Below are 57,671 nucleotides of genomic sequence, written 5' to 3' on the forward strand. Positions count from 1 at the left end.
GCGCCGATAGTAGTTGGGGGATCGCTCCCTGCGAGGGTAGGACGTCGCCATGCATTCATAAATTTCCTGCAAAGGAAATTTTTTTGTATATATTATCTTTAGGTAATATATGCCGACTTAGCTCAGTTGGTAGAGCATCGGTATCGTAAACCGAGGGTCACAGGTTCAAATCCTGCAGTCGGCATATGATAAAAGACTATTAAATTAAAATTTAATAGTCTTTTTTTGTACGTTTAATTTACATAATATAATCCAATAAAAGTGTGTCTGCATGTTTTAGTCATCTAATAATGATTTATGTTATTATCAAAAATATTTTAATTTTAATATATAGGTCTAACCATACCTATATATAATAAAAACAATATAACTTTATCATCGAAATTATTTTGATAATTGGGATAAATCTATAATTTAATTTTCGATATAAAGTACTTTTACTATTTTCAATTAAAGCAATTCTAAAAAATAATTATATATAGTGTAGCCTATTTTGATGGATGATGATTAGATAAAAAATTAGTATATTTTTTTGACTGACCATACATGTTTAACCAAATGAAGGTTTAAAACGACGTCTGTAAAAAAGTTAATGATTGACTAAATGTTAGTTGTAATTGTGTCAATATTGTATAACTTATTTATGAAAAATCAGTTAGTGGTGCAGTCAAGAAGTTATTTTGTAATTGTTATCGTTATTATGTTTAATATATTAAGTTGATAATGGATTGTTGCTTCATAGCCTACATTGGGTGTCATTATCGACTTATTCAGATTTTGATTATATTGAAAATATTTTGATCCAGAATATGGTTTTTAAAAATGATAATAATTTAATCTAAACGATTTAAAATTAATCTTAGTAAAAATAAGAAATTATTTTGATTAAAAGTTCTGATATAGTTACGTTTTACAACTAATCAAGATAAATAAATTGAAAAAATATGAATGATATTAAAAAATAAATATTGACCAGATAAATTATTAAGATTATAATTTGACAATTCGTTAATTGAATTTTAATAATTTATTAATCGAATTTTAATCAATCGGTTGCATGGCTTAGAGAGATGGAGGAATTATTTTGGATAAACAAGCAAAACTGGATACCTCCTTTATGGGACAACCTAGAGGATTAGCAACACTGTTCTTAACTGAAACTTGGGAACGTTTTAGTTATTATGGAATGAGAGCAATCTTAATTTATTATATGATTCAAGCTGTCCAATATGGTGGCCTGGGATTTGATCAAACGACTGCTGCTTCGATTATGTCAATCTACGGTTCACTAGTTTATATGACTGGTGTAATTGGTGGTTGGTTAAGTGATCGAATTTGGGGTAGTCGTCGGACTGTTTTCATTGGTGGGGTATTGATCATGCTAGGTCATATTGCGCTTTCGATTCCAGGGGGGACACCTGCTTTATTTTCATCAATTGGATTAATCGTTATCGGAACTGGATTATTAAAGCCTAATATTTCAGCAATTATTGGTGGTTTGTATTCAGAAACTGATCGTCGGCGTGATGCCGGATTTAGTTTATTCGTGTTTGGAGCCAACTTTGGGGCTGCTGTAGCACCAATTGTAGTTCCATGGGCATCTGATGGATTTGGAATTAAACTATTTGGAAGTCATATTGATTATCACGCTGGATTTGCTCTTGCTGCAATTGGGATGTTCTTCGGTTTGCTGCAATATTACTTTGATGGTAAAAAATATCTGCCTTCTAATGGTCTTTATCCTAAAGATCCAATTGAACGTGAAAATTTGCGTCCAATTATTACTTGGTCACTTATTGTAGTCATTGCGATAGCAGCAGTTTTCGGATTGTTAGCCATCACGGGTAATTTAAATATTGAAAGTGTTATTTGGTTAATTACGATTGTTGCAATCGCAATTCCAGTGGTTTACTTTACCACTATGCTAAATAGTCGTAAGGTAAATAAAGTTGAAAAATCGCGTGTTTGGGCTTATATTCCGCTATTTATTGCTTCTGCAATGTTTTGGGCAATTGAAGAGTCAGGTTCAACTATTTTAGCCTTGTTCGCTGCTAATCGAACAGTGCTTCATTTAGGAGGATGGCATTTTCAACCCGCTAACTTTCAAATATTGAATCCATTATTCATTATGCTACTAACTCCTTTGTTTATTGTCATTTGGAGTCGTTGGAAGAACCAGCCAAGTGCCCCAGGTAAGTTTTCTGGTGGATTAATGATTGCTGGTTTATCATACGTATTTATTGCTTTGCCAGGTCTTCTTTATGGAACTGATGGTAAAGTTAGTCCGCTTTGGTTGGTTGGATCATGGTTTATCGTCGAAATCGCTGAAATGTTGATCTCGCCAATTGGGTTGTCTGTGACTACTAAGTTAGCGCCAAAGGCGTTTACTGCTCAAATGATTAGTATGTGGATGTTATCTGATTCTGTTGGACAAGCAGTTAACGCACAAATTGTTAAATTCTATACACCGGGAACAGAAGTTCAATACTTCCTAGCTGTTGGTGGAGCAAGTATCTTGTTAGGACTAATTTTGTTATTATTTACTAAGCCTATTCATAAATTAATGGCAGGAGTTGACTAATATATATAAAGTTAAAGCTGACTAATTTGTCAGCTTTTTTATTTGGATAATGGAAATACTAAATGAGCAAAATTTGAATGCCAAGTGATAATCATTTTGAGTTTCTTCGTATAGAATAGTAATGAAATATGTTTTACAAAACGAATTAGGACAACCAAAATTGTATTTTGTTTCCAAGACGTTTAAAAGAAGTAAGAGTTAATTAACGTTATTTAATAAATCTATTTGTGATTAAAATTTTATATAGTTGCGTTGTGCACGTAACTAAGAAGAAACTATTTCAAAATTATGAATTAAATTAGAAAAGAAACATTGACCAAGAGGACTTTTAAGATTATAATTTAATAATTCATTAATTGAATTTTAATAATACGATTATATAGTTTAGTGAGATGGAGGAATTATATTGGACAAAAAAGCAAAACTAGATAGCTCCTTTATGGGTCAACCCAGAGGATTATCAACATTGTTCTTCACAGAAACATGGGAACGTTTTAGTTACTACGGAATGAGAGCTATTTTAATTTTTTACATGATTCAAGCGATTAAAGATGGTGGTCTTGGACTTGATCAAACCACTGCAGCTTCAATCATGTCGATTTACGGTTCATTAGTTTACATGTCAGGTGTAATTGGTGGCTGGTTAAGTGATCGAATTTGGGGTAGTCGTCGAACGGTATTTATTGGTGGTGTATTGATCATGTTAGGTCATATCGCACTGTCAATTCCAGCCGGTTCACCTGCATTATTTGCATCAATTGGATTAATCGTTGCAGGTACTGGATTATTAAAACCTAACGTTTCAGAAATGGTTGGAGGTTTATATTCAGAGACCGATCGTCGTCGTGATGCAGGATTTAGTTTATTCGTTTTTGGAATCAACTTTGGTGCTGCAGTTGCACCAATTCTAGTTCCATGGGCATCTGATGGCTTTGGACTTAATCTATTTGGTAATCACATTAACTATCACGCTGGGTTTGCACTAGCTGCAATTGGGATGTTCTTCGGACTTATCCAATACTACTTTGATGGTAAGAAATATCTTCCTTCTGAAAGTTTATATCCTAAAGATCCTATTGAACGTGAAAACATGAAACCAATTATTACTTGGTCAGTTATTGCCGTAGTTGCTTTGGCTGCTGTCTTAGGATTGTTGGCCGCAATGGGTAACTTAAATATTGATAGTGTTATTTGGTTAATTACAATTATTGCAATTGCTATCCCAGTCATTTACTTTATCACTATGTTAAATAGTCGTAAGGTAAACAAAGTTGAAAAATCACGGGTCTGGGCTTATATTCCACTATTCCTTGCTGCTGTAATGTTTTGGGCAATTGAAGAATCTGGTTCAACTATTTTGGCCTTATTCGCTGCTAATCGAACGGTCCTTCATTTAGGTGCATGGCATTTCCAAGCTGCTAACTTCCAATTAATGAATCCATTATTCATTATGTTGCTAACACCAGTCTTTGTAATTATTTGGAGCCGTTGGAAGAACCAACCTAGTGCTCCAGGTAAGTTTACTGGTGGATTAATCATTGCTGGTCTATCATATGTATTCATTGCGTTACCAGGTCTCCTTTATGGAACCGATGGTAAAGTTAGTCCACTTTGGTTAGTTGGATCATGGTTTATTGTTGAAATCGCTGAAATGTTGATTTCACCAATTGGTTTGTCAGTGACTACTAAGCTAGCACCAAAGGCGTTTACTGCTCAAATGATGAGTATGTGGTTCCTTTCTAACTCAGCTGGACAAGCAATTAACGCACAAATTGTTAAATTTTATACACCAGGCACAGAAGTTCAATACTTCTTATCCGTTGGTGGAGCAAGTATCTTGTTAGGAATTATCTTGTTGTTCTTCGTTAAACGAATTCACAAATTAATGGCAGGAATTGATTAATTTATATATAATGAAAGCTGACTAATTAGTCAGCTTTTTTTATTTGGATAAGGAGAATATGTGATGAGTAAAATTGTGATGACGAGTGATAATCATTTTGATATTAATCGCATTGATATTGATGAAATGATGAAATTGCAAGCTCAATACTTAGTTGAGATGCATGCAGATTATTATTTAATTGCAGGTGACCTATTCAATGATTTTCAAAAATCAATGAAGTATGTGCATGATTTACAAGATACATTAGGAATGACGACTAAAGTACTGTTCATTGCTGGTAATCATGATATGTTACATGGAGTATCCTTTGATGAATTAGAAACATTGCAGGATGATGTTTATGTACATAACAAAAAAATAGAAGTTGCTGGCACTAACTGGGTAATTATTGGCAATAACGGCTGGTATGACTATTCTTATCGTGACGATGGAGTATCAATTGATGAGGTTGAGTTATGGAAACGGGCTTATTGGGTTGATCGCGCGATTGAGCAGCCAATGAATGACATGGAAAGAATGCAAATCGTATTATTACAGACCAAAGAACAGTTAGAATTAGCTCGTAGTAATAACCAGCAAGTTATTTACATGACTCATTTTTCACCAAAACAAGAATACCTAATTCAAAGACCAGATATTCGGATGTGGCAGATGGCAAACGCAATGATGGGAAGTTATCGATTAGGTGACTTATTAGAGCAATATGAAGCTAACACGGTGTTATTTGGCCATATGCATATTCACCCAAGTCCGATTAAATATCAAAAAACTACGTATTATAATCAATCAGTTGGTTACAAAAATAAGCATATTAATGAATGGATTACGGATTCATTTTTTGATCAATGGGTCGCAAGATTACAAGTGATTGAGAAAAATTAGTAATTTTACAAAAAGGCTTGAAATCAAGGAATAATTTTTGTATGATGTAATAGTTGCTTATTTACGAATTATTGAAAAATGTATACCGATTATTCTTGTAAAAGCAGGAATAGCAGGAGTTACGAGTTACAAAAAAAGCAACTTTTTGTGAAAAAGGCTTGTAATGTATGCTGATTTTCGGTATTATATAATAGTTGGTTATGAACATATGGAGGGGTAGCGAAGTTGGCTAAACGCGGCGGACTGTAAATCCGCTCCTTCGGGTTCGGAGGTTCGAATCCTCTCCCCTCCACTTTATTTTTGGGCTATAGCCAAGCGGTAAGGCAACGGGTTTTGATCCCGTTATGCGCTGGTTCGATCCCAGCTAGCCCAATATTTCACAATGATTAGCTGTCATACAACGTTATAAACGTTGATATGACAGCTTTTTTATTTTTATCAATTTCATAAAAGTTCATATAATTTCACATAAGTGGTAGTCAGCATGGTAGTCACTAATTTTAAATTTATAGGCTTGCAAATTTTTCAAATCGAGCACCAGCATTTTTAACTTCATCAGGACTAAGTGTGTGATATATGTCCTCAGTAGTTACAATGCTAGAGTGTCCTAAAATAGTTCCCGTTTCTTTTGCGCTTAATCCGCCCTGTTGAGCTATTCCTGTAAAAGTATGTCTTAAACCGTGTACATTGATATGTTTTAAATTATATTTCTTAACAACTGAATAAATCCAAGTTAATGGTTTTGAAGGTTGAAGAAAAGTGTTTTCGGCATTGCTAAATACTAATTGATCAATATTGATAGCATTTTTACCAAAAATCAATAATTCTTCTAATTGAATTTTTTTCCATTTTTTTAGTTCTTCAATTAGATGATCACCAATTGGAATTTGACGATCGCTTGAATCAGTTTTAGGACGATTAGTATATAGACGATTATTAATGCCTTGAGTGAGTGTTTTATTAACAGATAGTGTTTTATTCTTGAAATTTATATCTGTCCATTTTAAAGCTAAAGCTTCACCCTTACGCATACCAGTATTTGCAACTAAGAAGAAAAAAATAAACATTTTTGGATTATACATTTCACGTACACAATCAAAAAATTCTTTTAATTGTTCTAAAGTATAGTAATTATCTCTAGCAGTTTTTTTCTTTATGTTAGTATTTCTGGGGATAATTATACGGTCAATTGGATTATCTTGAATTATTTTAAGCTGAACAGCATATTTAAAAACACGAGATAACTCATTTTTAAATCGTTTATATCGAGTTAATCCGGATTCAAACCATTTATTAATTAGGCTTTGACAAATTTCGGGGGTAATATTAGTTATTTTTAATTTACCTAATAATGGTAAAACATGTAGTTCAAAAACTTCATGATTTTTAACATACGTACTCTCACGAACGGTTGTCTTATAGAGCAAGAACCACTCTTCATAAACGGTATTAAATGTTTTAGTGTTCTTAATTGCTGTTTTACCGGCTAATTCAAGCTTATTACCTGCTTGCCTAGCTTCTTTAGCAGTTTTAAACCCACGTCTTGTAGTTCTTAAACGACGATTAGTTAATGGATCAGTACCTAAATATGCTTGAACTTTGTAGTATTTGTTGCCATTCTTATATTTATAACTTTCTATTTTCATGATTTTCCTCCATCTAACTCTGACGGGACATGTCAGTTAATATGGAGTTATTATCAAAAATAGATATAGATTTGCAACAATCGCCACTATATGAAATTTCACCTCGCTTCATTTCGAAATTTTACATTAAAAAATAATATTATTCAAATCATATAAAACTAAATGATCTTAAAAAGTTGTCCCGATTCGGGACAACTTTTTTTGTCTCTGCTCGGGATAAAAAAACTTTGGCGAAAGTTGCGGTAAATCACAAATAAATTAAATTAGCATTATTCAAAAGAAAGGAGAGCAAAACAATGAAAATGAATTTAGAGGTTCCAAACGAATTTGAAGAACAGATCAAAGTACTTATGTATAAAACAGCATCAGAAGCGTTTGAATCAATTTTACGTAGAGAACGTTCATCTGAATGGATGACTAAAAAGGATGCAGCAGTCTACGCTGGAATTAGTTTTAATACAATAGCTAAGTTTATCAATGGTAATGGACTTAAAGTTTCCAATGTTGCAGGAGTACAAAGAATTAGTCGTAAAACATTAGATCAGTTTTTAATTGATCATGAAAAATAATAAGAATGGAGATTTAAAATGGCAAATAGAAGAATGTTGTGTAAGGATATCGTGGAATCAGATTTGTTTTACGAGTTAACGCTATTACAACAGGCACTGTACATGCATCTTTCTGTGTTAGCAGATGATGATGGATTTGTAGGTAATGCAAAAACGACTACTAAAATAATTGGTGGGGAGGAATCTGATTTATTGCGATTAGTGGAGTTATCATTTTTAATAAAATTCGATCGAATATATTTAATTTCGGATTGGTTAATAAATAATCAATTGAAAAATGATCGATATAAAGAATCTAGTTATGAAAATTTAAGAAATCAAATTGTTGTAGATGTTAACGGAAAGTATTCCCAGTTAAAAGATATAAACATGAACGAATATGAAATATTGCCGGATACTAATCCTAGACGAATATCTTATGTTTCCAAATTGGTTCCTCAGGATAGTAAAGATCAGTTTAATGAAGTTGAAGGTAGCTTAGTTGAGGGGAGGATAGGTGATGGTAGTAAAGATTTGGGTAGGTTAGTTAAAGGTAGCAGGGAAACACTAAAAAACGGTGAGTCTGTGAATACTGATATTAATTCTAAAAATAAAAATAGATTACCGATTACTACTTGGCGTCGCTTGAGTGAACTGAGTAAGAACGATGAAGCAGAGCTAAAATTATTAATGCATGTATGGACAGATAGAGTTGGTGAAACCGAAGCAGATAAAATTATTAGTCTAGCAATAGATAATGCTCATCAAAACCATAAACTAACCATACCAGTTGTAAAAAAATATTTAGAAAAATGGATGAATCAAGAAATAATAAGTGTTAAACAAATATAAGGAGAAATAACTATTATGAGTAAAACAAGATCAATTAGACTTTCAGAACATACAGAGGCACAGATTCAATTATTTCAGAAGATAATTGAAAATAATGGTAGGGATATTAACAATGGCAACATGTCTGTTAATTCGATTATTGGGTTTATTTTAGATGAATACTTTTCATTCTTTATGGAACCACTATATGGCAAAAAAACTAAATATAGAATACTCAGGAGCCAAGTAAATAATTTTATCGAAGGTAAAAATACAAATACAAAAATGCAATCAAAATTAAATGAAATTTTGAAAGTGGTTCAAAAAAATTACCTTCTCAATTTAGTTCATGCAAAAGAAACGACTAAGGCGATCCCTGAATTTTATAAAGAATTAAGTTCAATCGAAAAAGATAGTTGGGAACGTGATGTTGATAATTTCATAAAACAAATTATTGATGATGATCGAAACCGTAATATTTTATTAGCACAATCTAAACGAGGTAATTAAAAATAATGTGTAACACAAGCGTAGTTTTAGGGTGTATTACATTAGTGTTAATCACGTGTTATTTAGGTGTTAACCGAGAAAATTTATATATCTCTGGAAACGCCGATACTGTCGGCTGAACAATGAAATTGGTCATAGTTTCCCTTATGCTCTTTTCCCGAGGTATAAAAGACGTCTTTTAAAAATTGGAGGAATTAAAATGGATTTACATTTTTATGAACCTAAAAATATTAATGAAGCTATCTTATTTCAAGAACAGCTTCCAAAAATAAATAATGCACGATTTGTTTATGCTTTGGAATTTAATGATTTAGTTTATATTTCGATTGGCAAGAAGGTTGATAAAGTTATTGAACGACTAGAAAGTGACTTTAACGGATATGATTATGAGTTTGGGAGAATTTTATGGAGTAAAGAATTAGGATCGAATTGGATTAAAGTTAAAAAATTTATTGAAAAATTTTTTAAAGAAGAAAATAACGGTGGTCATTTTTATAAAATTACTTTACAAGATCTAATAAGTTTTTCAAAAGTTTGTTCGAGTAATGGAACATTTAGAACTGACTTAAAAAAAGATGAAATAGACTTACACAGTAATCTTGTGAATGAAAAACTATTTTGGATGGTTGAGTCAATTGTTTGGAGCGAAAAAATTAAAGGTAATCTTGTTAATGGAGTTTCAAATAAAAAATCTAAATATTTAATAACAAATTATCAAGTCCAATATTTTTTTGGATTAGACACTTATTCAAGTAAAGAAGTAATGAACTTAGTTGATAAATTTGGAATTAAAAGATTTCAAACAAAAAATGATGCTAGTTGGAAAATACAATATCGGGAACTAATGAAAATGTTTAGAGTTATCAAATTAATTGAAAGAACAATTAGAATTTATGCAGACGAACAAAAAAATTAAATAATAATAGATTGGATAAAAAAATGAGTAAACTGAATAATCAAATTCATCTTCGAGTGAGTAATGAAACTAAAAACGATTTAGATTTATTATCTTTAGAAAAAAATGAGTCCGTTACTTTTTTGATTAATTGCATACTGGTACGATACTTTGAAAATAAAAGTTATGATGCGATTGATAGTGCTTCAAAAATGGATATGAAAAGAATATTGGAAGTATTATCTCAACTTGTTGCTGGACATAATGCTGTAAATAAAAATTTAATTGAAATGGCACAGATGGAAGTTAGAACTAATAGAAGTGTTAGTAACCTAATTGAGCAAATTTGTTTGAATGGTGAAGAAGATATTTGAATTACTTGATAATTAGAATATAAAATAATGGCTATTACTATTTGAGTTGTGGTACTCTGTAATATTCCTAATAATTATGTTAGGACAAATTTGGGAGGATCGTTATGGAAGAAAATATAATTGTAAAGCACTTAGAGGAAAGTAAACGGGAAATAGACGAATTAGCTGTAATCTCAATTAATATTGTTGATATGATTTTTAGATTAAAGGGGAATCCTGAAACTTTTAACTCTGATCAATCTGATCTAATGTTTGGACTACAAACGTTAGTATCTAATCATTTAGAAATATTGGCATGGGATGCCACGATGGTTGCAGATGTCGAATATCAAGAAGGAGAAGAGAAAGAAAGCTCTTTTTTTGATTATATTGCTGAACTGAACGAACTATTAATTATGTCTAAATCCGTTATTGATATGGGAAATAGTCCACAAATATCTTTTTATGAAAGTCCAGTAGACTCTGAACGTGCTGAGATGATGTTTAATTTACAAATTGTCTTATCTGATCATATTCATAGTTTTGTAGATGAGGTAGATAGCTTATATCATGGGTTTTATGGAGCCGAATTAAATGAATCTAAACTTGATGGGACTGCAGTGTTTGATGCATCTTATAAATTCAAATAATATTAGTTACTAAATTAATTATTTTATATATATGGTAGTTAACGTCTTTATTTAGTTGTGCCATTGCAACTGTGTTATCAACTGAAATGGTTCGCATGTTGTTAGTGACAATAACACCTTTACGTTTTCCTGTGGTTCCTGAAGTGAACAGCAGAGTTGAAAGAGAGTCATTATCAGTAACCGGATCAATTAACGATTTAGTCTCTGGAAAGGTTTCATAATTTAGTAATGAATATAATATTCCTGATTTTTTTATACTTTGTGTTACAAAGTCTGAATCAATACACAAAAAGTCTATGTTATTAGTAACAGTTTGAAAGTCATTTTCAATACTTGTTTCATCAAGCGGCACCGCAATGTTGCCACTTGTAATAATGGCAAAATATGCAACTATCCATTGGTATGAATTTTTTCCGATAATTCCAATTTGTTTATGATTAAATTTATTTTCTTTAAGAACCCCCCCAAAATTTTTAATGTCATTAAGTAGTTCACCGTAGCTTTTTTGTAATAGTTTGCCATCATGTAATACTTGAATTGCAATTAATGATGAATCATGATTTTTGATTCTGGTTAATACATTCTCCATAGTTCCCTCCATATTTTATTCACGTAAATATTTATATAAAACATATTATGTGTTTAATATTTGATTAAACGACCATTATCATTCCAACCACCATACATTTTATTTTCTCTTGTATTTTCAATAAATTTATCCAAACGTTTTTGAAATAGTAGGGGTTGCTTCTTTTTAATTTGGATAGTATCAATACGGACTCTTTTATAAAGTTCTGGGAATTTTTTAAAATTTTGGTATACAATTTCATCGTTTTGAATGGCATTCATGATTTCTTCGTCAATAGTAAACGAGTCATATGATAAGTCTGGACAGCATTTTCGACCTTGATCCGTCATTAAACCAAGCTTTTCTAGTCGTCGTACGCGCTCCTTGTTCAATTCTGACCATTGACTCTTTTGGCGCCTTGGCGACATTCTCTGAGCTAACTGAGTTTCTGAAACTTTTTTTATGGTACTATCTATCCACCCAAAACACATGGCTTCCTCGACTGCATCTAAATAATCCATTGTTTTATTGATTGTCCCAGATTCTGTTGCCCTTGTCGTCAAAACCCAACACTGATTTTTTGTTTTAGAGTTTTCTTGAAGCCACTTTCTAAGTTGCTTCCGTGTTGTTAATTGTAAAATGAAATCTATTTCCATTTAGCTCAGCTCCAATACTAATATTATGGATTATTATAATTAATAATATTGATGTTGTAAATATTATTTTTAAATTTCGTCTACATAATTACTTTGTCATTGAAGGGTTTACAGAATTATGATAGAATTACAGCATATATTTATATTTAACATATTTTGGAGTGAATTTAAATGTTTCTTGGAGTTAAACTTCGCGATAAGCGACAGCAACAACGTCTTAACCAGTTACAATTAGCATCCGGTATCTGTACACAAGCAACAGTTAGTCGAATGGAAAGACAAAATATACCTCCGTCAATTGACGTCTTAATCAAATTATGTCAGCGTCTTGAATTAACACTTGACCAAGTCTTTTCTGAATTTTCAACCTCTGGTGCACCTACTAGCAACTTGTTCTTGGAACTTGATAGCTGTTTTATAGATAATGATTTTAAAGGTTTAAATAATCTGATAGAGGAGTTTGAAATAGAGCACCTTACAAGTCAATATGAGCGTGCTCATTTTTACTACCTAAGCGGTTACATTTCGTTATTAATGCATAAAAATAGTGAGGATGCACTATTTAAATTTAATTTTGTTCTTGAAATTTTAAATAACGACAAGAAATCAATTTTTGGACTATTATCTTATATTGGTATTGGACAAATATATTATCAAAAGCAGCAAATCGATAAGTCAAAACATTATTTCGAGCTTGTTTTAGGTGCAATCAAAAAAGTATACATTCAAAACGATACCCAATATTTTTGGTTTGCCAAGGCTATTTCGGACATGAGTGTTTTCTACTCTAATATTGGTGAATATAAGATAAGTAACGAGTTGATTGCTTTAGGTGTTAGTCCCAGTAAAGGGTACTATTCAACAATTTTTGCTGATAAGCTTTACTTTGTTTTATCTGTGAACCACAGTAAGGACTCTAGTATTGACTACAAGGAGATTTCACATACATTAACAACTGCAAGAGCCTTTGCAGAATATAATCGTAATGAAAAACTATTAGTACAAATTGATAATTTTATACACGAAAAAAACTTTAAGCTAATTGAAATATTACCTCAAAAAGCTTCTAATAATGATTACTAATATTCAAAGCGACTATTAAAAATTTTGTGATTAACTATTATATCTGATCTATGAGGTAATCCACACCAATAGTTTACTTCTTACTCATGGTTTCTTGTTGTGAATATAGTTTAGTGTTCTTGATGTTTTGTATTGTTGCTAGAGTTCCTTTCCCCTTGTACACAAAATGAACAAAATGTTTGATAATTCCGAACGTCGTACTTCTTAGATTACGATGGGTACAAGAATGTCTGCTGTTAGCAAAAGTTAAAAGCTTTTACTGATGGTAGATATTTTTTGTATAATGAAACAATAAATTGAGTACAAAAAAAGAACCCTGTTTCACTCATTTTCTTACCACCAAGCGTTCGAATAAAAGAATAGGTATTTATTTTGAATAATATCAAATAAATATTTTAAATAAAATAACGTATTGAAGTTTTGCAAATAATAAGGAAGAAGAGTATCAAAATTATAATTTTCAATTACTGACGATATTATTACTTTATACTTTAAGATATTAGTTGCTTTTATTATGTACATGTCCCGCCGAAAGATTTATATATGTGGTAGTTACGGTGGTAGTCATCAAGCTTGATTCACAAGCTCGTTGTTGATTTTATTGATATTAAGTGATGCTTGTGAATGTTCTTGGAATCCCAGCTAGCCCAATTTTTCACAATGATTAGCTGTCATACAACGTTATAAACGTTGATATGACAGCTTTTTTGTTTTTATAATATATATTCTAATTAAATTTTATATATGTTTTATTAGTTAAATGGAACTTGTTTGATTATCACTAGCAATATATGTGTTTACTGATTTAATACTAAGTGGAATATCACTACTTGAAATATTATTTTATTGCCAAAGTATCGTCTAAAAAAATACAAATATCACTAAAATCTAATTCACCACGGAAACGAGAAATTTCAATTCCATTTTTAAAAATAATTACTACTGGTGTTCCTAAAACTGAAAGTGATTCAGTTAAAAATTGATTTTCGTCTACATTAATATAGTATGAATCAAAATGCTTTGAGAATTTTGTTTGTATTGCTCGTGTTAGTAAAGGGTGTAACATTTTACAATGTACACATCGCTCAGCACCAAATAAGACTAGCTTAAATTGTGAACTATTATTATTTAAAATACTTGTTTTAAACTGTAGTTCACCAATTTCAATAAATGTTTTACGGTCAATATCAAATAAATGGAGATTATTTTTTTTGCTAGTTAATGATTTAGTTTCATCATCGGTAGCTACGCATAAAGCAACGTCTTTGTAATAAGGTAAGGTGCCGGCGACCTTAATAACTTTTTTTGCTCCTTTTTTACCGGCACCAGGTAAGCGAAAGGTTGAGTTGTCAATAGGCTTTATTTCTACTTCAACAGGTTTAGGTTCTTGAGGAATATATTTGTATTGATATCGAAAAGCTCTATAAATCATATTACCTTTTTTATCTGATTCATTATGGTTGAAATATGGTGAAATCCATTCCCATACTATTTCATAGTCAGTAGTTACTTCAAAAACATGACCATCTGATCCCTCGTTAATTAATGTATTTCCATTTGGTAACCGTTGTACATTTGACACATATGGGCTGTAAAATTTATTACTGTCAACAGGCATGCTAAAACCTAATTCTTTGGGTGTAACAGACCATACTAACTTCATAGTTACAGGATTAATTTCTAAAATGCGACTGTAGTCTCGTAATACATTTTTGACTCCATCTTTGCTTCCAGGATTAGGGGTACCATAACCGGCCCAACCGCCATTATCGAATAAAAGTAGATTTCCAGCTCCAGGTAGTCCTTGTGGAATCATATGGAGACTGTGTTGCCCGATGATTTGTCCAAGGTCTGAGGCGATTGGATCATTAATGTAGTCTGGTCCTAACCGCCAAACGATAGCACCAGATTCATGGTCAATAATGAATAAGATATTTGATTCACGGCTATCCATGATTATATTGTTAGGCTTAAATCTTTGATCACCAGAGTCATACCAATGATTAGGGCCGAGATAACTTGCACAATTAGTATGCATAAAATCACCGACACCACCATCTGAATCTCGCATATTTGGATTGCTAGATAGTGCATCTTTTGCGGTTGCGTTAAAGCCAAATTCTTTAAAATGTTCTGCAGCGCTCCATTGCCACAAAATATTTCCATTCCAATCGATTTCATAAATAACATCATCTAATAATTTTTTATCTGAAATTATAGGATTGTATATGGTTTGGTGCCCTAAAATTAATGTTTTACCTGAATTTATTTTAGGATTTTCATTTTCTGAATAATATACGCTTTGTCCTTCTCGTTGAAAATCGTGATGTTGGCGAGCCATCCAACGATGATCGTGACCAGGATCGTCAATTTTTTCAAAATGATCAAATTCCCATTCTAAGTTACCATCATAATCTATTTGCGCTAAATTAACGCTATCCTGCATTCCATTTTCTGGATACCGCATTCCAGAATTCCCAATAACATGTCCACCTGGTAACAATTTTGGTGGGAATCCTTGGAAATTCCAACGACGAATCTCATTTCCGTTCATATCGAATAATAAAATACCATCGTTAATAGTTGGTACTAAGGTATAGCCGCTCCAGGCTTTTTTTGGATTGTATCGTACAGTGCCAGTTGGAAATACTAAAGGTTCTCCCATAAATTAAAACTCCTTTTAAATTTATTTGATAATGTAACATTTTAATTAGAAACTTTATCTTCAATCAAGTTTGATTTGGGATTAGTTTCAAAACTACGCCCCCAACCAAATATAATCCAACATAGACATAATATTGTCATAATCCAACAATAGAGTGTACTGAAAAATATTGAGTTAGCGCTTGGGACGGATATTGAAGAAAACTCAGCATTAAGACTGCGAATTTGTCCAAGGATTCCCATTATAAAAATACTATTAATTGGTAAGATGCCAGTTATTGACATTGAAATTGCTACTAACATATAGGAACGTCTTTCTGGAGAAATTTTAGAAGTGTGGCCAATACGATTTGCAAGGTCACCATAAAGTAATATTCCTGGTAACAAAGCACCGCACTGGAAAATACTAACCATTCCCATTCCAAGACCTGTGACAATTTCGGCGCCGATGGGAGTTTGAATAAATTTTTTGCTAGTTAACCAATCAGAAAATAGTGTGATGACACCACTTTTTTGCATGATCTCGATTGATCCGCTGAGAAAGATAGTTGAAGTTGATATTGTCAACATACTACTTATACCATCAGCAAAAATTCCGGTAACAGTAGCGGATTTAGCATTTAAAGTAATAATATCTGAAAAACTAAATAAGCCACTGAATATTCCTACGAAAAGGCCAACAAAGATACCAGTAGTTAATGAAGCAATAATGTCACGGGTTTTAATACACATAATTGCGACAACAATCACGGGGATGAGCATCCACATTCCTGCTGGGTTAGCAAACTTATTTAAGATTGTTGATGACTGAGTGGTACTGTTTTTTGAAGCAAATAAAAATAAATAAATAATGGTCACAGCTGCTACGCAACAGACCCATTTAACTTGTTGTCGCAGCATTTTTACTAAGTCAGCTGATTTTCCGGTGATTGAGTGAGTTTCCATTTGTAAAACTGCAGTAGTTAATTGTGAATTGGGCGAAACTCCATCACCGAAGAATACACCTCCAATAATTGTGCCGACCATAATAGCTGGATTAACACCCAACAATACACCAGGGACATAAAATACTGTTGTTGCAGCAAACAATGCGGCAAATGGTACACCTGATCCTAATGAGAAAATTGCAGTTCCGCAAAATGCTAAAACAGCAAAACTGCCACCATGTAAATTTAAAGTAAGACCTAGCCAAACAAAACCTTCGCCAGTTTTACCGACGATTAATAATTTTGTGAAAATACCGATGATTAGAAAAACAAAAATTAGTTTAGCTATTCCAGGATTTGCTAGACCATTAATAGTAGTCTGCCAATACTGTTTTCGATTTTTACATAAAAAAGAGGTTAACATTAAGCCAAATAATGTTGGAACTGTAAAAGTACTAACAGAGTAAAAATTTAGTTCTAAAGTTATATAACCGATTGAACAAATAAAGAAAATAATCGGTAAAAGTCCAACAAGTGGACCACCATAAAATTTAAGATGTCCTTTATTATTCGTTATGATTAGCTCCTTTCTTGTGTTGGATATAAACACTGAATCTCAGTTAATATGTATGTGGATTAACTGATTAATTAGAGACTAATGAAATTATGTGAATTTTTTTTATAAAAAATTGGATTTAATTTTGATGAATCGATGCAAAAAATAAGTTTAGCTGAAGTTTATCATTATTAAATATAGATGGAATTTGGTTTTAAAAAAATGTCATTAAAATTACATTTTAATCATACATTTATCATAGTTAATTAAACGATTATTCATTTACCACCGATATGATTAGAAAAATTAAAAATTAATCGGAGGAATTAAAATGCAAGCATTTGACTTTCTAACCCAAAATAAGAATCATGAAATGGCACCTGAAGGAAAAACAATGATGCTGGATAAGGGACTGGGATTAAACGCAGTTGATGATTTACTAGAAACAGCTGGTGATTATATCAGTTTTGCCAAGCTTGGCTGGGGAACATCAGCAACAATGGATACCGAGTTAATTACTTTAAAAAATGAAAAATATCAAAATCATGATATTATTACGTATCCTGGTGGCACATTGTTGGAAGTTGCGGTTATGAAGAACATGTATAAACAATATTTACAAGAAGCTAAACAATTGGGCTTTAATGGAATCGAAGTCAGCGATGGATCAACGACTATTGGTGTAGCCGTTCGGGAGCAGTTGATTGTACAAGCTCGTGAGGCTGGCTTTTTTGTTATTTCGGAGGTTGGTAAGAAAAATTTAAATTTAGATCACGAGATGACAATTGATGAACGGTTATCGTTAATTAGTCGTGATCTAGACAGTGGTGCACAGTTCATCATAATTGAAGCACGTGAAGCTGGAAAAGATATTGGTATTTATAATCAAGCCGGTGGAATCATGAATGATGAGCTAGATGCACTTGCTGCCAATGGAATTGGGCATTTGATTTTTGAAGCACCACTTAAAAATCAACAAGTTAGTTTAATTTTAAAGTATGGATCACAGGTTAATTTAGGCAATATTGCCACAGATGAAGTCACTTCGTTAGAAACATTACGGGTAGGACTTCGTGGTGATACTGTTGGACAAGTATAAAAGGAGCGTCCATGAAACACATATTTATCGTTCGCCATGGTAAAACGGAATGGAATATAGACAAACGCTTACAAGGTTCCCATGCTGATAGTCCATTATTAACTGATAGAAGAATAGATTATCAACATTTAGCAAAATATCTCGATCAATATCAATTTTCGGCTGTTTATTCAAGCCCGTTAAACAGAGCAAAAGAAACGGCAGAGGTGGTTTTAAGTAAAATGGAATATCCTGTTTCGTCGATTCAAAATGATTCTAGGTTAACCGAGATTAGTTTTGGTCAGTGGGAAGGTCGAAGGCGTAGTCAATTAATTAGAGATTATCCAGCTCTGTTCGATAAGTTATCCAACCGAATTGATGACCCGGCATTAGAAACTTTAAAAATTGAAAATTTTCAAGAAGCTGGGCAACGTTTTGCTAATACAGTCAAACAACTGATTGCCATAGCTCCGGAGGACAGTAATATTTTAATTTTTTCACATGGAGGTATCAGCCAATTGGGAATTCAGACATTAACTAATAATCAACAAATAATGGGATTGAAAAATTTATCAACTTCAATTATTGGACAAAAAGGTAACCGTTTTTACTTGGATTCTTATAATCAAACTGGATATCTTCAAGTTGTTGATTTAGATGAAGGGAATGTTTCGATATAAGTTATTTCGTGTGGATTGTTTAAAGCTAGGAGTGATAAAAATGACCGATAAAATACTGATACCATCCATGGCAGACAAATTAACTAATCATTTTTTGTCGAGACAAGGGTACGATGTGATTACTGTGGATAATCCAGGAGCACCAGAAATATTAAGTTTAGCTCCTGATATAGATGCAATTATGATGATTAGTAAAAAAATACTAAATGATATTTATCAAGAGCTTCCTCGGTTAAAAATTTTGGCTCGTCGTGGAGTTGGCTACGACAATATAGATGCACATTATGCAGCTCAGCAGGGAGTATGGGTGACAAATACACCAGGAGCCAATGCTCATAGCGTTGCCGAAATGGCATTGATGAATATCTTAATGTTGGCTAGGCGATATCGTGAAGTAGATAAATTAACTAGAATTGATGATTGGTCGGGTGCCTATCAATTATTAGGGCATGATTTGACTGAAACAACTGTTGGAATTGTTGGGTTTGGCAATGTTGGACGTGAGTTATCAAAATTATTATCTATTTTGGGAGTTCGAGTTTTGATTTATGATCGTAATCCCAGACAAACAAAATATGGGACTTTCGTTGAATGGGATGAATTATTTCAAGAAGCTGACTTTGTGAGTTTACATTTAGCAGCAAATAAATATACTAAACATATCGTTGGAAATCATGAGTTTGCAATGATGAAATCAGATGCTTCATTAATTAATTTGTCTAGAGGGAGTATTGTTAATGAGGCTGAATTAATTCAAGCTTTGCAAGCACATGTAATTGGTGGTGCAGCCCTAGATGTGTTTGAAATAGAACCGTTGATGGCTAAAAGTACACTTTTGCAATTGCAAAATGTAATTATTACTCCACATATTGGAGCTAATACTATTGAGGCAAATCGGAAAATGGCAATGACCGCTGCACAAATGATTGATTCAGTTTTGTCTGGGCAGGTGCCAAAGTATGCAGTAAATCACCCCATTTTAGTTAATTAAGAATAAAATGATTTAATTATGAATATCAAAAAATACAAAAATGGCTTAGTGGGCGTGGGTTTACGTATTTCATTTGATTATTTTCCTAATATTATCGTCGGATCCATTATTTTAATGGTTAAAAACCATGGAATTTATTTATAGGATGTTTTAAACTTATAGTTGTGAAAAATTTTCTTGTTATAATAAAAATTCAATTGTTAATCGATATATAATAGCTTATTACATACAAATTGACTGTCATTAATGTGTATAACACTTAGATGATGGTTTTTGCTTGCTAACATTCTCTAAAGTTAAACTAGATTTTGTAAGCTAAGAAACAAAGTGTGCGTCTGACCTATTTGATTGCAAATTAATAGGCATTCCCAATTAGGGGATGCCTATTTTTTGTTATTGTATTCAATTAATGCACTTTTAAAGGCTTTAGAAGATGCAGAGTTAATTACTTTATGTTTGTTTAAATCGATATTGAAGAAATCTGATAATACCCAAAGTATGTTGAAGGGAATAGATTGAGCATCATTTTCATATCGAAATAACATACTAGTTGAAATATCAATACCATAGGTATCTTTGATTTGGTTGGATAATGCTTTAAGTGACAGTCCTGATGATAAACGGTGTTGTTTTAAATCTGACTGAAATGTGTTTTGGCAGTTCATTAATAACCCCTTATTTAGATAATTAATTAGTAAAAACATGCTAAAAACAGCAAGTTCCATCTAAATATAGCAGATTATAATTGCTTTTGATACTAAGATGTCGTATATTCCAATATAGGAATGGATATAAAGAAGGGTAGGTTTAAGTTATGGTAAATATGCTTTTGTTAGGTTATTTAAAAGTGAACAAAATAAGACAAATTGATGTTGCAAAGGCTATTGGCAAAAATATTAGTACAACTAATAGAAAGCTAAATGGGAGAAGTGAATTTACAGTATCAGAAATTAAATTAATTAATCAACAATTAGGTATTCCATATGAGGTTTTATTGGATTATAATCCTAATTAGGAATGTTTACCCAGTGAATAACTATTGGATACTATATATTGTAAAAAATAGTGGATAAAGTAAATTATGTATTAATTATGTTGGAAAGTTAGTTATTGTAATAGTAAAAAAGTAAGTAATTATGACATTATTAATAGTGATTGTGTGCTGTCATGCACGTTACAACCAATAAAAGTGATCAAAAATATTTTGTTGGGGGTCTTTTAAGGTTTTTGGTATTTTCAATAATTCGGGGGAAAGTTTAATGTATATTCATTTTTTTAAAAGGTTTTTTGACGTGATTTTTTCACTAGTTTCGTTGATAATATTATGTATACCTTTTATAATTATTGCTAGTTTAATTAAGTTAGAGTCAAAGGGACCAGTAATGTTTAAACAAAATCGGATTGGTATTAATGGTAATACTTTTAAAATATATAAATTTAGAAGTATGTACATGACAGCGCCACATGATGCAGCGACAAATAGTTTAGAACATGCTGACGAGATGATTACTATAATTGGTAGAATTTTACGTAAATCAAGTATTGATGAATTACCACAATTCATTAATGTTCTTAAGGGCGAAATGAGTATTATTGGACCACGACCAGTGATTTGTACTGAAAACGAATTGATTACATTGCGGCATAACAATGGGGCTGAAACGGTATTACCTGGGTTAACTGGATTAGCTCAAGTTCATGGAAGAGATCATGTACCTAATTTACAAAAAGCTCAGTATGATGGTATTTATGCAGCATCAGTTTCGTTTATGACAGATTTTAAGTTAGTTATTAGGACTATATGGTATGTATTTTTACATATAGGAATACATGAAGGCAAGCACAAAAATAAATCTGTTGTGGTGAATAGTGAATTAGAAGATGCTAATTTAGTTGACATGAAGAAATCAAAAGTGAATTGATAATTTAAATAATTAAAAATGCACACTTTTTAAGTGTACTATCATGTCTTGTTTTATAATATTATTTGTATTTTATGTCGATTATTACATCAATTTTATTTTTATGGTACGCAACTTTTGGTATGGATACTATATTTTGTTTTAAAAGTTGCATTTCTAAATTGGTTTAAGCACGCTAGCTTTAAATGGATATTACTAGTTACGTTAATTATTGCTACTTTCATTGAGATTTTGTGGGCTTATTTGGGTCGTCATGTAGCATAAAATAATTTTTGACAGTGCACTCAGCTAGAAATATTTGACAGTTAATGTGCCATTTATGTTAATGGGTGAAGCTATATTAGCGTTTGGATTATTAGGTGTACTATGGAAAAATGGTATTGGTTATCTGAGTAGGAAAGTTTACTGACAGCTTTTCTTTTTGTAACGTGGCATTTATCGTCATATGGGTACAATTTATTACAATGATTAGTTTTATTGAATAAAATATTTATTTTCGTTTAATAATTAACAATATGATTAGTTGTATCAAAAATATAAATGAAAAAAAGATATTCAAAACAATCAAAGATACTAATCTTATTTTTGGTGTTTCAATTAAACCAGAGCCATCAACTTTTCTGGTCATTATAATAAAGCTCAATATTCCAAAGATTATTAACCAAACAACGTTACTTAACCACCAAGTTTTTAACTTCATATACTGTAACTACTCCTTATATTTTTGATTGTGGTATGTATTCAGCAATTGACACATTAAAATTGTACTAACTATTAAAGCTGTAGTTTGAAAACTAAAGTCATTTAAAATTCTACTTTCAAATGCACAGCAAAAAAAGACTATCAAATTTAAGATGATTACTGAGATCTTTAATTTTAAATTAGAAAATTTAGTTAAAATAGAAGTCCCAATAATCAATAATATTAAGCAATCTATGATTAGTAGGGATTGTGGACTGGAAGCAACAATTAATCGACTAGTAATTAATATAATCAAGGATAATATAGGATAAATTAATTTATTTGTATGTTGATACTGATTGTTTTTTTTACCATTGATTAACTCATCAGTTGTGATGTCATAAATAGTTGCTAATTCATCGATCATTATAAGGTCAGGCAAATTTCTACCAGTTTCCCAGTTAGAGACTGCTGAACGAGAAATGCTCAATTTATTTGCTAGGTCTGCTTGTGTAAGTCCGTTTTTTTGTCGTTGTTGTTTTAAAAGTTTTGAAATAGTTAATGCAGCCATACATACCTCCAATTAAAAGTTAATATAGTTAGGTTGAGTTAGCAAGACAGGTATTCTGTCATTACTGGTATATCATATGATTAAGGGTATTTCAAAAGTTTATTGTTTATTACAAAATTTTGCATACATAAAAAAATCCATCATCTATTTATTTAGATGATGGATTTTATAGAATTAACTTAAAAATTATTTACCACTAAATTTTGCATGACGTTTCTCAAGGAAGGCTGCCATACCTTCTTTTTGATCTTCTGTAGCAAAGGTTTGTGCCCACATTTGGGTTTCAAATGAAATAGCAGTATTTAGTTCTAAATCGGCGCCTTTATCAATTACATATTTTGCCATTCTAACTGCTACTGGACCATTCTTTATGATTTTAGATGCAATTTCATTAACTTTGGTCATTAATTGATCTAGTTCCACAACTTCTTCAACAGCACCAATTTCTTTCGCTTCGGTGGCTGTTATTTGTGCGCCTGTAGTAATTATTTCTTTTGCTTTTCCACGACCAACTAAACGAGTGAGCCGTTGAGTACCACCAAATCCAGGGACAATACCAAGGCCAACTTCTGGTTGCCCAAACTTAGCAGTTGAAGCAGCAATTCTAATATCGCAAGAGTTTGCTAATTCAAAGCCACCACCTAAGCAATATCCATTAACTGCTGCAATAGTCATTTGTGGCAGTGATTCAATTGTTTGAAATGCATTATGTGCCAATTCAGATAACTCAGCTGCTTCAATAGGGTTCATTGCTGCCATTTGTGAAATGTCTGCTCCGGCAACGAAGGCTTTTTGACCAGATCCAGTGATGATTAGTACTTTAACATCTTTATTGGTTTTAATCTCTGATAATGCAGAACCAATTTCAGCTAGTGTTTCTGAATTTAGTGCATTAAGTGATTTGGGACGATTAATAGTTAATACTCCGATACCATCTTCAACTGTAAATAATAGATTGTTATATTCTTTCATGATTATTATCCTTTCGGGAGATAACAGTCATAAACACTTTCCAATTGCATGATATCATTTTCACAAAGTGATGTATAGAGACGAAATTTAAATTTATTTTTTTTAAATAGTTTTAAAATTTGTAGATGCTGTTAGGTTAGCGTTTGATAAGATACATAACTAATTGTTATGGAAAGTATGACTTTAATTGTAGGTTTACGAACTAATATTAATCATGATAGATTACGTTTGTAAAATTTTACAAAAATCTAAGGAGGAAAAAATAATGTCATTCGATCTGGGAACGAAATTAGCAGCGGAATTTTTTGGAACAATGATTTTGATTATCTTTGGTAATGGTGCAGTTGCAAATATGGCACTCGAAAAAACTACAGGGAGACATGATGGTGGCTGGCTATTTGTAGCGCTTGGATATGGTTTTGGGGTAATGATTCCAGCCTTCATGTTTGGTTCAATTTCTGGTAATCATTTGAATCCTGCAGTTACATTAGGATTTGCATGTGCCGGATTATTTCCTTGGAATCAGGTATTTGGTTACATTGTGGCTCAGTTTGCAGGTGCTATTGTGGGACAATTAATAATAGTTATATGTTATTGGCCATTTTATAAAAAAACACAAAATGAATCTGCGGTGTTAATGACATTTGCTACAGGTGATGGTGCAGATAGTTCGGTTAATGGATTTATAAATGAAACAATTGGAACGTTATTATTAGTTTTCGGAGCTATCGGTGCATATCATGGAATGTTTATTAAAGATAATATTGATTTAGCTAATATTGCAGTAGGTCTATTGATCATGACGTTAGTTATTTCAATGGGCGGTGCTACGGGACCAGCCTTAAATCCGGCTAGAGATTTAGGCCCCCGTTTAGTGCATGCAATATTGCCTATTCCCAATAAAGGGTCTTCAAATTGGCATTATAGTTGGGTGCCTATTGTAGCCCCTATTATTGGTGGGATTGCAGGGGCTATTTTGTTTGTAGCTTTCTTTCCAACAAAATAAAGTTTGTGAAATAAAGATAAAAAAGTATGTATAAACAGCGTCGTGTTAATTTCATAACATAAAGTTATTGTTAATATGAAATTTAAGTATTTGTAGAATCAAAAGAAAGCGATTACATTAAGGCCATGGATATCTGAGAAGTACTGAGCAAGCTTGTTTAATTTATTAGAACTATTTTTTTACTACAATTTGTGAATTATTTAATTAAGGTGGCGAGTCTATGGAAAAGTATCAGATAGTAACTGAAAATGATATTAAGATTGGGATGACCGGTGAATTTTGCAAAGAGGTAATCAAAGAGAATATTGAACAATTTGCAAAAATTACTGGCGATGAAAATCCAATGCATATGGATAATAATTTTGCTAAAACAACCCAATTTGGTAAGAGAATCGCACATGGAATGTTTTCTGCATCACTGATTTCGGCAGTGATTGGAATGAAGATTCCTGGCCCAGGGGCGATTTATCTTGGGCAAAGTCTTAATTTTAAAGCACCAGTGTATTTTGGCGATGTACTGGTTGCAAAAGCAACGGTAGTAAAGATAAGTCAAAAAGCTAACTTCAAAATTGTGACACTTGATACGGTAGTAACTAATCAGGATGGTGTAATCGTAACAGATGGTCAAGCTAAAGTTATTCCAGTAAAAAAATAAAAGAATGAGTGAGATGGAGTCATAAGCACTTTCCAGTTTGATTCCAAATAAAATAATTAAAGGGGCAAATTATAATGTTAGGAAAAATGATTAAAATCGATAAAAAATTTAAAGGGAACGTTGCTCGCAGTGTTAATCCTTATGGATGTCATCAAGAAGTTTTAAATCAGATTAAGTATGTGAAAGAAAATGGTCATTATGATGGTGCTAAAAAAGCTTTAATTATTGGAGGGTCATCTAGCTATGGACTTGCGAGTCGAATTACTCAAGCATTTGGATCAGGAGCAGACACAATTAGTGTAGCTTTTGAACGACCAATTAAAGATGAAACAATGCTTGGAACTGCAGGCTGGTGGAACAATATTTATTTTAAGCAGGAAGCTGAAAAAGCGGGCTTAATAGCTAAAAACTTTAATGGCGATTGTTTTACTGAAAAAATGAAAGAACAGGTTTCTGAATATATTAAGGATGAATTTGGTGGCAAAATCGATTTGCTAGTTTATTCAGTTGCGGCTCCAAAGAGAGCTAATCCAGAAAATACTGATGAAGTTTGGCGTTCACAAATGAAACCAATTGGTAAGGACGTTACTGGCTATAATGTTAATCTCGAACAAGATGCATTGGTTGAACAAACAATTGAAGCAGCAACTCCTGAAGAGGTTGCTGATACTGTCCATGTTATGGGTGGTGAAGATTGGGAATTGTGGGTTAAATTCCTTAAAGATCAAGGATTATTAGCCGATGGTTTTAAAACAATCTTATATTCATATATTGGTTCACCAGTTACTTATGATTTTTATCATGAAGGTACGTTGGGCAAAGCTAAAGATGCTGCTGAAGAATCATCACATAGAATAGGAAAAATTATCGAAGATATTAATGGTGAATCGCTAATCAGTGTATCAAAAGCAGTAACAACCAAGGCATCATCTGTAATTCCAATTTTCCCAGTGTATTGCATAGCCCTTTATAAAGTCATGCAAGAAAAAGGAACACATGAAACACCAATTATGCATAAAGATCGTTTATTCCGTGATATGGTTTATGGAAATAAACGTGAAATTGATGATCATGGTCGCCTTCGTCCGGATTCATGGGAACTTGATGAAGATACTCAACGTAAAACACTTGATTTGATGAATAAAATCACACCAGAAAATTTCAATACAGATTTAACTGGATATGAAACATTCAAAAAAGAATTCTTACAAATTAATGGATTTGAGGTTGAAGGTTCAAATAATGAAACGGTTGATTTTGATGAAATTAGCAAATTAGAGCCATAGGAGATGTTAACATGTCAGTCAAATTTATTGATAGTAAAACGGCTATTAATCAAATCCCAGATGGAGCTACGATTGCTCTAGAAGGATTCCTGGGATCTGATGTTCCCGAAGAAATTCTAGAAAACTTGCATAAAACTTTTCTGGAAACAGGTCATCCAAAGGCATTGACGTTTTATCACGCTTCCGGTATTGGTAATGGTAAAAGTCGCGGAACTAATAATTTAGCCGAGCCAATAATGGTTAAAAGAATTGTTGGCGGTCATTGGGCGCTTGCACCACAATTAGAACCACTTGTAGAGAATAATGAAATTGAAGCTTATTGTTTTCCACAAGGAGTTTTATCGCAGATATTTAGGGATTCTGCAGCACATAAACCAATTCATATATCGAGTGTAGGTTTAGGAACATTTATTGATCCAGACTTGCAAGGTGGAAAATTAAATGAAAGTGCTAAAGAAGACTTAGTTTCAAAAATTAAAATTAAAGGTAAAGATTATCTTGCTTATGAGGTTCCAAAGCCAAATATTGCATTGCTACGAGGGTCATTTGCAGACGAAGATGGAAATATTACTTTTGAAGACGAGCCGTTAACATTAGAATCGACGTCTATTGCAATGGCAGTTCATAACAATGGTGGAAAAGTAATCGTATCCGTTAAAAGAATTCTAAAAAGTGGATCAATGGATCCTAAAGCAATACGAATTCCAGGAGTACTCGTTGATGTAGTATGTGAAACAGATGATGAAACAATGACACAACAAAGTACAGCAACAGTTTATAACCCAGACTTTGTAAAACCATCGGTTATGAAATCTGAAGGAGCAATCAACGTACCTTTAGATTTTAAAAAAGTTATAGCTAGACGTGCGGCTATGTTTTTAGATCCGGAAGACAGAGTTGTTAATTATGGAATTGGTAAATATCCAGAAACGGTATCATTAGTATTGAAGGAAGAAAATGCTGCTAATAATATAACGACGACGGTTGAACCGGGTACTTTTGGTGGAGTTCCACTTGGTGGTGGTGATTTTGGATGTGCTATTTCACCACAAGCAACTATTGACCAACCGTATATGTTCGATTTCTATGATGGTGGCGGAATCGATATAACATTCCTTGGATTAGCTGAATTGGACCAGCAAGGAAATATAAATGTATCAAAATTTGGTCCTAAGATTGCTGGTGTTGGTGGGTTTGTTAATATCACTCAAAATACTAAAACAACAGTTTACACTGGAACGTTTACTGCAGGTGGCTTTTGTGCAGACGTCGAAAATGGTGAATTGCACATCACGCAAGAAGGTAAAAAAGATAAACTTGTTGATAATGTAGAGCAGATTACATTTAGTGGACATGTTGCATATGAAAATGGACAGAATGTTTATTACGTTACTGAACGTGCTGTATTTAAACTAGTAAATGGTGGAATTGAGCTTATCGAGATTGCACCCGGTGTAGATTTGACTAAAGATGTATTAGACCATATGTCATTTAAACCAATCATTAGCAAACAATTGAAGTATATGGATGAACGTATTTTTAATGATTGTAAGATGGGAAATGTGAATAATGAGGCTTCAGAATTAGTTAAAGTTCATGTGAATGTTTGAAAAAATTATTGAACCACTCTTGGGTATAATCGAGCACTTGGCTATGCTTGACGTTATCCAAGGTACATAAACTAATATTCCAAGGGAAAAATGGAGTTATTTGACGGTGTTCGATATTCTTGCCCGCAAAATTTTTACCAATAGGCGAAGCCATTAAAGTAACAACATCTAATTCTTGACACATATTAAGAAGTAAATCCCAAGCTCCAGATTGAAAGAAAAAATTGGGCTCTGCTTGTAATTTTCTTAGTCGTTGTTTCCACTGATAAGTCACCATAAAACTATCGTCTAGTGAAACAACTTTTTCTTTGACAATTTCTGTAAATGGAATAACGCCAGAAATATCATGAAAGCGATGATTTTTATTGAACCAAACAGAAACGGAATCTTTAACAATTGTAATTTCATTAATATCAGGATAGGTAGCTGGAGAAACAAGTACCGCAATGTCAATATCTTGAAGCATTAACATTTTTTGTAAGTCATAAGCACCAGTTTCAATAATATTTAGTTTAATTAATGGATTTTCCTGAATAAATCGTGGAATGGCTTCATTAAAAAGGGTGGAAATAATAACTGGTGGAATTCCAATGTTAATCGTGCCTTTTCGCTCTGATGAAGTTGTTTGAAAAGCATTAATCATTAAATTGAATTCGTGATCAATCTTTCGACCGGAGGCAATTAATTCCTGACCGGATTCTGTTAGTCCGGTTATACGGTTACGTTTTCTGGTGAAAATGTTATTATCTTCAACTCGTTCTAAATCATTAACAGACTTACTTAATGCCGGTTGTGAGATATGAAGCCGATTAGCAGCTTTTGTTAAATTGTAGTTGTTGTCGACAATGCACATTAAGTATTCAATATGTTTAATATCCATGATGACCTCCATTTTAATTAAGGATGTGTAATTGTGAGCAAATTAGAAAGTAGATATTTAAATGACTTAGTTGTTAAAGTTAGACAAGAATTGAGTCGTGATAATCCAGTTATTATAGGTATTTCAGGTAATATTGCTGTAGGTAAAACTACATTTGCTAAAAAAATAGTATCTGTTTTAGATAAAGAATTTAGTGATAAAAGTATTAATTTAGTGTGTACAGATTCATTCTTATATACGAACAAATATTTAAAAGAGAATTATATATTTAATCGTAAAGGTTTTCCGGAAAGTTATGATAGTGCATTGATTAATGATTTTATTAATTCAGTGACCAGCCATCAGCGAGTTAAAGTACCGGTGTATAGTCATAAAATTAATGATATTTCTGAAGTGAAAAATACTATAAATAAACCAGATATTATTGTTATTGAGGGATTAATTACTTTAAGAAAACCGTTGAATGATTTAATAAGTATTAGTATATTTTTAGAAGCCGATGAAGAAGATGTATTTGAATGGTATCAAAATAGATGCTATGACAGTATTAATTATGTATCAGCTAACTATGAAAACTTTAATAACAATATTTACAATATATGGGTTGAAGTAGATAAATTAAATTATCAAAAAAACATTGAACCTACAAGAAACTACGCAGATAATATTTTGATATTTAATGATGTACATGAGTTAGTCGATGTGAAAGATCAATTAGTTAATCAAGGAGGTATTAATCATGCAGTTTGTAACTAGTGATGGAGTTAAGTTGGAGTACGATGATGATGGTCACGGAATGCCAGTGGTAATTACAACTGGGTATGCAGGATTTAAAGAAATTTGGCATCAACAAGTCCGTGCTTTAATAAGCAATGGTTACAGAGTGATTAATTTAGATCGTCGTAATCATGGTCGATCTGAGCAAACCGATAAAGGACTGAGAATGAGTCGACAAGGTAAAGATATTCAAGAATTATTAGCGTACCTTAATATCAATAAATTTAATGCGATGGGAAATTCAATGGGAGCTGCAACTTTTTGGGCCTATGTTTCGTTATTTGGAGATGGATGTATTAATAAAATGATTTCAGTTGATCAATCACCTAAAATGATTACTGATAGTAGCTGGCCATATGGTTTGCTTGATTTAACTTGGAATAACTTCCCCAAAGCATCGGAAGAAATGTATGGTGTGAAGACTACTGTGAAGAATATTGATAATGAAACATATAAAATTTTGAAGAAGGATCAAAATGGTTATGAGTTTGATTATGAATTGAATAAATCGTTACTATATGATCATGCATTTCAAGATTGGCGTGATATTATTGAATCTATGCAGTGTCAGACACTATATATAGCTGGCGCACAAAGCCCATTTTGGTCAAGTGATCATGCCAAAGAGGCAGCAAGAATTAGCTCAAATGGTGAATATGCTGTTGTTCAAGATTCAGGCCATATTGTTATGGCGGAGCAAACAGAAAAATTTAATAAACTTATGTTAGATTTCTTTGATAAATAGTACTATTAATACTCTTGATAGCGCTTTCTATAGCGGCTATATAAGCAGATTGTACTATTTATTTATGATTGTCAACATCAGGTTATAAATAAAAATAGATAATGTTTGTCTTGAATTTAAATAATATAAATTTTAATTAATACCTGACTAATTTTAATAAAATACGTTTTTTAAAGAGCACTTATAATTTATGAGTGCTTTTTTAGTATTATCATCCCTGTTTTAGAATCATTCTAAACTGCACTATATCAAGGCTTTAACTGCTTTTTGACGTTGACATTCAGGGATATAAATGAGAGCATAATTAGTAACGATTTAGATTATTTTGTCTATTAAAACACCTAGGGAGAATCCGAATGACACAGCAGCAATCAAAAATTAAAGAGTTAGTTTCAATTGGAATTTATACAGCGGTTTACTTTTTAGTGGTCTGTTTTTCAACGGCACTTTTGAAATTAACAGTTCCAATTTTTAATTCAATTATGATTCCAGCGTTAAATGCATTATTAGCCGGAATTGTTTACCTATTAGTACTAGATAAAGTTAATCGTTTTGGGGCATTAACCACCATCGGATCAGTTACCGGTCTTTTCTTTTTGATTACTGGCCATTTCCCTTTAGCTTTTGTTCCTGGGGTAGTCTTTTCATTATTAGCTGATTTAATCCAATATAAAACTCAATTAAACCAAAAAGTTAAGTTATATCTTGGTTATACACTGTTTAGTTTTGGTCTGACAGGGCCATTATTACCATTATGGTTTATGAAACGCGCATATATTAATGAATTAGCCAGTCGCGGAAAGAGCCAAGCTTATATTGATCATGTTTTTTCAGCAATTACTAGCACAAGTTTTATCGTTTGTATTATTTCAATTCTGATTAGCAGTGTCATTGGCATGATGATTGGACTAAAGATTTATCGTAAATACTTTGCAGCACAGGAAGGTTCTATCAATGCCGACGAGGGTTAATTTTGATCCCAGAACTAAATTAATTATTGTATTATTGACGACATTAATTTTTATCTTAAATATTTCATTTATGATTGAAATTATTTTCGTCATTTTTTTGAGTTGTCTACTAATGCTAAATGGTAATCACAAACTGGGTGTAATATATTTAGTTATTTTTAGTTTATTAATATTATGTAATTTGACTATTTTTAGTGAAATTAATGATTCGTGGTCAATCTTGGGATCGTTTTTATTGATTGGTGGTCGACGAATTTTACCAACTTTGATGGCGGCAACTTTTGCGATGACCAATACGCATATTGGTGAATGGGTTGCGAGCTTACAAAAATTAAAGTTACCATTTAATTTGATTTTACCCTTAGTAATCGTCTTTCGATATTTTCCGACGTTGCTAAATAATACTAAAGCAATTTTTAAAGCGCTTAAATTTAGAGGATTAATTACCAATAAGTTTGAATTGATTTTGCATCCAATTAAAGGTCTGGAATATATTCTTGTGCCGATTTTAGTTTCAACCGATACCATTGCGACCGAATTGAGTTCCGTAGTTTTTATTCGGGGAATGGGTAATCAAATGCCACATACCAGCATTTATGCGAATCGGTTTCAATGGTTAGATTGGCTAGTAATCGTAGTAAGTGTGTTATTGATGATTGGAGGAATCGTAATTTGATTGACTTATATGAGGTAAATTATTTCCGTGACTCAAATAAAATTATCAATCAGGTAAATTTACATATTAACCGCGGTGAAGTTGTCGCTTTATGCGGCGAAAGTGGTAGTGGAAAGTCATCGCTATTAAATGTGATGAGTGGTTTAGCGCCGGGGATGATTGGCGGCAAACTAACTGGTACCCGAAAAATTATGGGTGAAATCGATGCTGATCAATTATTTCAAACGTTTGCTAACAAAATTGGCATGGTCTTTCAAAATCCCGATAGTCAGTTTATTAACCCGGATGTATATTCAGAATTAGCTTTTGCAATGGAAAATATGGGAATTGAACGAGACCAGATGTATCGACGGATTAATGAAATGGTGGAATCATTTAATTTTGAAGAATTATTGCAGCGCCCAATTACCAGTTTATCTGGTGGTCAAAAACAATTAGTTGCCTGTATGGCATCGATGATCCTTGATCCAGAATTATATTTATTAGACGAACCAACTAGTAATTTGGACGAGCAATCAATCCAGCTATTATCAAAGCGGTTAATGACATTAAAACAACGAAAAAAAACAATTGTCATCGCCGAACATCGGTTAGATTATTTGCGCGATTTAGTAGATCGATACATTATTATGGATCACGGACAGTTGCTGGCAGATATTCCATCAGCTGAATTTTGGCAACATTCAACAGAATATCAAGAACGATATCATTTAAGGAATTTATTTAAGCCACAAATTAATTTGTCAGTTGCACCAATTCAACAATCAGCAGAAAATCAAATTACTTTAAAGATTGATGAATTAAAATTTCAGTATCCACGGACTAAAATGGCTTTAAAAAGTTCGCAACTGGAGTTAAATAATCAAGATGTAATTGGAATTATTGGTGAAAATGGTGCCGGTAAATCAACTTTGCTGCAATTAATTGCTGGATTATTGAAACCTAAACAAGGATTATTTTGGTTAAATCAGCAAAAATTAACTGGTAAAGCTAAGCTCAAATATTCATTCGTTGTGATGCAAAACGTCCGGATGCAATTATTTTTTGAGAGCGTGGAAAAGGAACTTGGTAATGGTACTAACGAAATTAAAAATAATGAGTTAATTGAATTATTATCATTACAGAAATTATTTAAGCGTCGCCCACAAAGTCTATCCGGGGGGCAACAACAATTAGTCGCAATTGCGACGGCGTTATTATCTAATAAGCAATTCATTTTATTTGATGAACCAACAAGTGGCTTGGACTATGAAACGATGTTACATCTGAGTCAAATAATTAATAAAATTCGTCAGCGAAAAGTCTTAATTATTATTGTGTCGCATGATTTAGATTTTATCAATATGACTTGTAGCCGAGTGATTGAGATGTCGCATGGACAAATTAAAACGATGAATCGAGGACAAGCAAATGATTAAAAAATTATGGAAATTAGGTCATGCTGAGCGGTGGCGAAGCATGGTTTTAGTCTTTTGTCAGTGGACCAGTGCGATGTTGGTAGTGACAATTTTATGGTTAGCGGCCAATTATATCAGTACTAATCGCTGGTCACTGGGTTTATTAATGACAGTCGTAGTACAAATTATTGTGATGCTAGCTTATGGTATTTGGGGAGTAAATCGATTAAGTGATCGATGGGCAACCGCGGCTAGTGAAGAGCTACAACAGCGATTTATCGGTTATTATCTTAATGATCAGAGCGTTGATCAAGCACAAACGATGCAAATTATTCATCAAGATTTAGGAACTATTAAAGGATTAGCGGTTTTTTATGACACAATTATCCCTACGATTTTGCAATTAATTTTAACCGGCCTCGTAATGACGATAACAATTTTATTTGTTCATCCAATCACAGTTTTAATTCCGTGGTTAAGTATTGTCGCAATTGTAATTTTAATGGGAATGCTCCAAGGAATGGGACATAAGAAAAATAATTCGTATATCAAAAGCTTTAATCAAATGGGTCAACGCTTTTTGGATGATTTTAAGGGGATGAATACGTTGATTATGTATCATCGTCAACATCTGTATGCCAAAAAATTTGCGTCAGATTCAGAAAACTATCGTCAAAAAACAATGGGAATTTTAATCTATCAATTACAGACACTTACGATTATGGACTTTTGCCTATATGGTGCGTTAGGTTGGTTTGTATTAGCACAAGGGTTTGCAGTTAAAGCCGGTACGATGGAAATGCCAGCTGCCGTTTTGATTAGTGCAATCGTTTGTGTGTGGTTAATTGATTTCCGTAAATTTGGTTATTTTATTCATATCTTTATATCATTACTACCTAAAATTAATCGCCTGTTTAAACTGATTGATAGTGATGAAAGCAAGGAACAATTTAAGAATAATCAATCAGTTAATTTAAAGTTACAACGTATTGAACTGCAAGGCTCAATTTCTTTTGGTGATCATGAAATTTTAAATAATAGCTCATTAACTTTAACTAAAGGACAGTTAATTGGGTTGACCGGTCCTAGCGGTAGCGGTAAAAGTACAATTGCTAAATTATTGATGAAACAACTTGAAATGCCAACCAGCAATATTTTAGTTAACGGTGTACCGTTATCAAAAATAACACGTGAACAATGGTGGCAATCAATTGGTTATTTAGGTCCAGAAATGGTGCTGTTTGAAGGAACGATTGAAGCTAATTTATTGTTGGGGATGAAGTCTGAAATGGACTGGCGTCAAACTTTAAAGCAATTAAACTTATGTAATTTTGTTTATCAGTTACCTGATCAATTTCAAACCATGGTTGGTGAAAATGGATCATTAATTTCACCAGGCCAAAAGCAGCAATTGGCAGTTGCTCGGGCAATTTTAGCCGATAAACAGGCGTATGTTTTTGATGAAATAACTTCAAATATTGATGGTGAAAATGCGAAAACGATTTTAGCAGCTATTCATCAATTGGCTAATGATAAAATTGTGTTATTAATTACTCATCGATTGGAAGATATTAAACATTTGCAGCAAGTTTATTTATTGGATCAACAAACATTAGTGGCGGGATCATCGGAAGAATTAAGCGCACAGGTTCCAGCTTTTAAACGCTTAATAGATGAACAAACCCGTTTGATATCTGAGGTGAACGCCTAATGAGAATTTTAATGAGATTATTAAAACAAGCTGGTAAGTTAAATTTTATTTTGCTAGCTAGTGTTCTATCCGGGATTTTAGCAACGTTGTTTCAGGTTGGTATTATTAGTTTAAGCTTTAGTTCAATTATGACCCAATTGCACTATTTTCCGTGGTTAATATTATTAGGATTAGCGATTGTTAGTGGGCTTTGCCGATTTGGGGAACAATACTTAGGTCACTTAGTGGCGTTTAAAATTCTATCCAAATTTCGTAATTTAACTTATCAAAAAATCATGCAGTTAGCGCCAGCAAAATTAGATGGACAACATAGTAGTGATATTTTAAAATTATTAGTCCAAGATATTGAGAAAATTGAAATTTTTTATGCGCATACCCTGTCGCCCATTTTGATTGCGGTAATTGTGACGTTAGCGCAAGTGATATTTTTTTGGATGATTAATCCATTTTTAGGATTAGTTGCCTTAATTGCCTATGTAGTGATGGGTTGCTTATTGCCAGTCCTTAATGCGCGTACCATGAGTGCTTCAGCTCAGGAACTTAGTCAAAGCGAAACTAGAAATCAACGGTTATTGTCAGAAATGGTTAGTGGAAAGTTTGAATTGCAACAATATCAAGCGGTTGAAAGTAAAATTGCTGAAATTAATCATGAAACTCAAGAATATTGGCGATTTAATCAAGTTAAGAGTGCCAAACAAGAACGTCAGACTATTTTAATGCAGTTGACGTTAATCGTAAGTCTAATTATTTTTTTAGTAGTGGACTTAAAAACTGCTAGTTCATTTGTAGCTGTTTTGATTTTCCCATTTACATTTGGACGGGTACTAGCGTTAGCCTCGTTGCCAGGATCTTTAGCTGGCGGGATGTTAGCTGCCAAAAATCTATTTGCTTGGTTTGACGAGAAATCGGTAGTTAGTGATCAAGGGCAACTTGAATTGAACTCGATTGAAGAAATTAAATTAGATAACGTGAAATTTGCTTACCCTACTCGGTTGAATGATTTGATTTTAACTAATGCTAGTTTGCAGGTTAATCAAGGCGAACGGATTGGTTTAATTGGTAAAAGTGGTGAGGGAAAAAGTACAATTGTTAAACTAATCATGCGCTGGTATCAAGCACAGCAAGGTACAATTAGACTAAATTCCATTGAAAATGAGAAAATTGAACTATCCGAGCAACGTCATTTGATGAATTATGTGTCACAAAATGCACAAATTTTTGCAACGACAATTCGTGAAAATTTAGTCTTGCGTAATGTTAAAATTATGGATAACGAAATTTGGGAGGTTTTAAGGTGGGTTCATTTAGACACGTTAATTAAAAATCTTCCGGAACAGTTAGCAACCGAAATCAGTGCTAGTAAACCAATTCTTTCGGCAGGTGAATTACAAAGATTAGAATTAGCTCGGGCATTATTAAATAGAAGCTCATTATTAATTTTGGATGAGCCAACGAGTAATTTAGATGTTGTAAATGAAGCGATTATCTTAAACGCGGTTAAGCAACATTATGCTGGCACAGTGATAATTGTTACGCATCGAATGAGTACCTTGTCAATTTGTAATCGAGTATTACGTTTGAATCACGGTCAATTAGAACCAGCTTAATAAGCCAAAATAGATACCACGACAATTATTGGAAAATGTCGTAGTATCTATTTTTTTGTCAATTAAATATATGGCTGGTAATTAACTTTTAAACGAGTAGCAATGGTTTTGATTTCTTCAAGGGTTCGATCATCAATTTCAATCCCATTCTTAATATTATTTTGATAAGCTAAAGCTTCTTTATCACCGGCGATGTAAATGGTTTTTCCGGGAATTGTTGGTAGTGAACGAATATCTTGTAGGTAGTTTGAAAACTTATCGAAAATCGCCGTTTTATCACCAAAAATTTCAGGATCAATGGCGACAAAACTTTGACAAGGACCCACGGATAGGTCAGTGGGGGTGATTTCATTAGAAATATTGCCCATCGAAAGAATAGAGGTAAATACTTCTACGATAACTCCTAAACCAAAGCCTTTGTGACTACCAGTATCCTCGGTAACGCCACCTAATGGAGCTAAACCAACATTAGCATCTGGATCACGTAACAAATCAAGATTAGTATTGTCATTGTGATCGTAGATGGGGGTTTTACCATCTTTTGCGACCCACAATGCAGGGAGATCTTGTTCCAGTTTACGGTATACTTCTACTTTTCCTTGTGCAACTGTTGTCGTAGCGACGTCAAAAATAAAATTGTGTGGATTAGCCGGCATAGCAAAAGCAATAGGATTTGTACCGATAAAAGCTTTGGTGGCATGGGTTGGTAACATCGCGGGTCGTGAATTACATGATGACATACCCATTAAGCCTTGTTCAGCTGCCATGTTAGCATAGTAGCCAGCAATCCCATAATGACCTGAATTACGAGTAGTGATAATGCCAATGCCGTGAGCTTTCGCTTTTTTGATGGCTAGTTCCATACTGTAAATGCCATTTAATTGACCTAAGCCAAAGTGAGCATCAACAACGGCACTGACGTTAGTTTCTTTGACAATTTCAGGGGTACTGTTAACGCGAATTTTACCATTTTGAATAAAATTATCATACATTATTAGGCGTTGAACCCCATGTGATTCAATTCCGTGTAAGTCAGTATAAATCAACATCTCAGCGGCTTGGTGACTTTGCTCAGCTGAAAAACCATATGCAAGATAAATATTATCAATTAATTTGTTAATTTTATGACTATCATATCTTTTTATCATGTTATTTTAATCTCCCATGCCTAGTATTGTTGTAATGTAGTTCACATGCTAATTATTAAATTAAAAAAAGTCAATCTATTTTTAATTATATTTTAATTTAAAAATATAATTATAGCGATCGATAATTGATTTTAGGTAATTTAATACGAAAATTTGTGTTAACTTGGTACAATGAGATTATTAATCTAAAGGATGGTAACTAAATGGTTGATCTGTTAATTTTAGCTGAAAAGGCTAGTGCGGCCAAACATATGGCTAAAGCATTCGGTGGAATGACGGGAACAGTTGCTGATAAAACTTATAAAATTGTGCATGCCCATGGTCATTTAATGGAGTTCAAAGAACCTGAAAAAATGGTTACGACTGAAGAAGATAAACAACGATATAGTTCATGGTCCGATATGAAAACCATGCCATGGAACGAAGCTGATTTTTCATGGGCCAAGACGTATGCGAAATCATACAATTCATACACAAAGAAATCAAAATCAACACGAGAAGATATTACGGCAATCAAAGCCGAAGCTGCTAATGCTGAATCAATTCTACTAGCAACTGATAATGATCCATCTGGTGAAGGTGATTTGCTTGGTTGGGAGATTGTGAACGCGATTAAATGGAAAAAGAAAGTTTATCGAATTCGATTTGCTGATGAGACCCCCAAATCTTTGAATCAAGCACTGCAACAAATGGTAGAAATTACTGATCAATTTAAACAAGGTGAATATCTTAAATCAGATGCCCGCAGTAAGTGGGATTTCTTATCAATGCAGTTAACACGGATTTCAACGTATGCCGCCCGACAAGCTGGTTACCGAGTGAAAGTAATTAATCAGGGGCGCTTAAAGTCGGTAATTGTGTTAAAAATTTGGCAGCAACAACAGTTAATTGATCAATATATTAAAACCCCGTATTTTGAAGCGAAATTTAAGGATCCGGCTGGTCATATTTTTGCCAGAAATCTAAAGGATGATCAACAAAAACAAGCCGCTCGATTTACTGATGAAAAAAGTGGTCGTGAAGATATTGCTAAATACACCAAAAGTCCAGTCGCAAATATCAAACGAGTTCGTAAATTTCAAGCACCGGGATCAATGATTGATTTAGCTAAATTAGGTTCGATTTTAGCCAAACAAGGCTTTAATTCCAAGGAAGTTTTAGCTACTTATCAAAAAATGTATGAGGCGGAAATTGTCTCATATCCACGTACAGAAGATAAAAAGATTACTCAAGAACAATATAATGAGTTATTACCGGTAATTGATGCCATTGCAGCTGTTGTGGGGGCCAATCAACAATTACTGACACATCGTGTGTTGCGAAGTAAGCACCATGCTAACGAAGCAGCCCATGGGGCCAACCGCCCAGGAGTTAAAGTGCCAAATTCATTATCAGCTTTAACTAAGTATGGTCCCAGTGCGCAAGCAATTTACCGGACCTTAGCATTAAATTATTTAGCTATTTTGGGTGAAGATTATGAATTTGAACGAGTGACTGCGGAACTAGAAAAATATCCTGAATTTAAAACGGGCTTTAATGTGCCAGTTAAATTAAACTATAAGGCGATTTTTGATGATACTGAGGGCGATGATGAGCCAACTGAAGCCAAGAGTGATGAAGTTGGCCCAGAAGCAGAACCGTTTGTATATCAAGGGGCGAATCCTAAACCAACCAGACCAAGTGCTGATTGGATTGGTAAATTTTTGGAAAAACATAATATTGGAACTGGGGCCACCAGACTAGGAGTTCAAGCGCAGTTAACGAGTGGTAAAAATGCGTTTATTTTAGAAAAGCGTGGATTTTATACGTTAACTCAACCAGGGACAATTGCAGCTGTACTCGTGAGGGATAGTTGGATTGGTTCACCAAGTATTACGAAGCAATTATTTGATCATATGGATGCCGTGGGCAAACTGAACGAGGTACCTTCAGTGGTAGTTAATTCAGCCACCAAAGTCATTGAACACGATTTACCAATTATTTTGAAAAATAGTCAAGAATTAGCACAATTGGTTGGATCATCACAAAATGTTAAATCAGTTAAGAAGTTTAAAGCTAAGCCGAAAACTAAAGGCCAATATTTAGATGGTCAAGAAATTGAATTTAGTTCAACTTGGGGTGGTCATCAATTTACTGCCGATGAAATTCAAAAAATGCTACAAGGATCAATTATTTCATTTGATGCGACTAGCAAGTATGGTAAGGCTTATACGGCAACGGGAACATTAAAACAGCAAACCTATAAAGGTAAAAAGTTTTGGGGCTTTAAAGCCAATTTTGGAAAGTAGCTAATGAAGTATATCAGGATTTTACTGATATACTTTATTTTTTTGCTGTCGATTCCAAATGGAGAGGCCAACTAAATAACTAGTGAATTTATATTTACTAAGGATGCCACTCAAACCAAAAGTGAAAAGCCAAACGAATAGGTAGCCAATTGGTAATAAAAGTAATATGATCCACGCTGGTAAATTAATTAGATCTAGAATCCCGTAAAGCATCATTAGGGGGATGGTTTGGGTTAAGTACACGCCAAACGAATATTGAGCACCAAGATGAACGTATTTTTTTATAGTACGATTGGCACGGTTAACATACGAATGACCAAGCAACCAGGTAGTTGAAATGATGAAAATACTATAGATTAATAAATATGGTTGATGGATTAATTCACTACGGCTAAGACTCAAAGCTAAAATTTCTTGATTGTAATTAAATAGTCCCAGTGTCCCAACAGCCAAAATAATGGTAATTATATAAATCCATCGGTGCCATTGTAGCCAAATTTGGGTGAACTTTTGATAATTTGAGGCCGTAAAAGCACCAAAAATAAAGTAAAACTGATAAGTGAAAACATTCATGCCATATGAGCGGAAGAAAAATGGCCAATTACTGCGATCAATTCCAGGTAACCAATATTTTATCCAAAATAAAAAGGCTAATTGGAGGATGAAACTGATGGATAAAACTAGCCATTGTCGATTGATGGTTCTCCACCAACGAATAAATAATGGGAAGAGTAAATAGAATTGGATGATAACAAATAAAAAGTACATATAAAATTGGTTACCATGAATTAGAATTAATCTGAGGCCACTAAAATATTGAGACCAATTTAAGTGGTGATTTAAGTAAAATATTTTTGGCAAAAATAAGGCAGCATTCCAAAATAAATATGGAATGCCGACACGTCGAGCTCGGCGGTACCAAAATGACCAAGGTGAACCTGGATTTTGTTGATAGTGATGAACTAAAACTAATCCGGTGATAAACATAAAACCGAACCGAGTGAAATGAAGAGATAAATGTGACATTTCTAGGAGTGAACGGCTAAGGGTGCCATGCTGCATATTGTGAGCATATGCGGTAGTGACGTGATTAATTAGAACGCCGGAAATGAAAATTAATCGCATTAGATCAACTTCATATAAGTAAGATTTTGGGTTGTGATTATTCATTTAATTGCCTCGCTTTGTTTTGATGTTAGCAAGCAATTATGAATTTTATAGGGATAAATTTACGATTTTAATTAGAAAATGAATAACATCTTATGATTATCTTGTGATTGCAGAATTCTAGTGAATAATTTATAAAAATACGATGATTGTCTTGTCTGATTGAATGTTTAGGGTATAATATAAAGCGACTGATAAAAAGCTTTTGGGAGGAGTTACAGACATTATGATTAAAGATATCATTTTGCGTGATACCGAAATAATTAAGATTAAGATTTTGAAAATATTGATTAGTTTACCAAATCATGCAATTTCAAACAAAGAAGTTACTAAACAAACTGGGGTATCACAGTTTAGATTACAAAATTTAATCGAAGAATTAGATACTGAAATTAATCAACACATTACTGATGCTAATGTGTCGTTTGAATATGATAATAATTATCTGGTTGCACACAACTTGAATTTTTCCCACGTACGATTATTACGGCTAGAATATATTGTTAATTCAAATTCATTTAAAATTCTTCGATATAATCAATTTGAAAATAATCAGTTACCATTGCATGAGTTTTTGGGGACAAATGGAATTGGCCAACCGAATTATTATCATTTACGTAAAGAGTTAGAACCAGTACTAGAACGTAAGACGATTTTTGCGAATGTACCAACTTATATTGATAATTTTGAATATGTTAAACGGCGTAAATTGGCTAGTTTATTTTATTCATATTATGAAGATATTCGTGATCCGTTTCCAGAAGTATCAGACACGGTTGATCTGCTTATCGAGATGATTGATGGCTATATGCCAGTTGAATTATCGAAAGCTAATACGGCTAAGCTAAGAGTATGTATTTCGGTTCAATTAATGCGTATTAAAAATGAAAATTTTTTGAAAAATTATTCGGTACCAATGAGTTTGAAAATTGAAAAGCTAACACAAAAATTTGCCGAAGTTTATCAAGACTTTACAGATGATGCCAGAATTGATGTGCAAGCTGAATCAATTTTCTTGTTGAGTGTTTGCTATAGTCAAATTGTGGTTAAAGAACCAGAAAAATATCAAGATTTTGTTGATTTTAACAGTTATGTTCAAAAGAAGAATCAGTCGTTATATACATTTATTGATAAGCTATTGCGTGACAATGCCGTCAATCATCAAGTTGACGAATCGACAATTGAACAAAAAATTGATTATATTTTGCGTTTAAATGAATGGTTATTGATTTTTGATTTAGGTTTTACTGAAGGGGTCCCAGAGGAAGTCTATTATAGTTTGGTCTCAAAATACCCACAGCGTTCGTTAGTATCTGACGAGTATGTTGATAAATTAGCCGCGACTTTTAGTATGGAATTAAGTGAAGATTCACTTAATTATCTTAAATATCACTATTTAATTGGATTTATGGAAATTATTCCGGATGATTCGGTTGATAAAAACGTTAATATTGCCTTAGACTTTACTAATAGTTTTGCGTATTCAGATTATATTAAAATGGTTTTACGCCGTTATCCGTCAATTCATATTGATGAGAATTTAATGGAGCATACAGATATTTATATGAGTGATATGTACTCTACTTATGTTAATATTCCGCAAATTATTTGGCCAAACTTGCCTGAAAAATTAGAATTGCAAAAATTTGAAAAAATAATTCAAACAACGCAGTTTAATAAAATAAAAGCATATAACTAGACTTCAATGAGGCTCATCTTAAAAATAGATGAGCTTTTAATTTTGATTAATAAGTAAAAAACACTTTTTAATCGGTATAGACCATTAAATCGTGGTACAATAGCAATAATTAAGTTGAAAGGATGATATTTACATGAAAGTTGGATTTATTGGTGCCGGTGAAATGGCTAAAGCGATTATCAGTGGCCTATTGAAAGCAAACCAAGTCTCAGGATCAGATATCTATCTCCACAGTGCACATGCAGCAAGTTATGAACCATTTGCTAAATCAAAGGGATTAATTCCCGTTGATTCAAATAAAGAGGTTGCTAATAATGCAGACTATGTTGTCCTAGCAGTGAATCCTCAGTATGCTCCAGAAGTGTTACAAGAAATCAAAAAAGAATTGGCTGGAAAAGTGTTAATTTCAATCGTTGGTGGAATGAGTATTCAACGGCTTGAAGAATTAACGGATCAGACAATGCCAATTTTGCGAGTATTACCCAACGTGAATGTTGAAATTACTGCTGGAATGTCAGCGGTTCATGCTAACTCCCAATTAACCGAAGCTCAAACTAAAGAAGCAGTTGGTTTATTTGAAGCGATTGGGTCAGTCAGCTGGCAACCAGAAGATAAGTTTAGTGTCTTTAGTGCGCTGGCAGGAAGCGCCCCAGCATTTGTTGCTTACTTTATCGATGCAATGAGTCGAGCAGGAGTTAAGTACGGATTAAGTAAAGCGGTTGCGACTGAAATTGCATCCAAAGTCGTTGAAGGATCAGCCCAATTAGTTAGTGAATCTGGTGAAACGCCAATGGATATTGTCGATGCCGTTTCTTCGCCAGGTGGAAGTACGGTTCGTGGCTTATTAGCGATGGAAGAGGCCGGATTTATGACTTCAGTAATCAAATGTATTGATGCAACCATTGGTCAGGATAAAACAGTAGATTAAATTTAGGAGTGTAATTAATTATGAGTATCGTATTAAAGCATGCACAAATTTATACAGGATTAGAAGTCATCCATGATGGCTATATTCGATTTGATAAACAAATTGAAGCAATCGGTCCAATGAGCGATTATCGGGCCAAAGCTGGCGACCAAGTTGAATTTGTTAGTGGTAAGAAGATTGTGCCAGGATTTATTGATGTCCATACCCATGGTGGTTATGGACTTGATACCATGGATGGCAACGCTGATGAAATTGATACCATGGTTAACAAGATGATTCATGAAGGAATTACAACCATTTTTCCAACAACCATGACTCAATCAGATGATGCCATTGCCCATGCAATGCAAGGGGTTGCTGCTGCCGCTAAAAAGAATCCAGTAATTAAAGGGGTTCATTTGGAAGGCCCATTTATCGCAGCCATTTATAAAGGCGCCCAACCGGAAAAGTATATTAAAGATCCCGATCCAAAGTTATTGGATCACTGGAATGAATTATCAAACCATTTAGTTCGTTTGATTACTTATGCACCTGAAGATAAAGGTGCGCGAGTGTTTGAAGATTATTGTCTTGAACATAATATTGTTCCTTCAGTTGGACATAGTAATGCAACCCGTGAACAAATGTTGGCTAGCAAGGCAACTCATGTAACGCATTTGTATAATGCTCAACGTGAATTTAAGCATCGTGAACCCGGTGTTACCGGTCATGCAATGCTAGAAGATAATATGTATTGCGAATTAATCTGTGATGGTTTCCATATTGTTCCAGATATGTTGAAATTAGCCTTTGAACAAAAAGGGGCAGATAAAATTGTCTTAGTAACTGATTCAATGAGAGCTAAAGGGATGCCAGAAGGCGAAAGTGAACTTGGCGGTCAACGAGTTATCGTTAAAGATAAGCAAGCACGATTAGAATCTGGTAATTTAGCAGGCTCAGTTTTAACCTTTAATGATGCCTTTAAAAATGCGATTGCCTTTATGGATTGTTCAATTGAAGATGCGGTTAAGATGGCTTCAGTTAACCAAGCCACAGAATTTGGCTTGGAAGATAAAGGAACCCTAGAAGTTGGTAAAGACGCCGATTTAAATGTTATGAATAGTGGTTTAGACGTTCAACGTGTGTATAGTTATGGCCGTCGTTTTGACAATTAATTAAAATTGGTATAGACTTTCGATATTATCAGATAGCGGAGGAACTACCATATGGCCTCACCGGTATATATTCAAATTCATAATCAAATTAAAGCAGAGATTGAAGAAGGTAAGTGGGCAGTTGGGGCTAAAATCCCCGCTGAACGTGAATTATCTCTTCATTTTGATGTGAGCCGGATGACTCTTCGACAAGCAATTCAAACGTTAGTTGACGAAGGAATTCTTGAGCGACGAGTCGGTTCGGGGACTTATGTTTCGAATCAAAAAGTACAAGAAAAAATGTCAGGTGTTACGAGTTTTACTGATTTGATGAAAGCTGCTGGTAAGGTGGCTTCGAGTAAAACAATTTCATATCATATGACAATGCCATCACAAAGTGAAATTGATCAATTGAAATTAGAAAAAGATCAAAAAGTTCTACGAATGGAACGAATTCGGTATGGAAGTGGCGTACCAATTTGTTATGAAATCGCAACAATTCCAGCGGAACTAATTAATGGATTGACGAAAGAAGAAATTACTTCTTCCTTGTATAGTTCACTTGAAAATAAAGCTAAATTATTTCCAGGTAAAGCTATGCAGTCAGTTTCGGCTATGGCAGCATCGGAAAAGATTGCTGAACATTTGGAAGTTAAACGTGGCGATGCGTTATTACGAGTTCGTCAACTTTCTTATTTACAAGATGGACGTCCATTTGAGTATGTTCATACCCAATATGTGGGTGACCGGTTTGAATTTGTGTTAGAACGTTAATTAAATAACATTATTGAAGTAATTGAGTAAAGCCAGCGCTTTACTCAATTACTTTTTTTATGCCGATAAAATCCATGAAACTACCTTATTAAATTCATAAATAAGTCATTTTTATTCAGTAAAGTGTTCCTATGAATTAATTCTCAGGAGGATACATGTATGAATTTTGTTAAACGAGCTTGGCTTAGCCTAGTCGCTAAGAAAGGAAGAACGGTATTATTAGCAGTAATTACCTCTGCGATTATGCTTTTCGTTTTAGCAGGGTTACTGATTAATAATGCTGCGGATACAGCAGTGAAAAATGCGAAAGCTAACGTGGGAGCAACCCTGACACTGTCAGCTAATCGTGAAGCTGCATTTAAAAAATCGCAAACTAGTAGTTCATCTTCAACTAAGAAGACCGTTAAAATGTCATCAGTTAAATTGAGTGACGCAAAGAAGATTGCGAAGTTAAATAATGTGGCTAGTTATAACGTGGCGGCAACCGCTTCAGTGAATGCATCTAGTTTTGATGCCATTTCAACGACCAGTAGTTCAAGTCAAATGGGTGGTGGCAGTTCAACTGCTACTGGTGATATTTCAATTAGTGGAGTAACGGACACTGCCTCATCAACCTCATTTACAGATGGAACTAATAAAATTACTAAGGGTCGTGGAATTACTTCGGCTGATAAGAATACGAACAATGTTGCCATTGAATCAGAGTTGGCTAAGCAAGAAAATATTAGTGTCGGTGACACGATTACCGTTAAATCAACGTCTGGTAGTAAGTCATATAAATTGAAGGTAGTTGGAATTTATAAAACAACTTCAAGTACTTCGACACAGATGGGCCCAGGCACTAGTGATCCAGGGAATACGATTTATAGCTCATATACTTTAGCTAATACTATTAAGGGTGCTAAGTATGCTAATACTGCTGACTCAGTAACCTTCACAGTTTCTGCACCTTCAAAAATTAGTAGTGTTAAATCGGCTGGGAATAAAGTCATTAATAACTCTAAGTATACTTTGGCAACAAATGATTCAAGCTATCAAACCGTTAAATCGGCTATGAGCAGTGTAAAGTCATTCTCAAATAAAATTGTTTGGTTAGTTTCGATTGCCGGAACAATAATTTTGGCACTCATCGTAATTTTAATGGTCCGTGAGCGTCGTCATGAAATTGGAATCTTGTTATCGATGGGTGAACGTCGTTGGAAGATTGTGGGCCAACTATTTACTGAAATGGTGATTATTTTAGTCGTTGGACTAGCAGTCGCCGGAATTGGTGGTAAATTTGTTGGTGATAAATTAGGCTCACAATTGGTTTCCTCACAGGCTTCAACATCCGCGGGCACGATATCAGCTCCCGGTGACAAGAACGTTCAAATGAGTGGCAACCCAAGTGGCGGCGGTGGCAGCATGTCTGGTGGATCAAAACCAAGTGGTGGTATGTCAGGCAGTGGATCGACAAGTACTTCGAGTGATACCGATATTGATGTTAATTTATCAGCAATTGAAATGGTTGAGCTTGGTGGCTTCGGATTAGCGATTATGTTCCTGTCAGTGTTAATTGCATCCGGTGGCATATTACGATTACAACCCAAGAAAGTGTTAATTGATTAAAGGAGGTATTTAAATGTTAATTACAAAAGATTTAGGATACTGGTATGACCATCCAGATAACATCTTATTTGAAGAAGTTAATTTAGAATTTGATACTGGAAATTTATACGCCATCGTGGGCCAAAGTGGCTCAGGTAAAACGACCTTTTTGTCATTGCTGGCAGGGTTGGATAATCCTAAAATGGGATCAATCGAATTTAATGGCAGTGATCTGAAGCAAATAGGGTTAACTAATTATCGAAAAAAAGATGTCTCAGTTATTTTTCAATCGTATAATTTATTCACCTATATGTCGCCACTAAATAATTTGATGACCGCAATGGCGGTAACCGGAGCCGAACATAAGGGCGATAAAGAATATGCGCGAGACATGTTGCGACAATTGGGAATTTCTGAGTTACAGATGGATAAAAATGTTCAACATCTATCTGGTGGTCAACAACAGCGAGTTGCAATTGCACGAACTTTAGTCTTAGATGCGGAAGTAATTGTGGCTGATGAACCAACGGGTAATTTAGATGAAGATAATACAGCTGAGGTAATTGAACTATTTCAAAATATTGCACATGAACGAAACAAGTGTGTAATTATTGTGACCCATGAAACGGCAGTTGCTCAAGCTTGTGATGTTTCGTATCGATTATCACATCACGTATTTACTAAAGAATAAGAACAAACTTTTAAGGAATTGTGATTCGATTGTTGAATCATGGTTCCTTATTTTGTCACATTAATCGCAAATTAATTGAAACGTGGTAAAATAATACCGTTATGTATTTACAGTAATAAAATTACGGAGGGTACTTAATCATGAGTTACCAATTTCCAGATGATAGTTGCACATTACACACGGATGCATACGAGCTAAGTATGATGCAGACGTATTGGAAAAAAGGCATGGGTCAACGACGAGCAGTGTTCGAGGCTTATTTTCGTGACATGCCGTTTAAAAATGGCTATGCAGTGTTTGCTGGTTTACAGCGAGTTATTGAATATATTGAACAATTAAGATTTTCAGATTCTGATATCGAATATTTAAAAACAACCAATCAATTTGATGATGATTTTTTAGAATATCTAAGGACCTTTAAATTTGAAGGCTCAATTAATAGTGCGATTGAAGGTGAATTGGTTTTTAATAACGAACCAATTATTCAAGTAGATGCACCATTGATGGTTGGCCAATTGATTGAAACGGCATTATTGAATATTATTAATTATCAAACATTAATTGCGACTAAAGCGGCACGGATTAAGTCAGTGGTTGGCAATGATCCAGTCCTTGAATTTGGCTCTCGGCGTGCGCAAGAAATGGATGCGGCTATTTGGGGAACCAGAGCGGCGTATATTGGTGGCTTTGATGCCACAAGTAATGTTCGAGCTGGTAAAATGTTTAATATTCCAATCAGTGGTACGCATGCACATGCACTGGTACAGGCATATATGAATGATTATGATGCCTTTAAAGCCTACGCTGAAACGCATAAAGATTGTGTGTTTTTAGTAGATACCTTTGATACTTTGAAGAGTGGCGTCCCCAATGCGATTCGGGTTGCTAAAGAAATGGGTGACCAAATTAATTTTCAAGGGGTACGGATTGATAGTGGGGATATGGCCTATATTTCAAAACGTGTTCGTGAAATGCTTGATGAAGCTGGGTTTAATGACGCAAAGATTTTTGCTTCAAATGATTTAGATGAAAAAACCATTCTTAATTTAAAAATGCAACATGCTAAAATTGATGTTTGGGGAATTGGCACTAAACTGATTACAGCTTTTGACCAACCAGCATTAGGTGCAGTTTATAAATTAGTTTCATTTGAAAATGAACATGGGGAAATGATTGATACAATTAAGATTTCTAGTAACGCATCAAAAGTTTCAACCCCAGGTAAAAAACAGGTTTGGCGAATTACGGATACTGAGGATGGAAAATCTGAAGGTGATTACGTTGCCTTATTTGATGAAAAACCACAGTTGCAAGAATCAATTTACATGTTTAGCCCTGACTATACTTATATCAATAAAACGATTAATAATTTTACAGCGCGGGCAATCCTACAACCGATTTATGAAGATGGAAAGTTAATCTATGATTTACCATCGTTATCAGATATTAGGAAGGGTTCAAAAGAACGCTTGAGCTTGTTATGGGATGAGTATAAGCGCAATTTAAATCCACAAATTTATCCAATTGATTTGTCGCAAAAGTGTTTTGATAACAAAATGAAGATTATTAAAAATGTTCGTGATTATGTAAGTAAATTAAATTTTTGATAGGGTGATGAAATGAGTCCAAAACAAACTGAAATTATTAAAGCGCTGAAGGTTAAACCAATAATTGATGCGCAAGAAGAAATAAGAAACAGTGTTGATTTTTTGAAACAATATTTATTAGCAACTGGACTTAAAGGGTTCGTTCTTGGAATTTCGGGTGGACAAGATTCATCATTAGCGGGTAAATTAGCCCAACTGGCAATGATCGAATTACGTGAAGAAACCGGTAACCAAGACTATCAATTTATTGCGATGAGATTACCATATGGAAATCAGGCTGACGAATCGGATGCAATGGCGGCAATTGAGTATATTAATCCGGATAAGATTATGCGAGTTAATATTAAAGATGCAGTTGATGCTACTGTAATCGCAGTTGAAGATAATCAAATTAATATTTCAGACTTTAATCGTGGTAATATTAAAGCCCGTCAACGAATGATTGCTCAATATTCTGTTGCAGGTGAATTTAAAGCAGCAGTGATTGGTAGCGATCATGCGGCTGAAGCGGTGACCGGATTTTATACTAAATTCGGCGATGGCGGTGCAGATGTAACGCCATTGTGGCGTTTGGATAAACGCCAAGGACAGGCTTTATTGGTAGCTTTAGGAGCACCGGAACATTTGTATGCTAAAGTGCCCACCGCTGACTTAGAAGACGATCGCCCAGCTTTACCAGATGAAGTTGCTTTAGGGGTAACTTATGATGAAATTGACGATTATCTTGAAGGTCATGAAGTACCAGATGCGTCAGCTAAAGTTATTGAAAATTGGTACATTAAAACTGAACACAAACGTCATTTGCCAATTACGGTGAAGGATCAATGGTGGAAATAATTAATTAAAAATATTTGGTACCTCGATTTCATTTTGGAATCGAGGTATTATTATAAAAACGATAAAAAGGGGTATTTGCATCTAATGGAAGAGCAAACGGTTCAATTAGTTAAAAATAATTTGCAAGGAATTAGTGGCAAACAAGTAAACACCGTCTTGAAATTAATGGACGAGGGTAATACAGTACCGTTTATTGCTAGATATCGTAAAGAAATGACGGGAAGTTTAGATGAAGTTCAAATTCAAGATATTGAAACTGAATATAAACGGGTAACCACCCTACAAGATCGGAAAACGGCAGTCGTTAAAAGTATTGCAGAACAAGGAAAATTAACTGACGTACTTGAAAAAAAGATTCAATCATCAGAAAAAATTCAAGATGTGGAAGATTTATATTTACCATATAAACAAAAGCGCCAAACCAAAGCAATGATCGCTAAAAAGCGCGGGTTAGAACCATTGGCTAATTGGATTTTATCTTTTCCAGCAGGTGATTTAACTCAACGTGCTCAGCAATATGTATCAGACGAACAAGAATTACCCGACGTACAAGCGGTTTTTGATGGTGCCCATGAAATTTTAGCGGAAGCTTTTAGTGAAGTTGCGATTATTCGTAATTGGGTACGTAATCATACAATTAATAGTGGAACGGTTGAAACGACCGTTAAAACTAAGGGTAAAGAGCTTGACGAAATGGGTGTTTATCAACAATATTATGCATTTGAAGAACCGATAAAGCGGATGTCATCAACACGGACGATGGCAGTTAATCGTGGGGAAAAAGAAAAAGTGTTAACAGTCAAAGTTAAAGTTGATACTGAACCAATTATGAACTTTTTTCGGTTTAGATTAATTGGTAAACACGATGAAAGTGCAGCAACAAGCTTTGTTGAAACGGCGTATCAAGATGCTTATAAGCGATTTGTTGGTCCGGCAATTGAACGTGAAGTGCGGAACAGTTTAACTGAAGATGCGCAAGAACAATCGATTAAGGTATTCGGCCAAAACTTATACAATTTATTGATGCAAGCACCAATTAAAGGCAAAGTAGTTTTAGGCTTTGATCCAGCCTATCGGACCGGGTGCAAGTTAGCAGTGATTGATGAAAATGGTAAATTTTTAGAAAAAGCCGTAATTTATCCTCATAAGCCAGCTCCAACAGCTAAACAACAAGCGGCACAACAAGAATTTGTTAATTTACTAGAGAAGTATCAAGTAGAAATGATCGCGATTGGAAATGGAACGGCAAGTCGTGAATCTGAATTGTTTGTTGCAGAAGCAATCACGAAAGTTAAACATCCAGTTTATTATGTCATTGTTAATGAAGCAGGAGCTTCAGTTTATTCAGCTAGTCAAGAGGCTCGTGATGAATTTCCAGATTTACATGTTGAACAACGAAGTGCAATTAGTATTGGTCGACGTTTACAAGATCCATTGGCTGAACTAGTAAAAATTAATCCAGAATCAGTAGGAGTTGGGCAATATCAACATGATTTACCTGCTAAAGATTTAGACAGCGAATTGGACGTGGTAGTTGAACGGGCGGTCAATCGAGTGGGGGTTAATTTGAATACTGCTAGTTATCAATTACTCACACATATTTCAGGCTTATCGAAAACAATTGCTGAAAATATTGTGAAGTATCGTGATGAAAATGGTCGTTATAATAGTCGAACTGAGTTGAAGAAAGTTCCTCGCCTTGGACCAAAAGCGTTTGAACAGTCAGTTGGATTTTTACGGATTATTGGTGGTAAAACCGCATTAGATAATACCGATATTCATCCTGAAAGCTATGCAACAGCTAAAAAAGTTTTGGTCGCTGCCGGAGTGAAAACAACTGAACTAGGCAATGAAACAGCAATTGAAAAAATTAAGCAAGTTGATTTAAAACAGCTGCAATCAACTGAATCAGTTGGTGAAGCGACACTTAGTGATATTTTTAATAGTTTACAAAATCCGGGTCGTGATTTACGTGATAGTATGCCAGCCCCATTGTTGCGTAAAGATGTATTAACCATGGATGACCTTAGTGAAGGGATGAAACTTGAAGGAACGGTCCGCAATGTAATTGATTTTGGTGCCTTTGTCGATATTGGTGTTAAACATGATGGCTTAGTGCATGTTTCAAAATTAACGAAAAAATTTGTTTCTGACCCTAAACAAGTGGTCTCAGTTGGAGATATTGTAGAAGTTTGGATTGATTCAGTTGATTTAGCTCGACAAAGAATTCAACTAACCATGATTGATCCCAAAGGGTAGATAATGACTGATCAAGAATTACAAAGCTTAACTGAAAAGCTCTCGATTGAAAAATTTAACCGACCTTTTATTCATGATGTTTATTTTAATACTCGGTTACAAACAACTGGTGGACGTTATCATTTGAATGATCATCATATTGATATCAATCCTAAAATGTTAGATGATTTTGATTTGGACAATTTAAGCGGCGTAATTTTACATGAATTGTGTCATTATCATTTGCATTTAACTGGGCAGGACTACCATCATCGTAGTCAATCTTTTAAAGGATTATTAAAAAAAGTCGGCGGAAACCGATACGCACCACGAATTGAAGCCAATCAGGCCAAAATTGTTCGCTATCAATGTCAGGCATGCAAAAATGTGATGGTTAGAAAACGAAAATTGAATGTGAAACGCTATGTTTGTGCTTATTGCGGTGGTAAATTGAAATTAATTTAATTGATTTGAGTATTGTCATTAGTAAGTATTTTTGCTATGATAGTACTCGTTGATGCGGCGGTGGCGGAACTGGCAGACGCGCAAGATTAAGGATCTTGTGGACAATTATGTCCGTGGAGGTTCAAGTCCTCTTCGCCGCATATTATAGGTACCAAAAGCTATCAAACGTTGTTACAAAAGACTTTATATCAGTCTTTTGTAACAACTTTTTTTATTTATTACCATAGTTTTTTTAAAAAGGTTAGTCAAAAGGCTAGTTTTAAATTCACTAATTCTCATTTAAATGAAAGTATCCTTAATTAATATGTATGCCTATTTATATCAAAATATTAAATTAATTAAGTGATTTTTTATATGGTTTATCTAAAGATTAAGTAGATAGGTAGCATTTTTAATTCGGCTAGGATAAAATATAGGGGTTCACAAATTGAAAGTAGGGATGATTATGGGCGCTTTTGCTAAAATTACAGCAACTGCTGGTTATGTACCAGAAAGAGTTGTAACTAATGAAGAATTAGCTGATTTGATGGAAACGTCAGATGAGTGGATTGTATCTCACACTGGAATTCAGACCCGTCATTATGCGATGAATCAAGAAAACACATCTGATTTATCGACTCAAGTGGGACAAAAGCTAATCAAAGAATCAGGCGTTTCAGTTGAAGAAATTGATTTAATTATTATTTCGACAATTACACCGGATTCTTTAACCCCATCCACTGCTGCAATTGTGCAAGGAAAATTACATGCGAAAAATGCAATGGCATTTGATTTAAGTGCTGCTTGTGCAGGTTTCGTTTATGCAATGAGTGTGGCAGATAAAATGATGCGAAGTGGCTTGTATCGACATGCTATCGTGATTAGTGCCGAAGTTAACTCAAAAATGATGGATTTCACCGATCGAACATCAACCGTATTTTTTGGTGATGGGGCTGGTGGGGCATTGTTAACAAGAACTAATAATGAAACTGAAGAGTTTTTAATTGATGAAATTATTGAAACTGATGGTACGGGTGCAACCACGATTCATAGCGGTCGGGTTAAACCATTATCAGAAATTAGTAAGACTAATTTTCCAACGACTGATGCATTTTATCAAGATGGTCGGTCAGTTTTTCAATTTGCAACCGGAACCGTATCAGTTCAAATGAAAACACTATTAGAAAGAAATCAACTAAATGAAACTAATCTCGCTGCTATTATCTGCCATCAAGCTAATTTGAGAATTATTGAAAAAATTAGTCAAACGCTGATGATTTCGATGGATAAGTTTCCGCATACAGTTGAAAAGTTTGGTAATACTTCATCTGCCGGGATTCCACTCACTTTAGCTACCATGGGTCATAGTGATCAGCCAATTTTATTAACTGGCTTTGGCGCGGGACTCGCATACGGTAGTATACTCATTAGGATGTAATAGCAATGAATACAAAACAAATAAATGCATTAATTACACAATTAAAAAAAATTGATTTCAGTCATGCACGTATTAAAATTGATGACTTTGAATTAGAGATTGATCGTGATGGCCATCAGCAAAGCACTGAGTTAGGGGTTGAGTTTATTTCAAGCCCGATGATTGGTATTTTTCACCAAAATCAACAACCGGTAATGGTTGGAGAGTCGGTGGAATCAGCGACAGTGCTGGGACAAATTGAAAGTATGAAACTATACAACGAGTTGTTAGCGGGTTTTAACGGTCAAGTGAAAAAAGTCTTAGTTAATGACGGGGATGCCGTTGAATTTGGACAAAATTTATTTGAGATTGAATTAAATGAGGATATAGCGGAATAATGTTTAAAAAGGTACTAATTGCAAATCGTGGAGAAATTGCTTGTCGATTAATTCGCGCATGTCATCAATTAAATATTAAAACTGTTGCAGTTTATTCAACAGCAGATAAGAATGCTTCGTTTGTCCAAATGGCAAATGAAGCTTATTGTATTGGACCAGCAACTGCAACCGATTCTTATTTAAATCGAGAAGCCGTTTTAATGGCGGGGATTATCGCTAATGTTGACGCAATTCATCCGGGCTATGGTTTTTTATCTGAAGATGGCATGTTTGTTCAAATGTGTGAACAATGTGGCATTCAGTGGTTAGGACCACGTTCTGAAATCATCGCTTTAATGGGTGATAAAGCGGCGGCTCGCCGATTTGCAGCTAGTCGTGGGGTAGCAATTATTCCAGGGACACAGGTATTAGATCATCCTAGTCGAATTAAACAAGAAGCTGATAAACTCGGTTTCCCTTTATTAATTAAAGCCAGTCGTGGTGGCGGTGGTAAAGGAATTAAAAAAGTTTCGCAAGTATCAGAACTAGACAATATGTTAAGCCTAGCTAAACGTGAATCACAATCGGCATTTGCTAATGGAGAGATCTATTTAGAAAAAGTCTTAGTTAATGCCCGTCATATTGAAATCCAAGTAATTGGAGATCAACAAGGTGATATTCAAATTTTAGGTGATCGTGACTGTACCCTCCAAATCGGTCGTCAAAAAGTAATTGAAGAAAGTTCGGCGACTTTTATTACTGGCGCCCAGAGACGAGAGTTAGGTCAGGCGGTCCATCAATTATTGGACGGGGTTGGTTATCAGGGTTTAGGAACGGTTGAATTTTTATTTTGTGAAGACCGTTTTTATTTTCTAGAAATGAATACTCGACTACAAGTTGAACATGGGGTTACCGAAACAACCTCAGGATTAGATGTAGTATTACTTCAGTTGCAACTAGCATCTGGGCAAGGAAAAATTGCCTGTGATATATCACCAACACATAGTGGAATCGCTATTGAAAGCCGAATTACAATGAAGTTGAACTCACAAGAAGCATATTTAAACGAATTTAGTTTTCCGGAGAATGTGCGGGTTGACACCGGATATCAAGTCGGCGATAAAATTACGCCATATTATGATGCCTTATTAGCAAAGGTCATTGTGCATGGTGATAATCGCCTCGACGCTATTGAAAAAATGAAACAGGCATTAGCTGATATTAAAATTGATGGTGTTGAGACTAATCTGGCAATGCTAAAACAAATTATGAATAATCGAGCTTATCAACAAAATCAATTTACGATTGAAACGTTAGATACGGGGATGGTGGAACAACATGAGTCACTCACCAGCTAAAGGGACTTGGAATAAATGTCCATTTTGTCACGTTCATGTGAATCAATTAGAGTGGGGTTTTTATAAACAATGTCCCCACTGTCATCATTATTTAAGGCTAACGGCGCAACAACGAATTAATCAAGTAGTTGATAAAAATTCATTTAAGCAGCTTGAACTTAATATGACAACATTGAATCAGCTTAAGGTTCCTGAATACGATGATAAACTTGCGAAAGCAAAAGACAAAAGTGGTTTAACCGAAGCGATGGTAATTGGGACTGCCCAAATAAAGTCACAGCGGGTCATGCTTGGGGTGATGGATACTAATTTTATGATGGGTACTTTGAATACGACAGTTGGCGAAATCATTAAGCAACTGTATTTTGAAGCGGCTAAGCATAAACTACCAGTGGTACTATTTATTGCTTCTGGTGGTGCTCGAATGCAAGAAGGAATTTATTCATTACTACAAATGAATACAATTTTAAATGCAAAACGAAATTTTGATCAAAGTAAGCAAGTTTC

General features: G+C 33.9%; 53 protein-coding genes, 4 tRNA genes and 1 pseudogene (1 of these 58 running past the window's edge). 46 read left to right on the forward strand and 12 right to left on the reverse strand.

Translation table 11 applies throughout. From position 1 onward, the window contains the following. The first annotated feature begins 111 nt into the window (after positions 1-111). From FC70_RS00820 to FC70_RS00845, 6 genes are all read left to right on the forward strand, one after another. Positions 112-184 (forward strand) — tRNA-Thr (locus FC70_RS00820). A gap of 900 nt (positions 185-1,084) precedes the next feature. Further along, complete coding sequence (locus FC70_RS00825; protein WP_057889151.1) at positions 1,085-2,581, forward strand: peptide MFS transporter; 1,497 nt, start codon at positions 1,085-1,087, stop codon at positions 2,579-2,581. Positions 2,582-3,020: 439 nt separating this feature from the next. Beyond that, the gene (locus FC70_RS00830; protein WP_420835979.1) at positions 3,021-4,484 is read left to right on the forward strand and encodes a peptide MFS transporter; all 1,464 of its coding nucleotides are present in this window, start codon (positions 3,021-3,023) and stop codon (positions 4,482-4,484) included. A gap of 63 nt (positions 4,485-4,547) precedes the next feature. Continuing rightward, positions 4,548-5,369, forward strand: coding sequence for a metallophosphoesterase (locus FC70_RS00835; RefSeq protein ID WP_112278699.1), 822 nt, complete (start codon positions 4,548-4,550; stop codon positions 5,367-5,369). A 210-nt stretch (positions 5,370-5,579) separates the two neighbouring features. Continuing rightward, a tRNA-Tyr gene (locus FC70_RS00840) sits at positions 5,580-5,661 on the forward strand. A 9-nt stretch (positions 5,662-5,670) separates the two neighbouring features. Then, positions 5,671-5,742 (forward strand) — tRNA-Gln (locus FC70_RS00845). A gap of 133 nt (positions 5,743-5,875) precedes the next feature. Here FC70_RS00845 and FC70_RS00850 read toward each other — a convergent pair. Continuing rightward, positions 5,876-7,015 carry a tyrosine-type recombinase/integrase gene (locus FC70_RS00850; RefSeq protein WP_057889153.1) on the reverse strand — a complete coding sequence of 380 codons (1,140 nt, stop codon included), beginning with the start codon at positions 7,013-7,015 and terminating at the stop codon, positions 5,876-5,878. 296 nt (positions 7,016-7,311) lie between these two features. Here FC70_RS00850 and FC70_RS00855 point away from each other — a divergent pair, with 296 nt between their 5' ends. From FC70_RS00855 to FC70_RS00880, 6 genes are all read left to right on the forward strand, one after another. Continuing rightward, the gene (locus FC70_RS00855) at positions 7,312-7,584 is read left to right on the forward strand and encodes a MerR family transcriptional regulator (RefSeq protein WP_057889154.1); all 273 of its coding nucleotides are present in this window, start codon (positions 7,312-7,314) and stop codon (positions 7,582-7,584) included. 18 nt (positions 7,585-7,602) lie between these two features. Continuing rightward, entirely contained in the window at positions 7,603-8,415 is an 813-nt protein-coding gene (locus tag FC70_RS00860) for a hypothetical protein (RefSeq protein WP_057889155.1), read from the forward strand. Between the two features lie 15 nt (positions 8,416-8,430). Further along, the gene (locus FC70_RS00865) at positions 8,431-8,904 is read left to right on the forward strand and encodes a hypothetical protein (RefSeq protein ID WP_057889156.1); all 474 of its coding nucleotides are present in this window, start codon (positions 8,431-8,433) and stop codon (positions 8,902-8,904) included. A 199-nt stretch (positions 8,905-9,103) separates the two neighbouring features. Then, complete coding sequence (locus FC70_RS00870) at positions 9,104-9,820, forward strand: hypothetical protein (RefSeq protein WP_057889157.1); 717 nt, start codon at positions 9,104-9,106, stop codon at positions 9,818-9,820. An 11-nt stretch (positions 9,821-9,831) separates the two neighbouring features. Continuing rightward, positions 9,832-10,173 carry a hypothetical protein gene (locus FC70_RS00875; RefSeq protein WP_145980473.1) on the forward strand — a complete coding sequence of 114 codons (342 nt, stop codon included), beginning with the start codon at positions 9,832-9,834 and terminating at the stop codon, positions 10,171-10,173. 104 nt (positions 10,174-10,277) lie between these two features. Beyond that, a complete protein-coding gene (locus tag FC70_RS00880; protein ID WP_057889159.1) occupies positions 10,278-10,802 on the forward strand; it encodes a hypothetical protein in 525 nt (174 codons plus the stop codon). On the opposite strand, the gene FC70_RS00885 is transcribed toward FC70_RS00880, so the two are convergent. Both FC70_RS00885 and FC70_RS00890 read right to left on the reverse strand, forming a co-directional pair. Next, complete coding sequence (locus tag FC70_RS00885) at positions 10,795-11,391, reverse strand: AMP-binding protein (protein WP_057889160.1); 597 nt, start codon at positions 11,389-11,391, stop codon at positions 10,795-10,797. The two genes, FC70_RS00880 and FC70_RS00885, sit on opposite strands and share 8 nt — an antisense overlap. Before the next feature lie 53 nt (positions 11,392-11,444). Continuing rightward, entirely contained in the window at positions 11,445-12,026 is a 582-nt protein-coding gene (locus FC70_RS00890; RefSeq protein ID WP_057889161.1) for a YdeI/OmpD-associated family protein, read from the reverse strand. A 171-nt stretch (positions 12,027-12,197) separates the two neighbouring features. On the opposite strand from FC70_RS00890, the gene FC70_RS00895 reads away from it, so the two are divergent. Then, the gene (locus tag FC70_RS00895) at positions 12,198-13,109 is read left to right on the forward strand and encodes a helix-turn-helix domain-containing protein (RefSeq protein WP_057889162.1); all 912 of its coding nucleotides are present in this window, start codon (positions 12,198-12,200) and stop codon (positions 13,107-13,109) included. An 838-nt stretch (positions 13,110-13,947) separates the two neighbouring features. On the opposite strand, the gene FC70_RS00900 is transcribed toward FC70_RS00895, so the two are convergent. Continuing rightward, positions 13,948-15,774 (reverse strand): aryl-sulfate sulfotransferase, encoded by a 1,827-nt coding sequence (locus tag FC70_RS00900; RefSeq protein ID WP_057889163.1) that lies wholly within the window; start codon positions 15,772-15,774, stop codon positions 13,948-13,950. A 41-nt stretch (positions 15,775-15,815) separates the two neighbouring features. Next, positions 15,816-17,123 (reverse strand): Na+/H+ antiporter NhaC family protein, encoded by a 1,308-nt coding sequence (locus tag FC70_RS00905; RefSeq protein ID WP_235804060.1) that lies wholly within the window; start codon positions 17,121-17,123, stop codon positions 15,816-15,818. 463 nt (positions 17,124-17,586) lie between these two features. On the opposite strand from FC70_RS00905, the gene comA reads away from it, so the two are divergent. The 3 genes from comA to FC70_RS00920 are packed head-to-tail and all read left to right on the forward strand — an operon-like array spanning position 17,587 to position 20,004. Next, complete coding sequence (gene comA / locus FC70_RS00910; protein ID WP_057889164.1) at positions 17,587-18,354, forward strand: phosphosulfolactate synthase; 768 nt, start codon at positions 17,587-17,589, stop codon at positions 18,352-18,354. A gap of 11 nt (positions 18,355-18,365) precedes the next feature. Further along, complete coding sequence (locus FC70_RS00915) at positions 18,366-19,013, forward strand: histidine phosphatase family protein (protein ID WP_057889165.1); 648 nt, start codon at positions 18,366-18,368, stop codon at positions 19,011-19,013. A gap of 40 nt (positions 19,014-19,053) precedes the next feature. Then, the gene (locus FC70_RS00920) at positions 19,054-20,004 is read left to right on the forward strand and encodes a phosphoglycerate dehydrogenase (RefSeq protein ID WP_057889166.1); all 951 of its coding nucleotides are present in this window, start codon (positions 19,054-19,056) and stop codon (positions 20,002-20,004) included. Positions 20,005-20,387: 383 nt separating this feature from the next. Here the strand turns inward: FC70_RS00920 and FC70_RS00925 are convergent, their stop codons facing one another. Next, on the reverse strand, positions 20,388-20,729 hold the full coding sequence (locus FC70_RS00925; RefSeq protein WP_123827743.1) for a helix-turn-helix domain-containing protein: 342 nt from the start codon (positions 20,727-20,729) through the stop codon (positions 20,388-20,390). A gap of 89 nt (positions 20,730-20,818) precedes the next feature. Between FC70_RS00925 and FC70_RS00930 the strand changes: the two genes are divergently transcribed. Together FC70_RS00930 and FC70_RS00935 are read left to right on the forward strand one after the other, a co-directional pair. Continuing rightward, positions 20,819-21,019 carry a helix-turn-helix domain-containing protein gene (locus tag FC70_RS00930; protein ID WP_057889168.1) on the forward strand — a complete coding sequence of 67 codons (201 nt, stop codon included), beginning with the start codon at positions 20,819-20,821 and terminating at the stop codon, positions 21,017-21,019. A 244-nt stretch (positions 21,020-21,263) separates the two neighbouring features. Further along, complete coding sequence (locus FC70_RS00935) at positions 21,264-21,926, forward strand: sugar transferase (protein WP_057889169.1); 663 nt, start codon at positions 21,264-21,266, stop codon at positions 21,924-21,926. A 490-nt stretch (positions 21,927-22,416) separates the two neighbouring features. Here the strand turns inward: FC70_RS00935 and FC70_RS00940 are convergent, their stop codons facing one another. From FC70_RS00940 to FC70_RS00950, 3 genes are all read right to left on the reverse strand, one after another. After that, a complete protein-coding gene (locus FC70_RS00940; protein WP_057889170.1) occupies positions 22,417-22,626 on the reverse strand; it encodes a DUF3923 family protein in 210 nt (69 codons plus the stop codon). A gap of 9 nt (positions 22,627-22,635) precedes the next feature. Beyond that, the gene (locus FC70_RS00945; protein WP_057889171.1) at positions 22,636-23,178 is read right to left on the reverse strand and encodes a helix-turn-helix domain-containing protein; all 543 of its coding nucleotides are present in this window, start codon (positions 23,176-23,178) and stop codon (positions 22,636-22,638) included. Between the two features lie 186 nt (positions 23,179-23,364). Next, entirely contained in the window at positions 23,365-24,150 is a 786-nt protein-coding gene (locus tag FC70_RS00950; RefSeq protein ID WP_057889172.1) for an enoyl-CoA hydratase-related protein, read from the reverse strand. 265 nt (positions 24,151-24,415) lie between these two features. On the opposite strand from FC70_RS00950, the gene FC70_RS00955 reads away from it, so the two are divergent. The 4 genes from FC70_RS00955 to FC70_RS00970 all read left to right on the forward strand — a co-directional run bounded on the left by FC70_RS00955 (position 24,416) and on the right by FC70_RS00970 (position 28,707). After that, on the forward strand, positions 24,416-25,156 hold the full coding sequence (locus FC70_RS00955) for an MIP/aquaporin family protein (protein ID WP_057889173.1): 741 nt from the start codon (positions 24,416-24,418) through the stop codon (positions 25,154-25,156). A gap of 220 nt (positions 25,157-25,376) precedes the next feature. Further along, positions 25,377-25,811, forward strand: a complete 435-nt coding sequence (locus FC70_RS00960) for a MaoC family dehydratase (RefSeq protein ID WP_057889174.1) — start codon at positions 25,377-25,379, stop codon at positions 25,809-25,811. An 86-nt stretch (positions 25,812-25,897) separates the two neighbouring features. Next, positions 25,898-27,097: an enoyl-ACP reductase FabV gene (fabV, locus tag FC70_RS00965; RefSeq protein ID WP_235804061.1), complete on the forward strand. Its 1,200-nt coding sequence runs from the start codon at positions 25,898-25,900 to the stop codon at positions 27,095-27,097. Positions 27,098-27,108: 11 nt separating this feature from the next. Beyond that, on the forward strand, positions 27,109-28,707 hold the full coding sequence (locus FC70_RS00970) for an acyl CoA:acetate/3-ketoacid CoA transferase (protein WP_057889175.1): 1,599 nt from the start codon (positions 27,109-27,111) through the stop codon (positions 28,705-28,707). Here FC70_RS00970 and FC70_RS00975 read toward each other — a convergent pair. Then, the gene (locus FC70_RS00975; protein WP_057889176.1) at positions 28,685-29,587 is read right to left on the reverse strand and encodes a LysR family transcriptional regulator; all 903 of its coding nucleotides are present in this window, start codon (positions 29,585-29,587) and stop codon (positions 28,685-28,687) included. The genes FC70_RS00970 and FC70_RS00975 overlap by 23 nt on opposite strands. A gap of 33 nt (positions 29,588-29,620) precedes the next feature. Here FC70_RS00975 and FC70_RS00980 point away from each other — a divergent pair, with 33 nt between their 5' ends. The 8 genes and pseudogenes from FC70_RS00980 (at position 29,621) to FC70_RS01010 (ending at position 37,471) form a co-directional block, all read left to right on the forward strand. Further along, on the forward strand, positions 29,621-30,343 hold the full coding sequence (locus FC70_RS00980; RefSeq protein ID WP_057889177.1) for a nucleoside/nucleotide kinase family protein: 723 nt from the start codon (positions 29,621-29,623) through the stop codon (positions 30,341-30,343). Then, entirely contained in the window at positions 30,327-31,109 is a 783-nt protein-coding gene (locus FC70_RS00985) for an alpha/beta fold hydrolase (protein WP_057889178.1), read from the forward strand. The genes FC70_RS00980 and FC70_RS00985 overlap by 17 nt, the downstream gene beginning before the upstream one ends. Positions 31,110-31,465: 356 nt before the next feature. Continuing rightward, positions 31,466-32,080: an MptD family putative ECF transporter S component gene (locus tag FC70_RS00990; protein ID WP_057889179.1), complete on the forward strand. Its 615-nt coding sequence runs from the start codon at positions 31,466-31,468 to the stop codon at positions 32,078-32,080. Beyond that, positions 32,064-32,756 (forward strand): energy-coupling factor transporter transmembrane component T, encoded by a 693-nt coding sequence (locus tag FC70_RS00995; protein ID WP_057889180.1) that lies wholly within the window; start codon positions 32,064-32,066, stop codon positions 32,754-32,756. Before FC70_RS00990 ends, FC70_RS00995 begins: the two co-directional genes overlap by 17 nt. Continuing rightward, a pseudogene (locus tag FC70_RS09545) lies at positions 32,693-33,244 on the forward strand (ABC transporter ATP-binding protein); the annotation flags it as partial. The gene FC70_RS00995 and the pseudogene FC70_RS09545, both read left to right, overlap by 64 nt. 339 nt (positions 33,245-33,583) lie before the next feature. Then, positions 33,584-34,174 carry an ATP-binding cassette domain-containing protein gene (locus FC70_RS09550; RefSeq protein WP_420835980.1) on the forward strand — a complete coding sequence of 197 codons (591 nt, stop codon included), beginning with the start codon at positions 33,584-33,586 and terminating at the stop codon, positions 34,172-34,174. Continuing rightward, positions 34,167-35,864: an ATP-binding cassette domain-containing protein gene (locus tag FC70_RS01005; protein WP_057889182.1), complete on the forward strand. Its 1,698-nt coding sequence runs from the start codon at positions 34,167-34,169 to the stop codon at positions 35,862-35,864. Before FC70_RS09550 ends, FC70_RS01005 begins: the two co-directional genes overlap by 8 nt. A gap of 11 nt (positions 35,865-35,875) precedes the next feature. Beyond that, the gene (locus FC70_RS01010; RefSeq protein ID WP_235804062.1) at positions 35,876-37,471 is read left to right on the forward strand and encodes an amino acid ABC transporter ATP-binding/permease protein; all 1,596 of its coding nucleotides are present in this window, start codon (positions 35,876-35,878) and stop codon (positions 37,469-37,471) included. A gap of 62 nt (positions 37,472-37,533) precedes the next feature. Here FC70_RS01010 and FC70_RS01015 read toward each other — a convergent pair whose 3' ends face one another. Beyond that, complete coding sequence (locus tag FC70_RS01015; RefSeq protein WP_057889184.1) at positions 37,534-38,619, reverse strand: Ldh family oxidoreductase; 1,086 nt, start codon at positions 38,617-38,619, stop codon at positions 37,534-37,536. A 203-nt stretch (positions 38,620-38,822) separates the two neighbouring features. Here FC70_RS01015 and FC70_RS01020 point away from each other — a divergent pair, with 203 nt between their 5' ends. Beyond that, entirely contained in the window at positions 38,823-40,907 is a 2,085-nt protein-coding gene (locus tag FC70_RS01020; RefSeq protein ID WP_057889185.1) for a DNA topoisomerase, read from the forward strand. 21 nt (positions 40,908-40,928) lie between these two features. Here the strand turns inward: FC70_RS01020 and FC70_RS01025 are convergent, their stop codons facing one another. Continuing rightward, the gene (locus tag FC70_RS01025) at positions 40,929-42,077 is read right to left on the reverse strand and encodes an acyltransferase (protein WP_057889186.1); all 1,149 of its coding nucleotides are present in this window, start codon (positions 42,075-42,077) and stop codon (positions 40,929-40,931) included. Between the two features lie 223 nt (positions 42,078-42,300). On the opposite strand from FC70_RS01025, the gene FC70_RS01030 reads away from it, so the two are divergent. The 15 genes from FC70_RS01030 to FC70_RS01100 all read left to right on the forward strand — a co-directional run. Continuing rightward, positions 42,301-43,773, forward strand: a complete 1,473-nt coding sequence (locus FC70_RS01030; protein ID WP_057889187.1) for a hypothetical protein — start codon at positions 42,301-42,303, stop codon at positions 43,771-43,773. A gap of 133 nt (positions 43,774-43,906) precedes the next feature. After that, complete coding sequence (gene proC / locus FC70_RS01035) at positions 43,907-44,701, forward strand: pyrroline-5-carboxylate reductase (RefSeq protein ID WP_057889188.1); 795 nt, start codon at positions 43,907-43,909, stop codon at positions 44,699-44,701. Between the two features lie 20 nt (positions 44,702-44,721). Then, positions 44,722-45,855 carry an N-acetylglucosamine-6-phosphate deacetylase gene (nagA, locus tag FC70_RS01040; protein ID WP_057889189.1) on the forward strand — a complete coding sequence of 378 codons (1,134 nt, stop codon included), beginning with the start codon at positions 44,722-44,724 and terminating at the stop codon, positions 45,853-45,855. Positions 45,856-45,906: 51 nt separating this feature from the next. Next, positions 45,907-46,608 carry a GntR family transcriptional regulator gene (locus FC70_RS01045; protein ID WP_057889190.1) on the forward strand — a complete coding sequence of 234 codons (702 nt, stop codon included), beginning with the start codon at positions 45,907-45,909 and terminating at the stop codon, positions 46,606-46,608. Positions 46,609-46,767: 159 nt separating this feature from the next. After that, positions 46,768-48,216 carry an ABC transporter permease gene (locus FC70_RS01050; protein WP_057889191.1) on the forward strand — a complete coding sequence of 483 codons (1,449 nt, stop codon included), beginning with the start codon at positions 46,768-46,770 and terminating at the stop codon, positions 48,214-48,216. 13 nt (positions 48,217-48,229) lie between these two features. Then, a complete protein-coding gene (locus FC70_RS01055) occupies positions 48,230-48,886 on the forward strand; it encodes an ABC transporter ATP-binding protein (RefSeq protein WP_057889192.1) in 657 nt (218 codons plus the stop codon). A gap of 140 nt (positions 48,887-49,026) precedes the next feature. Then, the gene (locus FC70_RS01060) at positions 49,027-50,493 is read left to right on the forward strand and encodes a nicotinate phosphoribosyltransferase (RefSeq protein WP_057889193.1); all 1,467 of its coding nucleotides are present in this window, start codon (positions 49,027-49,029) and stop codon (positions 50,491-50,493) included. Positions 50,494-50,505: 12 nt separating this feature from the next. Continuing rightward, entirely contained in the window at positions 50,506-51,330 is an 825-nt protein-coding gene (nadE, locus tag FC70_RS01065) for an ammonia-dependent NAD(+) synthetase (protein ID WP_057889194.1), read from the forward strand. Between the two features lie 84 nt (positions 51,331-51,414). After that, positions 51,415-53,589 (forward strand): Tex family protein, encoded by a 2,175-nt coding sequence (locus FC70_RS01070; protein ID WP_057889195.1) that lies wholly within the window; start codon positions 51,415-51,417, stop codon positions 53,587-53,589. A gap of 3 nt (positions 53,590-53,592) precedes the next feature. Then, positions 53,593-54,033, forward strand: a complete 441-nt coding sequence (locus FC70_RS01075; RefSeq protein WP_057889196.1) for a SprT family protein — start codon at positions 53,593-53,595, stop codon at positions 54,031-54,033. A 54-nt stretch (positions 54,034-54,087) separates the two neighbouring features. After that, positions 54,088-54,173: transfer RNA gene (locus tag FC70_RS01080), tRNA-Leu, on the forward strand. A 305-nt stretch (positions 54,174-54,478) separates the two neighbouring features. Continuing rightward, positions 54,479-55,450, forward strand: coding sequence for a beta-ketoacyl-ACP synthase III (locus tag FC70_RS01085; protein ID WP_057889433.1), 972 nt, complete (start codon positions 54,479-54,481; stop codon positions 55,448-55,450). Between the two features lie 5 nt (positions 55,451-55,455). Continuing rightward, entirely contained in the window at positions 55,456-55,827 is a 372-nt protein-coding gene (locus FC70_RS01090; RefSeq protein WP_057889197.1) for an acetyl-CoA carboxylase biotin carboxyl carrier protein, read from the forward strand. Then, positions 55,827-57,164 carry an ATP-binding protein gene (locus tag FC70_RS01095; RefSeq protein ID WP_057889198.1) on the forward strand — a complete coding sequence of 446 codons (1,338 nt, stop codon included), beginning with the start codon at positions 55,827-55,829 and terminating at the stop codon, positions 57,162-57,164. Before FC70_RS01090 ends, FC70_RS01095 begins: the two co-directional genes overlap by 1 nt. Further along, on the forward strand, positions 57,145-57,671 hold the 5' portion of the coding sequence (locus FC70_RS01100; RefSeq protein ID WP_057889199.1) for an acetyl-CoA carboxylase carboxyltransferase subunit beta. 271 nt of this gene lie beyond the right edge of the window; the window shows 527 of its 798 coding nt (coding positions 1-527); its start codon is at positions 57,145-57,147; the stop codon falls past the right edge of the window. The genes FC70_RS01095 and FC70_RS01100 overlap by 20 nt, the downstream gene beginning before the upstream one ends.

It is taken from the genome of Paucilactobacillus oligofermentans DSM 15707 = LMG 22743 (assembly GCF_001434315.1).
Classification (GTDB): Bacteria; Bacillota; Bacilli; order Lactobacillales; family Lactobacillaceae; genus Paucilactobacillus; species Paucilactobacillus oligofermentans.

Bases quoted from the DNA above. Each gene is read 5' to 3' on its own strand.
- FC70_RS00830 (WP_420835979.1), top strand. From the start codon at position 3,021: ATGGGTCAACCCAGAGGATTATCAACATTGTTCTTCACAGAAACATGG.
- FC70_RS00835 (WP_112278699.1), top strand. From the start codon at position 4,548: ATGAGTAAAATTGTGATGACGAGTGATAATCATTTTGATATTAATCGC.
- FC70_RS00850 (WP_057889153.1), bottom strand. From the start codon at position 7,015: ATGAAAATAGAAAGTTATAAATATAAGAATGGCAACAAATACTACAAA.
- FC70_RS00855 (WP_057889154.1), top strand. From the start codon at position 7,312: ATGAAAATGAATTTAGAGGTTCCAAACGAATTTGAAGAACAGATCAAA.
- FC70_RS00860 (WP_057889155.1), top strand. From the start codon at position 7,603: ATGGCAAATAGAAGAATGTTGTGTAAGGATATCGTGGAATCAGATTTG.
- FC70_RS00865 (WP_057889156.1), top strand. From the start codon at position 8,431: ATGAGTAAAACAAGATCAATTAGACTTTCAGAACATACAGAGGCACAG.
- FC70_RS00870 (WP_057889157.1), top strand. From the start codon at position 9,104: ATGGATTTACATTTTTATGAACCTAAAAATATTAATGAAGCTATCTTA.
- FC70_RS00880 (WP_057889159.1), top strand. From the start codon at position 10,278: ATGGAAGAAAATATAATTGTAAAGCACTTAGAGGAAAGTAAACGGGAA.
- FC70_RS00885 (WP_057889160.1), bottom strand. From the start codon at position 11,391: ATGGAGAATGTATTAACCAGAATCAAAAATCATGATTCATCATTAATT.
- FC70_RS00890 (WP_057889161.1), bottom strand. From the start codon at position 12,026: ATGGAAATAGATTTCATTTTACAATTAACAACACGGAAGCAACTTAGA.
- FC70_RS00895 (WP_057889162.1), top strand. From the start codon at position 12,198: ATGTTTCTTGGAGTTAAACTTCGCGATAAGCGACAGCAACAACGTCTT.
- FC70_RS00900 (WP_057889163.1), bottom strand. From the start codon at position 15,774: ATGGGAGAACCTTTAGTATTTCCAACTGGCACTGTACGATACAATCCA.
- FC70_RS00905 (WP_235804060.1), bottom strand. From the start codon at position 17,123: ATGTTAACCTCTTTTTTATGTAAAAATCGAAAACAGTATTGGCAGACT.
- comA (WP_057889164.1), top strand. From the start codon at position 17,587: ATGCAAGCATTTGACTTTCTAACCCAAAATAAGAATCATGAAATGGCA.
- FC70_RS00915 (WP_057889165.1), top strand. From the start codon at position 18,366: ATGAAACACATATTTATCGTTCGCCATGGTAAAACGGAATGGAATATA.
- FC70_RS00920 (WP_057889166.1), top strand. From the start codon at position 19,054: ATGACCGATAAAATACTGATACCATCCATGGCAGACAAATTAACTAAT.
- FC70_RS00925 (WP_123827743.1), bottom strand. From the start codon at position 20,729: ATGGAACTTGCTGTTTTTAGCATGTTTTTACTAATTAATTATCTAAAT.
- FC70_RS00930 (WP_057889168.1), top strand. From the start codon at position 20,819: ATGGTAAATATGCTTTTGTTAGGTTATTTAAAAGTGAACAAAATAAGA.
- FC70_RS00935 (WP_057889169.1), top strand. From the start codon at position 21,264: ATGTATATTCATTTTTTTAAAAGGTTTTTTGACGTGATTTTTTCACTA.
- FC70_RS00940 (WP_057889170.1), bottom strand. From the start codon at position 22,626: ATGAAGTTAAAAACTTGGTGGTTAAGTAACGTTGTTTGGTTAATAATC.
- FC70_RS00945 (WP_057889171.1), bottom strand. From the start codon at position 23,178: ATGGCTGCATTAACTATTTCAAAACTTTTAAAACAACAACGACAAAAA.
- FC70_RS00950 (WP_057889172.1), bottom strand. From the start codon at position 24,150: ATGAAAGAATATAACAATCTATTATTTACAGTTGAAGATGGTATCGGA.
- FC70_RS00955 (WP_057889173.1), top strand. From the start codon at position 24,416: ATGTCATTCGATCTGGGAACGAAATTAGCAGCGGAATTTTTTGGAACA.
- FC70_RS00960 (WP_057889174.1), top strand. From the start codon at position 25,377: ATGGAAAAGTATCAGATAGTAACTGAAAATGATATTAAGATTGGGATG.
- fabV (WP_235804061.1), top strand. From the start codon at position 25,898: ATGATTAAAATCGATAAAAAATTTAAAGGGAACGTTGCTCGCAGTGTT.
- FC70_RS00970 (WP_057889175.1), top strand. From the start codon at position 27,109: ATGTCAGTCAAATTTATTGATAGTAAAACGGCTATTAATCAAATCCCA.
- FC70_RS00975 (WP_057889176.1), bottom strand. From the start codon at position 29,587: ATGGATATTAAACATATTGAATACTTAATGTGCATTGTCGACAACAAC.
- FC70_RS00985 (WP_057889178.1), top strand. From the start codon at position 30,327: ATGCAGTTTGTAACTAGTGATGGAGTTAAGTTGGAGTACGATGATGAT.
- FC70_RS00990 (WP_057889179.1), top strand. From the start codon at position 31,466: ATGACACAGCAGCAATCAAAAATTAAAGAGTTAGTTTCAATTGGAATT.
- FC70_RS00995 (WP_057889180.1), top strand. From the start codon at position 32,064: ATGCCGACGAGGGTTAATTTTGATCCCAGAACTAAATTAATTATTGTA.
- FC70_RS09550 (WP_420835980.1), top strand. From the start codon at position 33,584: ATGGCTTTAAAAAGTTCGCAACTGGAGTTAAATAATCAAGATGTAATT.
- FC70_RS01005 (WP_057889182.1), top strand. From the start codon at position 34,167: ATGATTAAAAAATTATGGAAATTAGGTCATGCTGAGCGGTGGCGAAGC.
- FC70_RS01010 (WP_235804062.1), top strand. From the start codon at position 35,876: ATGAGATTATTAAAACAAGCTGGTAAGTTAAATTTTATTTTGCTAGCT.
- FC70_RS01015 (WP_057889184.1), bottom strand. From the start codon at position 38,619: ATGATAAAAAGATATGATAGTCATAAAATTAACAAATTAATTGATAAT.
- FC70_RS01020 (WP_057889185.1), top strand. From the start codon at position 38,823: ATGGTTGATCTGTTAATTTTAGCTGAAAAGGCTAGTGCGGCCAAACAT.
- FC70_RS01025 (WP_057889186.1), bottom strand. From the start codon at position 42,077: ATGAATAATCACAACCCAAAATCTTACTTATATGAAGTTGATCTAATG.
- FC70_RS01030 (WP_057889187.1), top strand. From the start codon at position 42,301: ATGATTAAAGATATCATTTTGCGTGATACCGAAATAATTAAGATTAAG.
- proC (WP_057889188.1), top strand. From the start codon at position 43,907: ATGAAAGTTGGATTTATTGGTGCCGGTGAAATGGCTAAAGCGATTATC.
- nagA (WP_057889189.1), top strand. From the start codon at position 44,722: ATGAGTATCGTATTAAAGCATGCACAAATTTATACAGGATTAGAAGTC.
- FC70_RS01045 (WP_057889190.1), top strand. From the start codon at position 45,907: ATGGCCTCACCGGTATATATTCAAATTCATAATCAAATTAAAGCAGAG.
- FC70_RS01050 (WP_057889191.1), top strand. From the start codon at position 46,768: ATGAATTTTGTTAAACGAGCTTGGCTTAGCCTAGTCGCTAAGAAAGGA.
- FC70_RS01055 (WP_057889192.1), top strand. From the start codon at position 48,230: ATGTTAATTACAAAAGATTTAGGATACTGGTATGACCATCCAGATAAC.
- FC70_RS01060 (WP_057889193.1), top strand. From the start codon at position 49,027: ATGAGTTACCAATTTCCAGATGATAGTTGCACATTACACACGGATGCA.
- nadE (WP_057889194.1), top strand. From the start codon at position 50,506: ATGAGTCCAAAACAAACTGAAATTATTAAAGCGCTGAAGGTTAAACCA.
- FC70_RS01070 (WP_057889195.1), top strand. From the start codon at position 51,415: ATGGAAGAGCAAACGGTTCAATTAGTTAAAAATAATTTGCAAGGAATT.
- FC70_RS01075 (WP_057889196.1), top strand. From the start codon at position 53,593: ATGACTGATCAAGAATTACAAAGCTTAACTGAAAAGCTCTCGATTGAA.
- FC70_RS01085 (WP_057889433.1), top strand. From the start codon at position 54,479: ATGGGCGCTTTTGCTAAAATTACAGCAACTGCTGGTTATGTACCAGAA.
- FC70_RS01090 (WP_057889197.1), top strand. From the start codon at position 55,456: ATGAATACAAAACAAATAAATGCATTAATTACACAATTAAAAAAAATT.
- FC70_RS01095 (WP_057889198.1), top strand. From the start codon at position 55,827: ATGTTTAAAAAGGTACTAATTGCAAATCGTGGAGAAATTGCTTGTCGA.